At 64.9% G+C, this 56,321-nt stretch carries 53 protein-coding genes, 2 tRNA genes and 1 pseudogene (2 of these 56 only partly in view); 32 read left to right on the forward strand and 24 right to left on the reverse strand.

The annotated features are described in order from the left end of the window. Positions 1-175, forward strand: the end of a protein-coding gene (locus tag ACE3TJ_RS02925) for a glycosyltransferase (protein WP_374593674.1). It extends 1,001 nt beyond the left edge of the window; only the last 175 of its 1,176 coding nucleotides appear in the window; its start codon lies beyond the left edge, outside the window; the stop codon is at positions 173-175. On the opposite strand, the gene ACE3TJ_RS02930 is transcribed toward ACE3TJ_RS02925, so the two are convergent. From ACE3TJ_RS02930 to yajC, 4 genes are all read right to left on the reverse strand, one after another. Further along, positions 152-523, reverse strand: coding sequence for an MTH938/NDUFAF3 family protein (locus ACE3TJ_RS02930; RefSeq protein ID WP_374593676.1), 372 nt, complete (start codon positions 521-523; stop codon positions 152-154). The genes ACE3TJ_RS02925 and ACE3TJ_RS02930 overlap by 24 nt on opposite strands. Positions 524-796: 273 nt before the next feature. Then, the gene (gene secF, locus ACE3TJ_RS02935) at positions 797-1,747 is read right to left on the reverse strand and encodes a protein translocase subunit SecF (protein WP_374593678.1); all 951 of its coding nucleotides are present in this window, start codon (positions 1,745-1,747) and stop codon (positions 797-799) included. Positions 1,748-1,759: 12 nt separating this feature from the next. Beyond that, positions 1,760-3,352, reverse strand: coding sequence for a protein translocase subunit SecD (secD, locus tag ACE3TJ_RS02940; RefSeq protein WP_374593680.1), 1,593 nt, complete (start codon positions 3,350-3,352; stop codon positions 1,760-1,762). Between the two features lie 16 nt (positions 3,353-3,368). Next, a complete protein-coding gene (yajC, locus tag ACE3TJ_RS02945) occupies positions 3,369-3,716 on the reverse strand; it encodes a preprotein translocase subunit YajC (RefSeq protein WP_374593682.1) in 348 nt (115 codons plus the stop codon). Between the two features lie 72 nt (positions 3,717-3,788). Here yajC and ACE3TJ_RS02950 point away from each other — a divergent pair, with 72 nt between their 5' ends. The 5 genes from ACE3TJ_RS02950 (at position 3,789) to ACE3TJ_RS02970 (ending at position 12,254) form a co-directional block, all read left to right on the forward strand. Further along, positions 3,789-4,631, forward strand: a complete 843-nt coding sequence (locus ACE3TJ_RS02950) for an ATP-binding protein (protein WP_374593685.1) — start codon at positions 3,789-3,791, stop codon at positions 4,629-4,631. Then, positions 4,580-6,346, forward strand: coding sequence for an SLC13 family permease (locus ACE3TJ_RS02955; RefSeq protein WP_374593687.1), 1,767 nt, complete (start codon positions 4,580-4,582; stop codon positions 6,344-6,346). Before ACE3TJ_RS02950 ends, ACE3TJ_RS02955 begins: the two co-directional genes overlap by 52 nt. A 28-nt stretch (positions 6,347-6,374) precedes the next feature. Continuing rightward, positions 6,375-8,009: a DUF389 domain-containing protein gene (locus tag ACE3TJ_RS02960; protein WP_374593689.1), complete on the forward strand. Its 1,635-nt coding sequence runs from the start codon at positions 6,375-6,377 to the stop codon at positions 8,007-8,009. Positions 8,010-8,133: 124 nt separating this feature from the next. Then, complete coding sequence (locus ACE3TJ_RS02965) at positions 8,134-9,183, forward strand: efflux RND transporter periplasmic adaptor subunit (RefSeq protein WP_374593691.1); 1,050 nt, start codon at positions 8,134-8,136, stop codon at positions 9,181-9,183. After that, entirely contained in the window at positions 9,180-12,254 is a 3,075-nt protein-coding gene (locus tag ACE3TJ_RS02970; RefSeq protein WP_374593693.1) for an efflux RND transporter permease subunit, read from the forward strand. The genes ACE3TJ_RS02965 and ACE3TJ_RS02970 overlap by 4 nt, the downstream gene beginning before the upstream one ends. On the opposite strand, the gene ACE3TJ_RS02975 is transcribed toward ACE3TJ_RS02970, so the two are convergent. From ACE3TJ_RS02975 to ACE3TJ_RS03010, 8 genes are all read right to left on the reverse strand, one after another. Further along, complete coding sequence (locus tag ACE3TJ_RS02975) at positions 12,236-13,003, reverse strand: ABC transporter permease (RefSeq protein ID WP_374593695.1); 768 nt, start codon at positions 13,001-13,003, stop codon at positions 12,236-12,238. The genes ACE3TJ_RS02970 and ACE3TJ_RS02975 overlap by 19 nt on opposite strands. After that, positions 13,000-13,935: an ABC transporter ATP-binding protein gene (locus ACE3TJ_RS02980; RefSeq protein WP_374593697.1), complete on the reverse strand. Its 936-nt coding sequence runs from the start codon at positions 13,933-13,935 to the stop codon at positions 13,000-13,002. Before ACE3TJ_RS02980 ends, ACE3TJ_RS02975 begins: the two co-directional genes overlap by 4 nt. 45 nt (positions 13,936-13,980) lie before the next feature. Next, on the reverse strand, positions 13,981-14,730 hold the full coding sequence (locus tag ACE3TJ_RS02985; protein ID WP_374593699.1) for an FkbM family methyltransferase: 750 nt from the start codon (positions 14,728-14,730) through the stop codon (positions 13,981-13,983). 71 nt (positions 14,731-14,801) lie between these two features. After that, positions 14,802-16,172, reverse strand: coding sequence for a M20/M25/M40 family metallo-hydrolase (locus ACE3TJ_RS02990; protein WP_374593701.1), 1,371 nt, complete (start codon positions 16,170-16,172; stop codon positions 14,802-14,804). A gap of 44 nt (positions 16,173-16,216) precedes the next feature. Next, positions 16,217-16,843 carry a TetR family transcriptional regulator C-terminal domain-containing protein gene (locus ACE3TJ_RS02995; protein ID WP_374593703.1) on the reverse strand — a complete coding sequence of 209 codons (627 nt, stop codon included), beginning with the start codon at positions 16,841-16,843 and terminating at the stop codon, positions 16,217-16,219. Positions 16,844-16,883: 40 nt separating this feature from the next. Beyond that, positions 16,884-18,221, reverse strand: coding sequence for an amino acid permease (locus ACE3TJ_RS03000; RefSeq protein ID WP_374593705.1), 1,338 nt, complete (start codon positions 18,219-18,221; stop codon positions 16,884-16,886). Between the two features lie 22 nt (positions 18,222-18,243). Then, positions 18,244-20,589: a TonB-dependent receptor gene (locus ACE3TJ_RS03005; protein WP_374599287.1), complete on the reverse strand. Its 2,346-nt coding sequence runs from the start codon at positions 20,587-20,589 to the stop codon at positions 18,244-18,246. Between the two features lie 186 nt (positions 20,590-20,775). After that, positions 20,776-22,548: a sulfotransferase gene (locus ACE3TJ_RS03010; protein WP_374599289.1), complete on the reverse strand. Its 1,773-nt coding sequence runs from the start codon at positions 22,546-22,548 to the stop codon at positions 20,776-20,778. A gap of 157 nt (positions 22,549-22,705) precedes the next feature. Here ACE3TJ_RS03010 and ACE3TJ_RS03015 point away from each other — a divergent pair, with 157 nt between their 5' ends. The 7 genes and pseudogenes from ACE3TJ_RS03015 (at position 22,706) to ACE3TJ_RS03045 (ending at position 29,549) form a co-directional block, all read left to right on the forward strand. Then, positions 22,706-24,055, forward strand: coding sequence for a glutamine synthetase family protein (locus ACE3TJ_RS03015; protein WP_374593707.1), 1,350 nt, complete (start codon positions 22,706-22,708; stop codon positions 24,053-24,055). 80 nt (positions 24,056-24,135) lie between these two features. Beyond that, a pseudogene (locus tag ACE3TJ_RS03020) lies at positions 24,136-25,185 on the forward strand (NAD(P)/FAD-dependent oxidoreductase); the annotation flags it as partial. A gap of 143 nt (positions 25,186-25,328) precedes the next feature. Next, positions 25,329-26,675, forward strand: coding sequence for an aspartate aminotransferase family protein (locus tag ACE3TJ_RS03025; protein WP_374593709.1), 1,347 nt, complete (start codon positions 25,329-25,331; stop codon positions 26,673-26,675). A 4-nt stretch (positions 26,676-26,679) separates the two neighbouring features. Further along, positions 26,680-28,071 carry a glutamine synthetase family protein gene (locus ACE3TJ_RS03030; protein ID WP_374593711.1) on the forward strand — a complete coding sequence of 464 codons (1,392 nt, stop codon included), beginning with the start codon at positions 26,680-26,682 and terminating at the stop codon, positions 28,069-28,071. 177 nt (positions 28,072-28,248) lie between these two features. Beyond that, the gene (locus ACE3TJ_RS03035) at positions 28,249-28,455 is read left to right on the forward strand and encodes a cold-shock protein (RefSeq protein WP_374593713.1); all 207 of its coding nucleotides are present in this window, start codon (positions 28,249-28,251) and stop codon (positions 28,453-28,455) included. Positions 28,456-28,531: 76 nt separating this feature from the next. Continuing rightward, positions 28,532-28,864: a DUF6481 family protein gene (locus ACE3TJ_RS03040; protein WP_374593715.1), complete on the forward strand. Its 333-nt coding sequence runs from the start codon at positions 28,532-28,534 to the stop codon at positions 28,862-28,864. 10 nt (positions 28,865-28,874) lie between these two features. Further along, a complete protein-coding gene (locus tag ACE3TJ_RS03045; protein WP_374593717.1) occupies positions 28,875-29,549 on the forward strand; it encodes a spermidine synthase in 675 nt (224 codons plus the stop codon). Between the two features lie 21 nt (positions 29,550-29,570). Here ACE3TJ_RS03045 and ACE3TJ_RS03050 read toward each other — a convergent pair whose 3' ends face one another. Genes ACE3TJ_RS03050 through ACE3TJ_RS03060 form a run of 3 tightly spaced genes read right to left on the reverse strand, consistent with a single transcriptional unit; the run spans position 29,571 to position 31,197 of the window. Then, entirely contained in the window at positions 29,571-29,993 is a 423-nt protein-coding gene (locus ACE3TJ_RS03050) for a type II toxin-antitoxin system VapC family toxin (protein WP_374593719.1), read from the reverse strand. Beyond that, positions 29,993-30,235 carry a type II toxin-antitoxin system Phd/YefM family antitoxin gene (locus ACE3TJ_RS03055; RefSeq protein ID WP_374593721.1) on the reverse strand — a complete coding sequence of 81 codons (243 nt, stop codon included), beginning with the start codon at positions 30,233-30,235 and terminating at the stop codon, positions 29,993-29,995. Before ACE3TJ_RS03055 ends, ACE3TJ_RS03050 begins: the two co-directional genes overlap by 1 nt. 56 nt (positions 30,236-30,291) lie before the next feature. Beyond that, the gene (locus ACE3TJ_RS03060) at positions 30,292-31,197 is read right to left on the reverse strand and encodes a LysR substrate-binding domain-containing protein (RefSeq protein WP_374593723.1); all 906 of its coding nucleotides are present in this window, start codon (positions 31,195-31,197) and stop codon (positions 30,292-30,294) included. A gap of 186 nt (positions 31,198-31,383) precedes the next feature. Here ACE3TJ_RS03060 and ACE3TJ_RS03065 point away from each other — a divergent pair, with 186 nt between their 5' ends. The 9 genes from ACE3TJ_RS03065 to ACE3TJ_RS03105 all read left to right on the forward strand — a co-directional run bounded on the left by ACE3TJ_RS03065 (position 31,384) and on the right by ACE3TJ_RS03105 (position 41,617). Beyond that, the gene (locus tag ACE3TJ_RS03065) at positions 31,384-32,493 is read left to right on the forward strand and encodes a PotD/PotF family extracellular solute-binding protein (protein ID WP_374593725.1); all 1,110 of its coding nucleotides are present in this window, start codon (positions 31,384-31,386) and stop codon (positions 32,491-32,493) included. Positions 32,494-32,521: 28 nt separating this feature from the next. After that, positions 32,522-33,424, forward strand: coding sequence for an ABC transporter permease (locus ACE3TJ_RS03070; RefSeq protein ID WP_374593727.1), 903 nt, complete (start codon positions 32,522-32,524; stop codon positions 33,422-33,424). Then, on the forward strand, positions 33,421-34,269 hold the full coding sequence (locus ACE3TJ_RS03075) for an ABC transporter permease (protein WP_374593729.1): 849 nt from the start codon (positions 33,421-33,423) through the stop codon (positions 34,267-34,269). The genes ACE3TJ_RS03070 and ACE3TJ_RS03075 overlap by 4 nt, the downstream gene beginning before the upstream one ends. A gap of 5 nt (positions 34,270-34,274) precedes the next feature. Next, positions 34,275-35,399: an ABC transporter ATP-binding protein gene (locus ACE3TJ_RS03080; protein WP_374593731.1), complete on the forward strand. Its 1,125-nt coding sequence runs from the start codon at positions 34,275-34,277 to the stop codon at positions 35,397-35,399. 65 nt (positions 35,400-35,464) lie between these two features. Beyond that, a complete protein-coding gene (locus ACE3TJ_RS03085; protein WP_374593733.1) occupies positions 35,465-36,493 on the forward strand; it encodes an MBL fold metallo-hydrolase in 1,029 nt (342 codons plus the stop codon). Positions 36,494-36,609: 116 nt separating this feature from the next. Beyond that, positions 36,610-38,040: a gamma-aminobutyraldehyde dehydrogenase gene (locus tag ACE3TJ_RS03090; protein WP_374593735.1), complete on the forward strand. Its 1,431-nt coding sequence runs from the start codon at positions 36,610-36,612 to the stop codon at positions 38,038-38,040. Position 38,041: 1 nt separating this feature from the next. After that, positions 38,042-38,782, forward strand: a complete 741-nt coding sequence (locus tag ACE3TJ_RS03095; RefSeq protein WP_374593737.1) for a gamma-glutamyl-gamma-aminobutyrate hydrolase family protein — start codon at positions 38,042-38,044, stop codon at positions 38,780-38,782. Then, entirely contained in the window at positions 38,779-40,161 is a 1,383-nt protein-coding gene (locus ACE3TJ_RS03100; protein WP_374593739.1) for an aspartate aminotransferase family protein, read from the forward strand. The genes ACE3TJ_RS03095 and ACE3TJ_RS03100 overlap by 4 nt, the downstream gene beginning before the upstream one ends. A gap of 13 nt (positions 40,162-40,174) precedes the next feature. After that, the gene (locus ACE3TJ_RS03105; RefSeq protein ID WP_374593741.1) at positions 40,175-41,617 is read left to right on the forward strand and encodes an NAD-dependent succinate-semialdehyde dehydrogenase; all 1,443 of its coding nucleotides are present in this window, start codon (positions 40,175-40,177) and stop codon (positions 41,615-41,617) included. A 216-nt stretch (positions 41,618-41,833) separates the two neighbouring features. Here ACE3TJ_RS03105 and ACE3TJ_RS03110 read toward each other — a convergent pair whose 3' ends face one another. After that, the gene (locus tag ACE3TJ_RS03110; protein ID WP_374593743.1) at positions 41,834-42,577 is read right to left on the reverse strand and encodes an SDR family oxidoreductase; all 744 of its coding nucleotides are present in this window, start codon (positions 42,575-42,577) and stop codon (positions 41,834-41,836) included. Between the two features lie 102 nt (positions 42,578-42,679). On the opposite strand from ACE3TJ_RS03110, the gene ACE3TJ_RS03115 reads away from it, so the two are divergent. Then, the gene (locus ACE3TJ_RS03115; protein ID WP_374593745.1) at positions 42,680-43,675 is read left to right on the forward strand and encodes an AraC family transcriptional regulator; all 996 of its coding nucleotides are present in this window, start codon (positions 42,680-42,682) and stop codon (positions 43,673-43,675) included. A 15-nt stretch (positions 43,676-43,690) separates the two neighbouring features. Here the strand turns inward: ACE3TJ_RS03115 and ACE3TJ_RS03120 are convergent. The 3 genes from ACE3TJ_RS03120 to ACE3TJ_RS03130 all read right to left on the reverse strand — a co-directional run bounded on the left by ACE3TJ_RS03120 (position 43,691) and on the right by ACE3TJ_RS03130 (position 45,156). After that, positions 43,691-43,767: transfer RNA gene (locus ACE3TJ_RS03120), tRNA-Arg, on the reverse strand. A gap of 28 nt (positions 43,768-43,795) precedes the next feature. Further along, positions 43,796-44,074: an ETC complex I subunit gene (locus ACE3TJ_RS03125; protein WP_374593747.1), complete on the reverse strand. Its 279-nt coding sequence runs from the start codon at positions 44,072-44,074 to the stop codon at positions 43,796-43,798. A 65-nt stretch (positions 44,075-44,139) separates the two neighbouring features. Continuing rightward, a complete protein-coding gene (locus tag ACE3TJ_RS03130) occupies positions 44,140-45,156 on the reverse strand; it encodes a polyprenyl synthetase family protein (RefSeq protein ID WP_374599291.1) in 1,017 nt (338 codons plus the stop codon). A gap of 104 nt (positions 45,157-45,260) precedes the next feature. Here ACE3TJ_RS03130 and ACE3TJ_RS03135 point away from each other — a divergent pair, with 104 nt between their 5' ends. Both ACE3TJ_RS03135 and ACE3TJ_RS03140 read left to right on the forward strand, forming a co-directional pair. Continuing rightward, positions 45,261-45,560, forward strand: a complete 300-nt coding sequence (locus ACE3TJ_RS03135) for a chorismate mutase (protein ID WP_374593749.1) — start codon at positions 45,261-45,263, stop codon at positions 45,558-45,560. 73 nt (positions 45,561-45,633) lie between these two features. Beyond that, positions 45,634-45,709, forward strand: a tRNA-Ala gene (locus tag ACE3TJ_RS03140). A gap of 21 nt (positions 45,710-45,730) precedes the next feature. Here ACE3TJ_RS03140 and ACE3TJ_RS03145 read toward each other — a convergent pair. Both ACE3TJ_RS03145 and ACE3TJ_RS03150 read right to left on the reverse strand, forming a co-directional pair. After that, on the reverse strand, positions 45,731-46,543 hold the full coding sequence (locus ACE3TJ_RS03145) for a phytanoyl-CoA dioxygenase family protein (RefSeq protein ID WP_374593751.1): 813 nt from the start codon (positions 46,541-46,543) through the stop codon (positions 45,731-45,733). Between the two features lie 33 nt (positions 46,544-46,576). Next, a complete protein-coding gene (locus tag ACE3TJ_RS03150) occupies positions 46,577-47,158 on the reverse strand; it encodes a DUF4126 domain-containing protein (protein ID WP_374593753.1) in 582 nt (193 codons plus the stop codon). Here ACE3TJ_RS03150 and ACE3TJ_RS03155 point away from each other — a divergent pair. After that, a complete protein-coding gene (locus ACE3TJ_RS03155; RefSeq protein ID WP_374593755.1) occupies positions 47,148-47,978 on the forward strand; it encodes an NUDIX domain-containing protein in 831 nt (276 codons plus the stop codon). The two genes, ACE3TJ_RS03150 and ACE3TJ_RS03155, sit on opposite strands and share 11 nt — an antisense overlap. Positions 47,979-47,985: 7 nt before the next feature. Here ACE3TJ_RS03155 and ACE3TJ_RS03160 read toward each other — a convergent pair whose 3' ends face one another. Then, the gene (locus ACE3TJ_RS03160) at positions 47,986-48,816 is read right to left on the reverse strand and encodes a class I mannose-6-phosphate isomerase (RefSeq protein ID WP_374593757.1); all 831 of its coding nucleotides are present in this window, start codon (positions 48,814-48,816) and stop codon (positions 47,986-47,988) included. Between the two features lie 22 nt (positions 48,817-48,838). After that, positions 48,839-49,018: a hypothetical protein gene (locus tag ACE3TJ_RS03165; RefSeq protein WP_374593759.1), complete on the reverse strand. Its 180-nt coding sequence runs from the start codon at positions 49,016-49,018 to the stop codon at positions 48,839-48,841. Between the two features lie 97 nt (positions 49,019-49,115). Between ACE3TJ_RS03165 and ACE3TJ_RS03170 the strand changes: the two genes are divergently transcribed. The 3 genes from ACE3TJ_RS03170 to ACE3TJ_RS03180 all read left to right on the forward strand — a co-directional run bounded on the left by ACE3TJ_RS03170 (position 49,116) and on the right by ACE3TJ_RS03180 (position 52,249). After that, positions 49,116-50,243, forward strand: a complete 1,128-nt coding sequence (locus tag ACE3TJ_RS03170; protein ID WP_374593761.1) for a hypothetical protein — start codon at positions 49,116-49,118, stop codon at positions 50,241-50,243. Positions 50,244-50,397: 154 nt separating this feature from the next. After that, a complete protein-coding gene (locus ACE3TJ_RS03175) occupies positions 50,398-51,519 on the forward strand; it encodes a sensor histidine kinase (protein ID WP_374593763.1) in 1,122 nt (373 codons plus the stop codon). Then, positions 51,512-52,249, forward strand: coding sequence for a LytR/AlgR family response regulator transcription factor (locus tag ACE3TJ_RS03180; protein ID WP_374593765.1), 738 nt, complete (start codon positions 51,512-51,514; stop codon positions 52,247-52,249). The genes ACE3TJ_RS03175 and ACE3TJ_RS03180 overlap by 8 nt, the downstream gene beginning before the upstream one ends. 81 nt (positions 52,250-52,330) lie before the next feature. Here ACE3TJ_RS03180 and ACE3TJ_RS03185 read toward each other — a convergent pair whose 3' ends face one another. Further along, positions 52,331-52,705, reverse strand: a complete 375-nt coding sequence (locus ACE3TJ_RS03185; RefSeq protein WP_374593767.1) for a UrcA family protein — start codon at positions 52,703-52,705, stop codon at positions 52,331-52,333. Positions 52,706-52,996: 291 nt separating this feature from the next. On the opposite strand from ACE3TJ_RS03185, the gene ACE3TJ_RS03190 reads away from it, so the two are divergent. The 3 genes from ACE3TJ_RS03190 to uvrA form a co-directional block, all read left to right on the forward strand. Then, positions 52,997-54,034, forward strand: coding sequence for a cupin-like domain-containing protein (locus ACE3TJ_RS03190; protein ID WP_374593769.1), 1,038 nt, complete (start codon positions 52,997-52,999; stop codon positions 54,032-54,034). A gap of 89 nt (positions 54,035-54,123) precedes the next feature. Beyond that, positions 54,124-54,921 (forward strand): class I SAM-dependent methyltransferase, encoded by a 798-nt coding sequence (locus ACE3TJ_RS03195; protein ID WP_374593771.1) that lies wholly within the window; start codon positions 54,124-54,126, stop codon positions 54,919-54,921. 150 nt (positions 54,922-55,071) lie between these two features. Further along, positions 55,072-56,321, forward strand: the 5' end (the start) of a protein-coding gene (gene uvrA / locus ACE3TJ_RS03200; RefSeq protein WP_374593773.1) for an excinuclease ABC subunit UvrA. It continues 1,690 nt past the right edge of the window; only the first 1,250 of its 2,940 coding nucleotides appear in the window; its start codon is at positions 55,072-55,074; its stop codon lies beyond the right edge, outside the window.

Genomic DNA, 56,321 nt, shown 5'->3' on the forward strand with positions numbered 1-56,321 from the left:
GATCGACGATGCTCGGCCCGCCGTTTTCGCCGAGGCGATCCGCGCCATGCTGGAAACGCCTCCGTCACCCGAGGCCGTGCGGGCATCAGCGCTGCGTTTCGACTGGAAGACCAACACCGATGCGCTCCACGCGCACCTCAGCGGGATCGTTTCAGGCACCGAGGCCCAGCAGTAAGGCGCCGACAAGACGCCCTTCCCCGGCCAGCACATTGTAGGTCCGCGCGGCAAGCTGCGACGTCATGACGTCAACCCCCGCCCCCTTCGCGGCGAGCGCATCGAGCAGATCCTGATCGGGCCAGCACAGCGCGGCTCCCGTGCCTACGAGCAGAATCTCCCGCGCGGGATCAAGCGCGAGCAGCGGCGCGAAGGCTTCCAGCGTGATCGCATCGCCCGCGTCCTCGATACCGCCCGGCCAAATGAGGATGCTTCCCGCACGCGCTTCCCCAGCGACGACAAACCGGCCGCCCCGGATCGCATCGATACGGTGGACGCCGCGCGGGCCTGTCTGCAGTTCGAGCGGCACGTGCTAGAGCCTGTCCTGTTCAGTTTGAGGCATCGTGATTGCGTTTCCGTGTTCGTCCGGCAGGGAGCGTGGTGCGGCGCGTAGCAGAGCTACGCGCAAGCCGCGCGACGCCGTCCGGCGGGCGCGGCAACGCAACCGCGAAGCGGCGGGCGGAAATGGGCGCATGGGGGCGTCGCTCGTCGATCACGATGCTTCTGCATCGCTCCCTCCTCGCTCCTACCCATGCACCCATTTCCGCTCCGTCACGACGCCTCAAACTGAACAGGACAGGCTCTAACGGCTGCCGACCTTCTCGGCAGTTCCAGTGTCGGCAGGCGCGAACGTGTGCGGCCCGACGCCGAGCGAGATCAGCAGCGAGGACGACACGAAGATCGACGAGTAGGTGCCGATCACGATGCCGAGCAGCATCGCCGCCGTGAAGCCGAACAGCACGTCGCCGCCGAGCAGCAGCAGCGAACCGAGCGCGAGGATCAGCGCCATCGTCGTCGCAACCGTGCGCGAAAGCGTTTCGTTGACCGAGAGGTCGATCAGCGAGCCGATCTCCATCTGCCGGTACTTCCTCAGATTCTCGCGGATGCGGTCGTCGACGACCACCTTGTCGTTCAGCGAATAGCCGATGATCGTCAGCACCGCCGCGACGATGTTGAGATCGAATTCAAGCTGCGTCAGCGCGAAGAAGCCAAGCGTCACCGTTACGTCGTGGACGAGCGCGACGATCGTCGAGACGCCGAAATGCCATTCGAAGCGGAACCACGTGAACAGCGCGATGGCCCCCATCGAAAGCACGATCGCGATGATGCCGTCGCGGATCAGTTCGTCGGAAACCTTGCCGCTCACCGTTTCGACGCGCCGGAAGGTCGCGTCCTTGTGGTTCTCGCTGATCGCGGACTGCACTTCCTGCACGACCTTCTGCACCGCCGCGTCATCGCCGGGGGGCAGCGGCAGGCGCACCAGCACCGTGTCCGGCCCGCCGAAGTTCTGCAGCGCCGAGGAGCCGACGCCGAGGCTGTCCACGGTATTGCGAAGCTCGTCGAGCTTCACGGGCTCCTCGAATTTCACCTCCATCATCAGACCGCCGACGAAATCGACACCGAGGTTGAGCCCGCGCGTCGCGAGCAGCGCGATCGAGCTCAGCGTCAGCACCACCGTGATGGCGAACGCCACCCAGCGCATCCGCACGAAGCCGATGTTGGTGTTGTCCGGAACGAGTTTCAGGAGCCGCATGGATGGGTCCGATCAGATGGTGATGGTCGTTGGCCGCTTGCGATGCAGCCAATTGGAGATGAACAGCCGCGTGATGGTCACGGCGGTGAACACCGATGTGACGATGCCGATGGTGAGCACCACGGCGAAGCCCTTGATCGGGCCGGAGCCGAACGCGAACATCACGGCGGCCACGATCAGGTTCATCGTGTTCGCGTCCCAGATCGTGCGGCTGGCTTCCTTGAAGCCGGTTTCCACCGCTGCCCTCACGTTCCTGCCCTTGCGGCGTTCCTCGCGGATGCGCTCGTTGATGAGCACGTTGGCGTCGACCGCCGCGCCGATGGTTAGCACCATGCCCGCGACGCCGGGGAGCGTCATCGTCGCGCCGGTCAGCGACATGACCGCGAGGATCAGGATCACGTTCAGCACCAGCGCGATGTTGGCATAGACGCCGAACCGCCCATAGGTGACGAGCATGAACACGCCCACCGCGAGCACCGCGACCAGCGATGCGATCGCGCCGGCACGAATCGAGTCGGCGCCGAGGTCGGGACCGACGGTGCGCTCTTCGACGACCTTCAGCTCCACGGGCAGTTTGCCCGAGCGCAGCAGGATCGCCAGCTCGTTCGAGCTCTCCGCGTTGAAACTGCCGGAAATGACCCCCGAGCCACCAAGAATCGGCTCGTTGATGTTGGGCGCGCTGATCACGCGGTTGTCGAGCACGATGGCGAACGGCTTGCCGACGTTCTCCTGCGTGGTGCGCGCGAAACGCCGCCCGCCCGCACTGTCGAAGCGGAAACTCACCACCCACTGGCCCTGCTGCAGCGTCTGCTGCGCGTCCATCAGCTGATCGCCGGTGATGATCGCGCGGCGCTTCACAGCGATCGGCTGGCCGGTATCCGCCATCTGCAGGATCTGGCTGCCCGCGGGCGCACGGCCCGCCGCGACGTCCGCCGGGTCGGCCGTGATGTCGACAAGCTTGAATTCAAGCTGCGCGGTCTTGCCGAGAAGCTGTTTCAGCGCCGAAGGGTCCTGAAGCCCCGGCACCTGCACGACGATGCGCTCTTTGCCCTGCCGGATGATCGTCGGTTCGCGCGTGCCGAGTTCGTCGATGCGGCGGCGGATCACCTCCACCGCCTGCGTCATCGCGCTTTCCATCGCCTGCGTGCGGCCGGCTGACGTCTGCGTCAGCACGATGCGGTTGCCGTCCGTCACCTCGACGTTGAAGCTGCGCTGCCCGGTCACGCCGATCGGCATGGAAAGATTGCGCAGCAGGTCCACCGCGCGGTCGACATCGTCGACATTGCGCACGAGGAAGCTGACGCGTCCGCCACGATTGCTGACATCGCCCACCGCGATCGCACCGCCTTCGGCGCGACGCAGCTCGGAAAGCGCGTCTTCCTCCATCTTGTCGATGTTGGCGCGCGCAAGACCCTCGGCATTCGCCTCGAGAAGAATGTGGCTCCCGCCCCGGAGGTCGAGGCCGAGGTTCATCTGCTTCTTGGGTGCCCAGCTCGGCCAGGCCTGAACCTGCTCTTCGGGAAAGGCGTTGGGGATCGCGAAGATCACGCCCGCAACGAGCACGGCGATGATCGACCAGATCTTCACCTTGGAGAATTCAAGCATGGCGCGGGGTCAACCTTCAGGCAGCCGTGTCGTTGGCAGGCTTGCCGGCACCGGCGGCGCGAACCTCGGAAAGCGTCGACTTCACAACGCGAACCTTTGTGGATGCGGCCAGTTCGACCTCGACCTCGTCGTCGGTCACCTTCGCGACCTTGCCGATCAGGCCGCCGGCGGTCACCACCGTATCACCCTTTTTCACCGCCGCGATCATCTCGCGGTGCTGCTTGAGGCGCCGCTGTTGCGGACGGATCAGCAGGAAGTAGAAGATCGGGATGATGAGCAGGAACGGCATGATGGCATTGAGGAAAGCCGCGCCGCCTCCCGGCGCTGCCCCCGCGGCTTGCGCATAGGCTGGAGAAATGAGCATTGAGACCCTTGCTTTCGAACGCGTGTGGCTGCGATTTGGCGCGCGACTATACAAATGCAAGAGCGAGACGCAATGAAAACGCCCGAATCTCCTGAAATCAGCCTTTTTGCGCGTATCGCCGATGCGCTGGAGCGGCTCGCCCCCGCGCCGCCCGCCATCGAAGATGCGCCCGACGCACCCGCCTACGCCTGGGATCACGGCGCGCTGCGGCCGGTCGCGACGCTCCGCGCGCAGCCGCTGGACCGCTATGTCGGCATCGATGCGCAGCGCGAGGCCCTGCTCCGCAACACCGAGCGGCTGGCGAAGCGCCTGCCCGCGCACGACATCCTCCTCTGGGGTTCGCGCGGCATGGGCAAGTCGAGCCTCGTGAAGTCCGCCGTCGCGCATCTGCAGGCGGCGGGCGAGGCCATCGCGCTCGTCGAGATCGAGCGCGACGACATCGCCGACGTCTCGCTGCTGCTACGCCGGCTCGCGAAGTTCGATCGCGCTTTCGTGCTGTTCTGCGACGATCTCAGCTTCGATACGGACGAGCGTCAATATCGCCGCCTGCGCTCGGTGCTCGAAGGCGGCATCGAGGCGCGGCCGGACAATTGCCGCTTCTACGTCACCTCGAACCGCCGCCACATCGTGCCGCGCGAAATGCGCGAGAACGAACTCGCGAACAGCATCAACGCCCGCGATGTGCTCGATGACCGCCTCGCCCTTGCCGACCGCTTCGGCCTCTCGCTGGGCTTCCACGCCTGCGACCAGACGACGTACCTCGCGATGGTCGAGGCCTACGGCCGCGCCTACGGCCTCGATATCGATCCGCAGGCCGCCGTCACATGGGCAACGGGACGCGGCGGACGTTCGGGCCGTGTCGCATGGCAGTATGTGCAGGAGGTCGCCGGCGCTGCCGGCGTTCGCCTCTCCTGAACCTGCCCTTCGATCCCGCGATCGTCAGCTCGACGATCCTCGCCCTCTCGCTGGTGCTGTTCATCAGCGAGAAGGTACGTCACGACCTCGTCGCCGTCATCGCGCTGCTCGCGGCGCTGGTGTTCGGCGTCGTCAGCCCGAAAGAGGCGCTGGCAGGCTTTTCCGACCCCGCGGTGATCGCCGTGGCCGCGGTGCTCATCGTCGGTCGTGCGGTCGAGCTGAGCGGTGTAGCTGCCGCGTTCACGCGCCGGGTCATCCCTGGCCAGGCGCCGTTTCCTGTCCGGCTCATCATCGTGATGGTGGTCGGCGCCGTGCTGTCGGCGTTCATGAACAACATCGCCGCGCTCGTCATCACGATGCCGATCGCCACGCAGGTCGCCATCGATTCCCGGCGTTCCCCGTCCGCAGCACTGATGCCGCTCGCGTTCGCGACGATTCTCGGGGGCATGACGACGCTGATCGGAACGCCGGCAAACCTCATCCTGTCCTCGATCCGGCAGAACGCGCTCGGCGATCCTTTCAGCTTTTTCCAGATGACGCCGGTGGCAAGCTGCGTGGCGGCGGCGGGGCTGCTTTACATGGCGGTGATCGGCTGGCGGCTGCTCCCCGATGCCCGCGCGCCTGTCCGCGCGTTCGCCAATCCGTGGCGTATCTTCGAGCTCGATGTTCCCGTTGAAACGGACGATGCGGAACTCCGCGCAGCACTGCGCAAAGCCGGCAGCCGTCTCCTTGCGAGTTTCGAGAGCATTTCGCAGGCGATCGGCGGCGATCGGCGCCGCGTGCTCGTGCTCAGCCGCAAGGATCCGTGGGAGCTGTCCGACGCGACCGGCACCTATCCGACCGTTACCCGCAATCCCGCCCCTGATGCGACGACTGTGCGCGCTGCGGTAGCGCACGGATCGTTTCTGATCGGCCAGAGGTACGAAGCGGTCACATGGCGAAGCGGCCAACAGCTCCGCGTCGTCGCGGCGGGCCCGCGCGCTGCGCACGAGCGATTGCCGCTTTCGGAAATGGAGATACAGCCGGGCGATCAGCTCTTCATTCATGGCCCGGCGGATCAACTCGGCGCGTTCACAGCGAACGCCCGTCTTCTGGAGATCGGACGGCTGGATACGCCTCCCGTAGAGCCAAGCCGCGCCGCCGCCATCGTCGCCATATTCGCCGCGGCCATCGTCGGCATCGTGGCGTTTGACGTGTCCCCCGCGATCGCGTTCTTCGGCGCGGCCGCAATCCTGGCGGCGACGCGCCTCATTCCGACGTCGGAAGTGTACCGGTCGATCGATTGGCCGGTGGTCGTCCTGCTCGCGGCGATGATCCCGGTCGGCCAGAGCCTTGAATCGACAGGCGCAGTGAACATCCTGTCGGAATGGCTGAGCGCGCAGCTCGGCGACGCGAGCGTATTCATGACCTTCGTGGCAATCGGCGCTGCAACGCTGCTTCTCTCCGCGCTGCTCAACAACGTGGCGACCGCGATCATCATGGGGCCGCTCGCGATCCAGATGTCGGAGTATATGGGATTCGCGCCCGATGCGGGTCTCATCATGGTGCTGATCGGCGCCTCGTCGGACTTCCTCACGCCCATCGGACATCAGAACAACTTGCTCGTCATGGGTCCGGGCGGCTATCGCTTCTCGGACTATGCGCGAATGGGGGTGGGCGTTTCGGTCATCGTCATCGGTGTTGCGGCATGGCTGTTGAGTAGAGGATTTGGATAGCAAGACGCGCACGGGCATGAAGGCCCGGATGGATAGAACGCTTCACCACGCAGCGACTTTGTGGCGCCGCCAGCGCGCCTATTGGCGGCGTTTCGTGGTCCGCTCGGTCAATCACGCGGAGGTCGCCGCGAAGCTGGATGGCGAGGCGCACTGGTCCGCCCGCTTCGGTTTCATGCTCATCATGTCGGCAGGCATCGCCGTGCTCGGCCTTCTGCTTTCGTCGCCGGCTGTGGTGATCGGCGCCATGCTGATCTCACCGCTCATGGGTCCGATCATGGCGCTCGGCTTCAGCCTTGCGCGCTTCAACCTCGCCGAAGCAAAGCTCGCGCTGACAACGCTTGGAATCGGCGTCGCGGCGGCCGTCCTTTTCTGCGCGGCGGTCGTCTATCTCTCCCCGCTGCAGGCGGTCACGCCCGAAATCCTTGCACGGACGCGGCCGAACTTCTTCGATCTTCTGGTGGCGATCTTTTCCGCACTCGCCGGCGCTTACGCCGTCATCCGTGGACGCGGCGAAACGATCGTCGGCGTTGCCATCGCTACCGCGCTGATGCCGCCGCTCGCCGTTGTCGGCTATGGCCTCGCGACACTGAACGGCACCGTGTTCTTCGGCGCGCTCGGCCTGTTCATGACGAATCTCCTCGCGATCGCGTTGAGCGCGGCCGTGATGGCGAAGATGTACGGCTTCGGTACGGCCATGTCGGACAGGTCCACGCGCATTCAGACGATCGGCGTCCTCGCGATCTTCACGGTGCTGTCGGCGCCGCTGCTGTTCTCGCTGCACCAGATCGCTTGGGAAGCCCTCGCCAGCCGCCTCACCCGCGAGGCGATCGGCGCCTATTTCGGTCCCGACGCGCGCGTTTCGCAGCTTGAGATGGACTTTTCCGCCGAGCCGATCATTGCGCGCGCGACGGTCCAGACCCCGCAGCGGCGCTACGATGCCGACCAGCAGATCAGCGCCCGTCTCCGCGCTCGGCTCGACGAGCCGGTGGCGATCAACCTGGCGCAGGTGTTGGTCGACAGCGATGCAACGCTGAAGGAGCGCGAACAGCGCGAACTCGAAGCCGCGAAGCGCGCGCAGGGCGAATCGCTGCGCAAGGCGACGGAGGCCGACGCGCAGCAGGTCGCCGCTGAACTGGCGATCCTCGGCGCCCAGTCTTCCTCGTCCGTGAATGTCGATCTCGCGCGCCGCTTCGCTTCCATGACTGCGGAGGCGATGCCGGGGATTCGCCTTCCGGCTTGGCGCGCGCTCGAAACCCGCGTCGCCGTCCGTCATCCGGGCTGGACGGTGATGGTGGTTCCGCCGGTCGGCCAGCTCCCGCTCATTCCGTTCGATGAAGACGCTGCCACGCTGTCGCCGAAAGGCGTCGAGGCCGTGGTCGATGCCGCATGGGCGCTGAAGCGCTGGGGGATCACCACCGTCCTCGTCAACGGCCGCGTCGCAAGCGGAGAGGCCGACAGCGGCGACGCGCGCGACAAGCTTGCAGAAGATCGCGCGGCCGCCGTCGCCGTCGCCCTCGGGGAACGCGGCATCAAGGTCGCTTCGCGCAGCGCCACCTCGGGCACGATCCAGAACGCGGCCGAGGATGAGTACGGCCGCAGCGCGCTCAGAAGCGTCGAACTCGTTCCCGATACGCTGGCCGAACCGCCAAGCGCTGCACGCTAGTAATCTATCTTCCGCAACACATTGATGCAGAAGCGTATCGTTTAAGATTTTTAGAGGCTATCTTCCTTTAGAATCACCAGTCCAGTATTGCGTCTGAGTGCGACTCGGAAGTGGATCAGCCGCTATGAATTCCGTTCGGCCCTTCGCAGCGGCCTTCTTCCTTGCTCTCGCCGCATGTTCGGCTGGCGATGAGGCGGCGAAGCCATCCGAAGCCGCGCCCGTGCCGATCCGCGTGGCCGAAGCCCGCCCCGTGGAAAGCGCTGACACCTTCCGCGCCGTCGGAACCGTACGGCTGCGCCGCGAGATCGATCTCGGCTTCACGACACCGGGGCGCATCGCCGCCATCGCGGTGGAGGAAGGCGACCGCGTACGGAAAGGCCAGCTCCTCGCCGCGCTCGACACGACGACCGTAGGTGCGGACCTTGCCGCCGCTGCCGCCGAACGCACCCGCGCACAGGCCGATCTCACCCGCGCCCGCGACCTCTTCGCGAAAGGCTGGCTGACCCGCGCCCGGCTCGACAGCGCCGAAGCCGCCTATCGCGCCGCCGCCGCCGCAACCACGTCCGCGCAGTTCGCCGCCAGCACCGCCCGCATCACGGCACCTGCGGACGGGCACATCCTCCGCCGCTCTGCAGAGGTGAATCAGGTCGTGAACGCCGGAACGCCGGTGATCAGCTTCGGCGACAATCGCGACGGCTTCGTGCTGCGCGTCCCCATCACCGATGTGCAGGCCGCGGGCATCATCCGCACCGGCAGCATTCCCATCGATATCGCGGCACTCGGCCCCGCCCCCCGCGCCGCGCGCATCATCGAGGTTGCCGGCCGTGCCGACGATCGCACCGGCACCTTCGCGGTCGAACTCGCGCTGCCGCCAGACCCCGCACTGCGTTCCGGCCAAATCGGCCACGCGATGCTCTCCATGCGCGGCGGCGGCCCGGAAACGATGCTCGTGCCGAGCAGCGCCGTGTTCGCGGCGCGCGCCGGGGAAGCGTTCGTCTATGTGCTCGATGCGGACGGAAAGCGCGTAAAGCCTCGCCGCATCGTCACGGGCGCCATGAATGACCGGGGCGTCGCGGTTCTCGCAGGGCTCAAGGCCGGGGAACGCATCGCCGTCACGGGGATCAGCCAGCTTACCGACGGCAGCCGCGTCACCCCGACCGTTTCCGGCACATGAACCTCGCCGGCTTCGCCGTCAGCCGCTGGCAGCTGACGCTCGTTCTCTTCACGCTGCTCGCCGCGCTCGGCATCTACGCCTTCCTGAATATCCCGCGCGCCGTCGATCCGCACCTGCCGATCCCCGTTGTGCTCGTCGTCGCCTCGCAGCCCGGCGCCGACGCGCAGGACATGGAAGAAACGGTCGCAAAGCCGATCGAGGAAGTGATCAAGGGCCTCGACGGCATCGTCGACGTCGACTCCACCTCGAAGGACGGCGCCTCGGTCATCACCGCCGAGTTCGAATGGGGCGGCGACCCTGAGCAGCATTTCGACGAGGTCGTGCGCGAGATCGGCGCCATCCGCGATCGCCTGCCCTCCGGCCTCGCCAGCCTCCAGTACCTCAAGGTCCGCACCAGCGACGCCGCCGTCGTCCAGCTCGCACTCGTCAGCGATTCCGCCTCGTGGCGGCGCATGGAGAAGTATGCGACCGACCTGTCCGAGCGTCTCTCGCGCGTCGACGGCATCCGCTCCACCGAAATTTACGGCCTCCCGAACCCCGAGGTCCGCATCGCCATCGATGGCGGACGCCTCGCCGAGCTCCGCATTCCGCCCTCGTCGCTCGTCACCGCGCTTCAGAGCGGCGGCGTCGATCTGCCCGCGGGGGCCGTCCATTCGGGCGAGCACCGCCTGAACGTCGACGCCGGCGGCGCCTATCGCGGCCTTGCCGAGATTCGCGCAGTGCCGGTCCGCGCCGAGGACGGAACACTGGTCCGCGTCGGCGACGTCGCCGAAGTGAACTGGTCCACCGCCGAACACACGCACATCACGCGCTTCAACGGCAAGCGCGCCGTGTTCGTCACCGCGATGCAGAAGGAAAATGGCAACGTCCTCGGCATCCGCAAGGAGATCGAGACCGCGCTCGCGCAAGCGCGCAGCCAGCTTCCGCCCGACATCAAGCTCGAGCTCGGCTTCGATCAGTCGCGCGATATCCGCAATCGGCTCGATACGCTGGCACGCGATTTCGGCATCGCGCTCGGCCTCGTCCTCATCACGCTGCTACCGCTCGGCCCGCGCGCCTCGCTGATCGTAATGATCTCGATCCCGCTCAGCCTCGCGACCGGCGTTCTCCTGTTGCACGTGTTTGGCTTTTCGCTGAACCAGCTTTCCGTGTCGGGCTTCATCCTCGCGCTCGGGCTCATCGTGGACGATTCGATCGTAGTGACGGAGAACATCTCCCGCCACCTGCGCATGGGCGCGGAGCGCACCGCCGCCGCGCTTTCCGGTACCAAGGAAATCACCGCCGCCGTGTTCGGCTCCACGGGCGTGTTGCTGTTCGCCTTCCTGCCGCTGGTGTTCCTCCCCGGCGGCGCGGGCGAATTCACGCGCTCGCTACCGCTTGCCGTCATCTACACGGTGGGAGCCTCGCTCGTCGTCTCGCTCACCATCATCCCGTTTCTCGCCAGCCGCGTTCTGCGCCGCGACGATGATCCTGAAGGCAACCCGATCCTGAAGGCGCTCACCCGCGGCATCCACCGGCTTTACGGTCCCGTCCTGCATTACGCGCTCGAAAAGCCGCACCGCACGCTCGCGATTTCGATGGCGCTGTGCATCGGTGCGCTCGGCCTCATCCCGGTCGCGGGATGGCAGCTCTTCCCGGCGTCGGACGCGCCCTATTTCATGGTGGAGGTCGAAACCCCCGAAGGAACGAGCGTCGCCCAGACCGATCGCGTCGTGCGCCGCGTCGCGGACGAAGTGGCGAAGGAAGCCAGCGTCGCCGTGTTCATGGAAAACAGCGGCGCGGGCAATCCGCAGGTCTACTACAATGTACGTTCACTCACCGAGGAATCGCGCAAGGGCGCGGTGTTTGTCGTGATGAACGAATGGACCGCGGGAGAGAGCGACGCGATGCTTGATCGCCTGCGCGGCAAGTTCAGCATCGATCCCGACGCCCGCATCACCGTCCGCAAGTTCGAGAACGGCCCGCCGATCGACGCGCCCATCGCCATCCGCATCAGCGGCCCGGACAATGGCGTCCTGAAGATGATCGCCGGCGAAGTCGCGAAGATCATCCGCGCAACGCCCGGCACGCGCGATATCGACAATCCCCTCGCGGTCGACCGCGTCGACCTCGACCTCGGTCTGGATGCGGACAAAGCGGCGCTTCTCGGCGTGCCGCCGGGCGAGCCCCGGCGCGCGCTGCGTCTCGCCATCGCGGGCGAGCGCGCCGCGAGCTTCCGCGATGATGAAGGCGATACCTATCCCGTCGTCGTGCGGCTTCCCATGGAAGAGCGGCAGCCCGTTTCCGCGCTGCAATCCGTCTACGTCACCACCAGCGCCGGCAGCGCGATCCCGCTCGCGGAGGTCGCCAATCCGTATCTGAAGAGCGTGCCGCCGCGCATCGATCGCTACCAGCTCGAACGCAACATCACCGTCACCGCGTGGACGCAGGCCGGCTATCTCACGTCCCGCGTCAACAAGGATGTCGTCGAGCGCCTGCAAAGCCTCACGCTGCCGCAGGGCTATGCACTCGGCATCGGCGGCGAGGCGGAAGCGAGCGCACAGAGCTTCGATGGTATCGGCAGCATCCTGCTCCTCGCCGTGTTCAGTATCATGGCCGTTCTCGTCGCCGAATTCGGCCGCTTCCGCGAGGTCGCCGTGGTCGCGGGCGTCATTCCGCTCGGCATGTTCGGCGGCATCATCGCGCTGCTGATCACCGGCTATCCGATGAGCTACATGGGCATCATCGGCTTCGTCGCGCTCATCGGCATCGAGATCAAGAACTCGATCCTGCTCGTCGATTTCACGTCGCAGCTTCGTGCGCGCGGTGTCGGTCTGCGCGAGGCGATCGAGCAGGCAGGCGAGATTCGCTTCCTGCCCGTGCTGCTCACCTCTGTCACGGCGATCGGCGGCCTGATGCCGCTCGCGCTCGGCGGCTCGGCGCTCTATTCGCCGCTGGCGTGGGTGATCATCGGCGGCCTCATCTCCTCGACGCTGCTCAGCCGCATCGTCACGCCGGTCATGTACCTGCTGCTGGCGCGTCCGCGCAGACGGCGGCGGCGCAGGCCCTTCGCTCAGCTCTTCAGCCGGTAGCCCGTCCGGAAGATCCACCAGACGATCGCGAGACACAGCGTCAGGAAGCCGAACATTGCCGCCAGGCTGAGTTCGACGCTCACATCGCCCTTGCCGAAGAAGCTCCAGCGGAACCCGCTCATCAGGTAGACGATCGGGTTGAACAGCGTCGCCGTGCGCCACGCGGCGGGTAGCATGTCGATCGAATAAAAGGCGCCGCCAAGGAACGTCAGCGGCATCACCACGAGCAGCGGAATGATCTGCAGCTGCTCGAAGCTCTTTGCCCAGATGCCGATGATGAAGCCGAACAGGCAGAACGTCACTGCAAGCAGCACCATGAACAGCAGCATCCACAGCGGATGCACGATATCGATGTCGACGAACAGGTTCGCAGTCGCGAGGATCACGATACCCAGGATCACCGATTTCGTCGCCGCCGCGCCCACATAGGCGATCACTGTTTCGAACGCCGAGATCGGCGCGGAGAGCAGCTCGTAGATCGTCCCCGACCACTTCGGCATGTAGATGCCGAAAGAGGCGTTGGAGATGCTTTCGGTCAGCATCGTCAGCAGCATCAGCCCCGGCACGATGAAGGCGCCGTAAGGCACGGTGCCCACCTCCTGCATCCGCGAGCCGATCGCCGAGCCGAACACGATGAAGTAAAGCGTCGTCGTGATCACAGGCGTGATGAGGCTCGTCCAGACCGTGCGCCGAAAGCGTGCCAGCTCGAACTTGTAGATCGCCCAGACGGCATGACGGTTGAAGATCATGGCCGCGCCTCCTGCCGCTGCGTCACAAGGCCGACGAAAATATCCTCCAGCGAACTCTGTTCGGTATTCAGATCCTTGAAGCCGAGCCCAATGTCGCTCATCCGCCGCAGCAGGGAGGGCACGCCCGTGCGCTCGGCATTGGCGTCGAATTCATACTCAATCTCGTTGCCGTCCGCCTTCAGCTTCAGGCTCCACTCGCCCAGCTCCGGCGGGAGCGCGGCGAGCGGCTCTGTAAGGTTCAGCGTCAGCGTCTTGCGGCCGAGCTTTTTCATCAGCGCGGCCTTGTCCTCCACGAGGATCAGCTCGCCCTTGTTGATCACGCCCACGCGGTCGGCCATCTCCTCGGCCTCTTCGATGTAGTGCGTGGTGAGGATGATGGTGACGCCGCGCTCGCGAAGCCCGCGCACGAGGTTCCACATGTCGCGCCGCAGCTCCACGTCGACGCCCGCCGTCGGCTCGTCGAGGAACAGGATTTCCGGCTCGTGGCTGAGCGCCTTCGCGATCATCACGCGCCGCTTCATGCCGCCCGAAAGCTCCATGATCTTCGAATTGCGCTTTTCCCAAAGCGACAGGTCTTTCAGGATCCGCTCGATCAGCGCCGGGTCCGGCGCCCGTCCGAACATGCCCCGGCTCAGGCTCACCGTCGCCCATACGGTCTCGAAGGCATCGGTATGCAGCTCCTGCGGCACCAGCCCGATCTTCATCCGCGCCGCGCGATAGTCGCGCTTGATATCGTGCCCGTCCGCGATCACCGTGCCGGTTGTCGGGTTCACGATCCCGCAGACGATCGAGATCAGCGTCGTCTTGCCCGCGCCGTTCGGCCCGAGCAGCGCAAAGATCTCGCCCTTGCGAATTACAAGATCGACCGACTTCAGCGCCGTGAAGCCGCCCGCATAGGTTTTGGAAAGGCCGGAAATGGAAAGCACTGACATCGGACGTGTTTAGACGGTTTTTCGCGAACGCAAAACCGTCCGTACTCAGGCGCCGAGGAGCGCCGACCCCTTCTGTATGAAAACCGCATCAATCGTCGAGAGGCGGCCGCTGCGCCCAAACTGAAGCATGTCCGTAATGTCGAACAGCTTGAACCCGTAACCGTCCAACGTCGAAATAAACGTCGCAAAATCGTATCCACCCTCATACCGCTCCGCCACCGAGACTTCGGCGATCAGGCACTGGATATCGGGAAACAGGCCGGTTGCCCCCGCCAGCACCTCCAACTCGAACCCTTCCGAGTCGACTTTCAGCAGGTACGGCTTCAGCCAGGCCGCACGGTCGAAAGAATCAAGGCGTTTGACCGGCACGGTCACCGCGCGCGTCTCGCGCGTCCAGCCACGGCGGGCAAACTCGTCGACCTGCCGGGCCGAAGGTTTCGACATCGTGGAACTGGTCGGGCGCCGGACGTTCAGGTTCAGCGTCATTTCGGATGCCTCGCGCCCCGCCGCCGCGAAATGCACCTCGCCTCTTCGGTGCGCCATCATCTGCGCAATCGGCTCGCGAAACCCTTCATTGGGTTCCACGAGCACGGTGTAGGCATCGGGGAACCCTTCCATCAGCCAGGGCGTGCCGTATCCCACGCCGACATCGATGATCGTTCCGGGATTGAGACCCTTGGGTGTCATGGCCCGAAAGAAGGCGGGCGCTTTCCGCAAGGGGTGCTGGACGTCCTTCAACTCGTACTCGCGCCGGCGCAGCGTGTCCGTGAAGGCCCGTTTCAGAAACGTCTTCATAGCAGTATGTCCAGACTTGCCCCAGTCTGGACAGTACCATCAGCGCGGTTGGCCGCAAAGCGGCGAGCGATCTACCTTGCCAGCGTTGCGATGAGCGTCCGGTAATGATCGAGCGCGGGACCGATCGCGTCGACCGGCACGCGCTCGTTGAGGCCGTGTGCATATTCGTCGTCCGGCTTCATGAACAGGCCGGAGACGCCGTAGCTCGGGATGCCGGACGCCCGGAAGAACAGGCTGTCGGTCGTGCCCGCCGACATGCTCGGGATGATCGAAAGCCCCTTCGCCCGTCCGTCCACCGCCTTGCGCAGCGCCGCGTCCAGCTCGGGCAGCAGCGGCGATGTGGAGCTTTGCGGGAACGGCTCCGGCAACGTCACCACGACCTTGTCGCCCGCCAGTTGCTGCAACCGCTCGCGAACCGCTTCCGGCGCCGTGCCGGGGAAGATGCGGCAGTTGATGTTGGCGACCGCGCGCTGCGGCAGCGCGTTTTCGGCGTGGCCGCCGCTCACCATCGTCGGCACGCAGGTCGTCCGCGTCGTCCCGATGTGCTCGGGGTACTTCGCGAGGATATCCGCCGCAGCGGTATCGTTCGGGTTGGCCGCGAAGCGCGCCATCGCCTCACCCGCCTCACCCGGCGTCCGCTTCGCCGACGCCGCGAAATAAGCCCGCGTCGTCTCGCTGGTTTCGGCCGGGAACGGCGCATCGGCGATCCGTTTCAGCGCGGCGCCCAGCATAAGGATCGCATTCTCGGCACGCGGCGCGCTCGAATGGCCGCCCGGGTCGGTCACGGTCAGCTTGTAGTCGGCGTAGGTCTTTTCCGCCGTCTGCATCGTGTAATAGAGCGGCTTGCCGTCGGCGCCCAGCGTTCCGCCGCCGCCATCGCCGTTCAGCACCATCGCCGCGTCCTTGTAGCGGGGCGCGATCGCCGCCACGGTCTTTTGCGCGGTTTCCTCGTCGCCGGTCAGGAACAGCACGATATCGCGGGACGGTTTGAAGCCTTCGCGCTTCAGGTTCATCAGCGTCTGCACCAGCATCACGACATCGAACTTGTTGTCGCTGATGCCGCGCCCGAACAGGTAGCCGCCGTCTTCGGCCATCACGAACGGGTCGCGTTCCCAATCCTCGCGCTTCGCCTCCACCACATCCATGTGCGCGTTGAGCACGATCGGCTTCTTCTTGCCCGTGCCCTTCCACGTCAGGATCAGCGAGGCGGTTTCGCCGAGCGGCTCGATGCTGATTTCACCGTCCTTGAAACCCGCGCTCTTCAGTTCGCCCGCCAGATAGGCCGCGTACACCGGCACCTGCCCACGCCCCGCGACGGTCGGAATAGCGATCGATTTGCCGAGCATCGCCTTGGCGCCATCGATCTGCGCCGGGGTTGCGGCGAAGGCCGGTGCGGCTGCCAGAAGCGCCGCGAGCATGAACGGAGTGCCGGTTTTCAACATTAAGGATTCTCCCACCTGTTTTACAGGTGTAAGAAATCGGCACGTCAGTCGGCAAGCACTTTCAGCGGGTCGCCGACCAGCGTGTTCAGCCACTTGTCGGCAATGCGCGACGCCTCCTCGGGCGTGAAGCTCGATGCGTCGAGGCAGATTTCCAGCCAGAGTCCGTCCACCAGCGCCGTCACGCCGACCGCCGTCAGCCGCACATCCACATGGCTTGCTTCCGGCCCCAGGATTTCCCTGACCATTCTCTCCACCGGCCGCCGGTGGCTTGCATAGTTTTCCGTGTGAAGCTCGCGGATACGCGGATCGCTCTTGATCAGGCTCCAGAAGGCGAGCCACGTCGCCAGAAGGTCCGGGTCCGCGATCGGCGGCTTGAAGCTTGCCATCACGAAGGCACGCAGCTGTTCGCGCGGGTCCGGCCCCGCCTTGTCAGCCGCCGCGATCATGTTCGCCACGAGCCGGTCGCCGACGTCGGCATAGGTTTCGGCGACAAGCTCGTCGATCCCCGCGAAATAGTGGCGCAGCAGTCCCGCCGAAACGCCCGCCTCCGCACAGATCACCCGCACGGAGGTGCCGCCGATACCGTAGCGGGCAAGGCAGCGCGCGGTCGCCTCGATCAGGCTTTGCCGCCTGAAATCGGGATCCAGCCGTTGAAACTGCGCGCGTGCCAACCTTACCCTCCCAAAGCTGCGAGGCCCCTATATCGGCGCGTTAACCATTTGTCGCGTCCCGTTGTACACTCTGCGCTGCTTTTTGACGGCGCACGAGCAGATAGACCGGAAGCCCGGCGATCAGCAGCACGAGCGCCCAGCCGTTCGCCTCGGCCCCCGCGCCCTGAAACGCCCATATCGCATAGATAAGCCCGAGCGGCGTCAGAACGGCGAGCAGCGGCGTGGTCGTCAGCCGCCGCTTCAGCATCAGCCGGACCGCCGCGGCGGCCCCCGCGAAGTAGAGCACGAGCGTCGCGGAGGTGGAGAGCAGCGCCATGAACGTGAACAGCCCCGCCATGCTGCGCGTATAGTTCGAAAGCACGAGCACCGTGATCAGCGCGCCGCCGATCAGGATGCCGCGAACCGGCGTCCCGCGTGCGTTCACGTCGCGGAATAGGTGCGGGAAATCGCCCTTCCGCGCCATGGCGAGCGGATATTCGCCCAAAACAAGAATCCAGCCGTTGATCGCGCCGATCGCACTCACGGCGGCGAACAGTGCCACGGCAAGCCCGGCGCCTGTCCCCCAGTAGCCGGCGATCACGTCCGCAAGCGGCGCGTTCGAATTCGCAACCGCATCCGCGGGCATCAGCATGATCACCGCCGTGCAGACCGCGAAGTAGATGAGACCCACGATCAATGTGCCCGCCATGGTGGCGCGCGGGATCGTGGTCTGCGGCCGGTCGACCTTATCCTGCGGCACGCAGGCGGATTCGAAGCCGAGCATCGCCCACAGCGTCAGCGCGGCGGTCGCGTTGATCGCGGTCATCGAGATCGTCTCGGGCACATAGGGCGTTGCCGGCTCTGCGCCGCCCAGAAAAACCACGGCCGCGATCCCCACGATGAGTGCGAGCGGCAGCAGCTTGAGCCCGAGCGTCAGGAGCTGAAAGCGCCCCGCCGCGCCCGCGCCGTAAGTGTTGAGAAGGATGAGCGCCCAGAGCAGCGACACCGCAAGCACGGCGGGAGCGCCGGTCGTTGCCGCGATCTGCGGCGCGAATGCGGTGAGATAGCTGACCCCGCCGACCGCAAGCGCAGATACACCAACCAGATTCGAAACGATGTAGGACCAGCTGACGAGAAACGCGGGCAGATGCCCGAACGCCGCTTCCACGAAACCGTGCGGCCCGCCCGCGTGCGGCATCTCGCGCGCCATCGTCGCGAACACGTAGGCGAGGCAAAGCGCCCCTCCGATGGTCAGCACCCAGCCGAACACAGCGTTCCAGCCGAAGGGCGCGAGGCTGGCGGGAAGCATGAAGACGCCCGAGCCGATCATGTTGCCCATGACCAGCGCGAGCGCCATCCAGAAACCGAGCGGCCGGAGGGCGGGGGCCTTGTGGTTCACGCCTGGCCCCCGCCGCGCGGTATCAGAACTTGGTGCCGACCTTGAGACCGATGGTCCGCGGCGTCGTCACCACCGTGTAGAACTTGCCGCCGATATCCGTTACGCCGTCCGGATCGCCGCAAACGCTCTCGCCGCACTGGATCGTACGCGTCACCTGCCCGCGCGAGTCGAACAGGTTGCGGGCGTAAAGTTCAACTGTCCACGATCCGTTGGTCACGCCCGCGCTGACGTCCACCGTCGTGTAGGAAGGGAGCGAACCGACGATGCTGCGCTCGTAAAGGCGAAGATCGCTGGTGCGCTTGCCTTCGTAGACGAGACCGCCCTGCAGATGCGCCGTGAGATCTGCCACCGGGAATTCGTAGCGCGCAAAGGCGTTGCCCTTGAACTTCGCCGAGACAGGAAGACGCGTGCCGGAAGGCGCCAGCAATGCGTTCTCCTCTTCGTCCGGCCCCTCCAGCGTACAATCGAACTGCGGGTTGGCGATGAGACAGAAATCCGTCGTGCTCTGCGCATCGTTGTAGCTGAAGCCCGCGTTGAAGGTCAGGCCTTCAGAGGCGCGGATGAAGATATCGCTTTCGATACCCCAGATGCGCGCGTCGCCGGCGTTACGGACCTCGGTAAGGCCGTTTGCGCCAAGGAACGAGAGCTGGATGTTGGACCATTTCTCGTAATAGACGGCGCCGTTCCACCGGAACGCACCGCCTGCCCACGTCGTCTTCCAGCCAAGCTCGTAATTGTCGAGCTCATCCGCCCCGTATGGCGGCAGCGTACCGCGCCGGTTGACGCCACCCGGCCGGAAACCGCGCGACCATGTCGCGTAGACCAGCGCATCGTCCGTCAGCTTGTAGGTCGCGTTCAGCTTGTGGATGAAATCCGTGTCCGACGTCGTCTTGTCGAGGTTGGTGCAGGGGCTGCCCTTGATCGTCGGCGGAAGAAGTTCGCCTTCGCTGTCCGTGAAACACGCCGCGACACCCGTCCGGCTGCTGAAGCCATCGCTGTATCCGAAGAACCCCTCGAGCGAGTTCTTGTATTTGTAGACGCGGATACCGCCGCTCAGCGTCAGCTTCTCCGTCAGGTCGTAGGAAACTTCGCCGAACGCCGCGTAGTCGCGGTCGATGCGCAGCTGCTTGGTCAGCCAGATATTGCTGTCCGTACCCGGCACGGTGATCGAATCGGCGATGTCATCGACGATATAGTTCTGCTCGATGTTGTGCGACTGGCGCTGATAGAACACGCCGCCGATGAAGCGCAGCGGCTTGTCGGCCGGTGAAGCGATGCGCAGTTCGTGGCTCTGCTTCGTGAAGCGATCGATGCCGATGATGTACTGGTTCGGGTTCACCAGATTATCGTCGTTGTCGTAGAACGAACCGCCGGCCTCGTAGAGTGCATCGTAGAAATACGCATAGTCGACATAGTCGGACTCGCTGTTGATCTTGCGCTTCATGTAAGCGCCGGCATAGGTCAGATCCCAGCTGCCGATCTTGCCTTCGATGGTGAGCGCGGCCTGGAACCAGCGATCATTATAACGCTCGGGATTGAACTGCTGCACCTGCAGCTCGCCGAGCCCGGCCTCCTGAGCGAACGAGCCGAAACTTTTCTGCTTCTGTCCCATCAGCGTCGGCAGAACGGTCCAGTTCTCGTTGAGATCGATCTCGAGCGCAATGCGCCCGCCGTAGGTCTCGACGTCGTTGTAATCGTCCTCGACATACGGCGCGTTATTGAAGGTGATTTCCGAAGTCGGGAAGGTCAGCGAGCCCGGGATGTTGTCGATGTATCCGCCGTCCTTGTCGTACCAACCGACGACACGCACCGCCGCATTGTCCGAAAGCGGCGCGTTGATGAAGCCTTCGAGGACATAGCCTTCCTCGCCGTGCGCGATCGTGTTCACCTCGGCATCGACCGCGCCGTAGAAGCCGCTCGTGTCCGGGCGGTTGGTGACGATCTTCACCGTGCCGGCCTGGCTCGATGCACCGTAGAGCGTGCCCTGCGGACCCGCGAGCGCCTCAACGCGCGCGATGTCGTACACGTGGATGTCGAGGTTGCCCTGAATGGTCGTGATCGGCTGCTCGTCGAGATACATGCCGACCGACGGCAGCGAGGTCGAATGGTTCGCGTTCTCGCCCGAGGCGACGCCGCGGAAATAGACGTTCGCAGAACCCGGCCCAAGCGACTGGTAGGAAAGACTCGGCAGGTAGCGCGCGTAGTCGTCGAAATCCTGCACCTGAAGCTGCTGGAGCTTCTGCGTTCCGAGCGCGACGACCGCGATCGGCACGTCCTGCAAATTCTCCTCGCGCTTCTGCGCCGTGATGATGATGGTGTCGCCGATGACTTCTTGCGCTTCCTGTGCAAGCGCCGGTGCCGTCAGCATCGTGGAACCAAGCAGCACGCCACTGGCGACTGCAGCCCTGATCGTCACATGATTTCGCAGGTGCACCCTTTTCCCCCTCTCAGCTTTTGCTGTCCCGGGCGGAATGGTGAACGTGCGTGGAACAGCGGTCAATTCGGGTCCCGCGGCTTTGTTATACAGATGTCATATTGCTGGTCGGGCGTCACATTATTGCAACAGCGAAGCGACCGGCGGCACCCCCGGATACGCCGTGAGCGCGGGTCCCAGACTCGCCTTCAGGGGCTCCAGCCACGGCGCGAACGCCTGCCATTGCTCCATGCCTTCGCGGTTGATCGGGCGCCGCACCTGTTCGGAACTTGCCGTGCGCACTGCACGCTCGTTTTCGAAGAAACGCAGGCACGCGGGGTCGAACGGCACGCCGACATAATCCAGCAGCCGCCGCACCTCGCCTTCCGTATCCTCGATCATGTCTTCGTAGAAAACACGGTGCACGCGCCCCGGAAGCGCGTCGTCGATCACCGCCATCATCGCCACATAATCGCGATAGTAACGGCCAAGGTCGGAAAGGTCGTAGCTGAAGCCCTGCCCCCGCGCGAAATGCTGCTTGAAGTTCGAAAAGCAGCAGCCGAGCGGATGCCGGCGGGCATCGATGATCTTCGCGTTCGGGAGGATCAGGTGAATGAAGCCGGCGTGCGCCCAGTTGTTCGGCATCTTGTCGATGAACAGCGGCCTGTCGGTCTTGCGGTGGATGCGCGTGCGCTCCAGATATTCGGCGCCGAGTTCGGCGAATGCCTCGGCGGACAGGTCCCCAAGGCACGCCGGATAGGCGGTCTCCTCGTCGCGCATCTTGCGGCCGCCGAGCCGCCGCGCCATCGCTGCGATGTCGGGCAGTTCCTGTGTCCCCTCGATCATCGGGTGCGACGAGAGAATCTGCTCGATCAGCGTCGATCCCGCGCGCGGCATTCCAAGGACGAAGATCGGATCGGGCGCAGGATTGCCCTGCCCTGCGCGCGCAGCGAAGAATCCAGCATCCATCATCGCCGCCGCACTGCGAACGAGGCTGCTGATTTCGCCCGCATCATAATCGAGCATCGCCTTCCGCAGCGCGTTGCCCTTTAGGTAGTGACCGAAAGAGCCCGCGTGATCCTTCGCATCCTCCAGCGCCTTGCCGAGCGCGAAATGCAGGTGAAAGCGGTCATCCTCGCTGATGCCGCCGCCGTCCAGCGCACCCTGCATCGCCGCGATATCGGCGTCCGTGAAATGCACGGTCTTCAGGTTGGCAAGGCTCCACCACACCTCGCCGAGCCCCGGCGCGCGCGCGATCGCCTTGCGGTAGGCGGCGATCGAATCCGCCTGCCTGCCCACGGTTTTCAGCACATGGCCATAGCTCATCCACACGCGCGGCTGCGCCGGGTGGGCGGCAAGCACGGATTCGTAAAGCGCGATCGCCTCCTCATAGCCGCCGATCCGCCCCAGCGCCGCGGCTTTGAGGTTGCGGTGCGCGGCATTGTCAGGGTCGCCCGCCAGCAGCCGGTCGAGCTCAGCAACGGCATCGGTGGGATTGTTCTGCCGGTAGAGCACGGTGGCGAGGTTGGCGCGCGCCGCCACGAACGCGGGCGCAAGTTCAAGCGCGCGGCGCAGCAGCTTTTCAGCGTCCCCGTAGCGCCCGAGCCGCCCGGCGATCTCCGCCATCATGCGGATCGCCGCGACGTCCATGGGCTTTTCCTTCAGCCGCGCGCGCAGGACGCGTTCGGCGATCGGGATATTGTTGTCGAGGAGCGCGGCGGCCGCCTCGACAAGCACCGGGTCGCGCGTCGAAGCCTGAATCGCGCCGAGTTCGGCTTCCTCGGCGGCCGTGTCCTCACCCATGCCGCGCAGCGCGGCACCGAGCGCGCGGAGTGCGTCGGCATTGCCGGGATGCGTTTTCAGGAAGGTGCGGGCGCGTTCGGCACGCTCGGCCGGATTCGGTGCGGTCGACATGCGCGCGAACGTGCTGAGCCGCGCGTTTCCGGTCAAGCCGCCAGTCACCGGCGCATCGCCCCATCGGAAAAATCGATACCCCCTGCTCCAGTAAATCCCACTGGCCAAGTGCTTGCCGCACGCGCAGTATGCTGGCCGGACGGGGGTTTATCCGATCATGTCAGCCGAAATTACCAACTGGATCAACGAACGCGGTATCAGCGAGGTCGAGTGCATCGTCCCCGACATGAACGGCATTCAGCGCGGCAAGGTTCTGCCCGCGGGCAAGTTCCTGAAGTCGCTTACGGACCAGACGCTCCGCATTCCGGGCAGCGTCTACACGGTCACCGTCACGGGTGAATACCCGGACGATATCAATTCCATCATCCCGGACTACGATCCCGACATGGTGATGGTGCCGGACCCGACGACGATCCGCGAGGCGCCGGGCTTCAAGACGCCGACGGCCTATGTGATCGCCGACGCCTTCACGCGCGAGGGCAAGCCCCTCGCCATCGCGCCGCGCATGATCCTGAAGAAGGTTCTGCACCTTTATGAGCGGCGCGGCTGGAAGCCGGTGATCGCGCCGGAGCTGGAATTCTACCTCGTCTCGAAGAACCTCGATTCCGACTTCCCGCTCACGCCCCCTGCGGGCCGCTCGGGCCGCTCGGAAACCGCGAGCCAGCCCTACGGCCTCGAAGCCCTCGGTGAGTTCGAGGACATCATCGAGCACATCTACGACTTCTGCGAGAAGGCCGAGCTCAACATCGATACGATGATCCACGAGTCCGGCGCCGCGCAGCTCGAGATCAACTTTGTCCACGGCGATCCGCTTGCGCTCGCCGATCAGGTGCTGCTCTTCAAGCGCATCGTCCGGCACGTCGCGCTGGAGCACGGCGTTTACGCCACCTTCCTCGCCAAGCCGATGTCGGACCAGCCCGGCAGCTCGATGCACATCCACCAGTCGCTGCTCGATAGCGATACGGGCCGCAACCTGTTCACCACGCCGCAGGGCCGCGACAGCGCGCTCTTCCGCAGCTACATCGCCGGCCTCGTCCGCCTGCTGCCGCAGATCACGCCGATGTTCGCACCGAACGTCAACTCGTTCCGCCGGATGCGGCCGGATAGCGACGCGCCGATCAACGTGCAGTGGGGCAGCGACAACCGCTCCTGCGGCCTGCGCATCCCGGTTTCGGACGCGAAGAACCGCCGCATCGAAAACCGCCTGCCCGGCGCGGATTCGAATCCCTATCTCGCGATCGCGGCATCGCTCATCTGCGGCTACGTCGGCATGACGGAGCGGATGCAGCCGCCCAAGAGCCTGCAGGGCAGCGCCTACAACCGCGCGCGTACTTTGCCGCGAACGCTCGAAAGCGCGCTCGATCGCTTCAGCCACTGCAAGGCCGTCCGCAATCACCTCGGCGAGGATTTCTTCGACGTGTTCTACGCGATCAAGGAATCCGAGCTGTTCGCGTATCAGTCGGTGATCAGTTCCTGGGAGCGCGAACACCTCCTCCTGAGGGTCTGATCTTGGCCCAGCCGCACGCGCCGTCGTACTACGCCGCGACCGCAAACGCCTTCCCGGCCCAGCCGCAGCTTGCCGGCAGCATGGCCGCAGACGTCTGCGTCGTCGGCGGCGGCTACACCGGCCTCTCCGCCGCGCTCTCCGCTGCCGAAGCCGGCTACGCCGTCACCCTCGTCGAGGCGCACCGTATCGGTTGGGGCGCTTCGGGTCGGAACGGCGGCCAGATGATCCCCGGCCTGCGCTGGTCCGCGACCGATCTCGTGGAGCGCTTCGGCCAGGAAACCGCCCAGCGACTTTTCAGCGTGGGCAACACGGCGCGCGCGCGCGTTCACGATCGCATCGCCCGGCACGGCATCGCCTGCGATCTCCGCCACGGCCACTTCACCGCCGCCTGCAAACCCGCTGACCTCGCCGCCATGGAGCGCGAGCTCGAATGCCTCGACTATGTGATGGGCTACGACGCCGCGCAGCTCGTGCGTCCCGAGCAGGCCGCCGGAATCGTCTCGGCGAAGGGCTATCACGGCGGCATTTACGATTCGGCGGGCGGCCACCTGCATCCGCTGAACTATGCGCTCGGCCTTGCCGAAGCCGCGCGCGCGGCCGGCGTGAAGCTCCATGAAGGCTCACCCGTCACCCATGTCACAGGCGGTGATCGCCCCAGCGTCACGACCGCGCATGGCAACGTGTCCGCGCGCTACGTCGTGCTCGCCTGCGATGCCTTCATGGGCGAGGTGGACGCCGATCTCGGCCGCTACACGATGCCGGTCGCGAACTACAATATCGCGACGGAACCGCTCGGCGAGGACCGCGCCCGTGCGCTCATCCCGTCAGGCGCAGCGATCTCCGAAAGCCGCTTCGTCCTCAACTATTATCGCCTCTCCGCCGACAACCGCCTGATCTTCGGCGGCGGCGAGAAATACACGCCGCGCCCGCCGCGCGATGTCGCCGGGTTCGTGCGCCCCTACATGGAAGCCGCGTTCCCAAGCGTCAAAGGCATCGGCATCGACTATGCGTGGGGCGGTCTCGTCGGCGTCACCATGAACCGGCTCCCGCATTTCGGCCGCAAGGGCAATATCTTCTACGCGCACGGCTATTCGGGCCACGGCGTGCTGCTCACCACCCTCGCGGGCGAACTCATCACCGAGGCGATGCGCGGCACCGCCGAGCGTTTCGACCTGTTCGCATCGCTTCCCGTGAAGCCCTTCCCGGGCGGGCCGCTGCTGCGCCACCCGCTCTATGTCGCCGGAATGCTCTGGTATGCGCTGAGGGACCGGCTGTGATCGCGCCCGCCGCCATCGCCCGCATGATCGCGGACGAGACCGCGCGTTTCACCGCCGCGAACCCGCGCTCCGCCGCGCTCGCGAAGGATGCCGCGCGGCACTGGCATCGCGGTGTGCCGTTCCACTGGATGCTCGATTGGGGCACGCCCTTCCCGCTCTTCGCCGCGCGGGCGGAGGGTTCGCGCCTGTGGGACGCCGATGGCCACGTCTACGACGATTTCTGCCTTGGCGACACCGGCTCGATGTTCGGCCACTCCCCAGTACCCGTGTCCCGTGCAATCGCACGGCAGGGCGCGCAGGGCCTCACCTTCATGCTGCCGACAGAAGACGCTGTCGCGGTCGGCGACCTGCTCGCAGAGCGCTTCGGCCTCCCGTTCTGGCAGATCACGTCCACCGCGAGCGAAGCGAATCGCGCCGTCATCCGCTGGTGCCGGGGCATCACGGGGCGCGACAAGATCATCGTTTTCAACGGCTGCTACCATGGCGCGGTCGACGATGTGTTCGTCGATCTCAGAGACGGCGTGCCCGAACTTCGCCGCAGCCTCGTCGGGCAGGTTTACGACATGCGCGAACACACGCGCGTTATCGAGTTCAACGATCTCGCCGCGCTCGAAGCCGCGCTGGCGCCGGGCGATGTCGCGTGCGTGCTTACCGAACCCGCGCTCACCAACGTCGGCATGATGCTGCCTGATCCCGGCTACCTCGAAGCGCTCCGGGACCTCACCCGCCGCCACGGCACGCTGCTGGTCTTCGACGAGACGCACACGATCTCCACCGGCCCCGGCGGCTGGACAGGCACACACGGCCCCCTGCCCGACCTGTTCGTCCTCGGCAAACCCGTTGCCGGCGGCGTGCCCTGCGCAGTCTACGGCTTTTCCGCCGACGTCGCCGAACGCATGGAGCACGTGCGCGCCGCGAACGAAAGCGGGCACTCCGGCATCGGCACCACGCTCAGCGCCAATGCGCTCGCGCTCGCAGCGATGCGCGCCGCGCTTGCCGAGGTGATGACGCCCGAAGCTTACGCGCACATGCTGCCACTCGCGGACCGCCTCGCCGAAACGCTGCGTACCACCATCGCCGCGCACGACCTCGACTGGCACGTCACGCATGTCGGCGCGCGCGGCGAGTTCATCTGCACCGGCACGCCGCCGCGAAACGGCACAGAGGCGCGCGCCGCCATGCAGGGCGATCTCGAACGCGCGATCCACCTCTATCTCATCAACCGGGGCATCCTCATCGCGCCCTTCCACAACATGACGCTCGTTTGCCCGGCGACGACCGAAGATCAGGTCGCCCGCCTCGGCAATGTCTTGGGCGAATGCCTTTCAAGCCTTATGGAATAAACGCATGACCAAGCCGCCCCTCTCATCGAACAAGATCGCCGACGTTTCGGAAGCTCACGCCTTCTTCGCGGCGAACCCCGATATCGACGCTGTCGACATCATCTTCACCAACATGTGCGGCGTGCCGCGCGGCAAGCGCCTGCGCCGCCACGAGGTGATCGCCGTCTATGAGTCGGGCCGTTTCCTGCCCGGCTCCGCCGTCGTCGTCGACATTACCGGCCGCGACACCGAGGAAACCGGCCTCGTCTGGGAAGACGGCGACGCCGACCGCTATGTGAAGCCCGTCCCCGGCACGCTCGTCCGCGCGCCCTGGCTCGGCGAGAACGCCGGTCAGTTCCTCACCAGCTTCTACGAACTCGACGGCACGCCCAACGACCTCGATCCGCGCCACGTCCTCGGCAGCGTCATCGATCGGCTGGCGGCGGATGGGCTGACGCCCGTCGTCGCGGTCGAGCTCGAATTCTTCCTGCTCGACATTTCCGGCGGCAAGCCCGCCCCCGCAAAGGGCCTGCTCACGCCGCACCGCTCAGGCGACAATCAGGTCTATGGCCTCCGCGAGCTCGAAGACTTCAAGCCGTTCTTCGACGATCTCTATGCCGCGTGCGACGCGCAGAACATTCCGCTCGAATCCGCGATTGCCGAATACGCCCCCGGCCAGTTTGAACTCACGCTGCGCCACAAGCCGGACGCGCTCCGCGCCACCGACGATGCCGTCATGTACAAGCGGCTGGTGAAGGGCGTTGCGGTGAAGCATGGCCTTGAAGCCACGTTCATGGCGAAGCCCTTTGCGCACGAAGCCGGCAACGGGATGCACCTCCACATCTCGATGGCCGACGAAAGCGGCAACAATGCCTTCGCCAGCGAAGACCCCGAAGGCGCGCCGATCCTGCGCCACGCCATCGGCGGCATGAAGGCCGCGCTCGGCGAATCGATGGCGATCTTCGCCCCGAACGCCAACAGCTACCGCCGCTTCAAGGCGAACAGCTACGCCCCCGTCGCGCCGACATGGGGCGTCAACAACCGCACGGTTTCACTGCGTATCCCGGCGGGTTCCCCCGCCTCGCGCCACGTCGAGCACCGTGTCTGCGGCGCGGACGCGAACCCCTACCTCGCCGTCGCCGCCGTGCTCGCCGCGATGCACCACGGCATCACGAACCGCATCGATCCCGGCCCCGCCGTCGTCGGCAACGGCTACGAGGACGAGGCGAGCGCGGGCGTGAAGCTCCCCAACAACTGGTTCGCCGCCAACGACGCCTTCGAAGCCTCGCCGCTGATGAACGACTACCTCGGCGCGCGCTTCGTGAAGAACTACACCATCGTGAAGCGCACGGAGATGGCGCGCTTCTACGGCGAGGTCACCGAGCTCGATTACGACTGGTACTTGCGCAACGCCTGAGGCGGCGCACGTTTTGCGCTTGCCGAGATTTTGGGCTATAGCTTTGTCCGCTGACGTCGCGAGCGACGGATATCGGGCCGAGATTCGGTCTCTTTTGTCCCTGCCTAGCCTTACAGAAGCCGGGAAGCATCGCTGTTGATGTGCTCCCGTCACACATTGGGCCAAAGGATACCCATTATGATCACCGGAACCGTAAAATTCTTCAATGCAGACAAGGGCTATGGCTTCATCGCGCCGGAAACGGGCGGCAATGACGCGTTTGTCCATATCTCAGCGGTCGAGAAGGCCGGTCTTCGCACGCTCGACAAGAACCAGCGCGTTTCCTACGAGCTGGAAACCGATCAGCGCGGCAAGACCTCGGCGGTCAACCTCCAGGTCGCCTGACGCGTATCCGGGCGGGTGTCCCCAGCGGATACCCGCCTGATCGTTTAACCCACAACTGGACAGAGTTTCACCGAATATGACGTCGTTCAAGGTTCCCAGTTTTCAGGATCGCGCCGCCCTCGCCAAGCAGGCGAAGCAAAAAGCCCTCGAAAAGTTGAAGGCCAAGCCTCAGGTCGACGAGGCCACGCTCGCAGTGCGCAAGGCCGCGCGCCTTGCCCGCGAAGCTGCCGAAGCGGAAGAACGCGCCGCCCGCCGTGCCGCGGATGCAGCCGCCAAGGCCGAGCGGGAAGCGCAGAGGCTCGAAGCGGCAACCGCCGTTGCCGCCGAACCGCCCGCCCTCAGCGAGGCCGAGAAGAAGGCCGCGCGCGATGCGCGCTACGCCGCGCGGAAAAAGCGCGTAAAGCGCTGATCGTTCCTTCATGCTCCCCCGCGTTCTGATCGATACCGCGAAGATACCGGGCGGCGGCGAACTTCGTCTCATCCAGCGCGGCACCGAGTTCTCCATCATGCTCGGCGCGAACGAGCTGATGAACAGCCGCCTCAAAGGCTCGGAGGAAGCGCTGGCGGGCTTGTCGTGCGGCAAGATCCAGTCGCGCCCGCAACCGCGGATGCTGATCGGCGGCCTAGGCATGGGCTTCACGCTGCGTGCCGCGCTCGCGAAGCTTCCGGCCGACGCGTCGGTCACCGTCGCCGAACTCGTCCCGTCGGTCGTGGCATGGGCGCGCGGGCCGATGGCGCATATCTTCGACTGCTGTCTCGACGACCCCCGCGCCACGGTGGCCGTGGAGGATGTCGCGGACCTGATCGGCGACGTGCGATCGCATTATGACGCGATCCTTCTCGACGTCGACAACGGCCCGGACGGCCTCACCCACCCGGATAATGACCGGCTCTACGCCCGAAAGGGCCTGATCGCCGCCCGCGAGGCACTCCGCCCCGGCGGCGTCCTCGCCGTCTGGTCCGCCGCGCCGGACCACGCATTCAAGAACCGGCTCATCAAGGCGAACTTCGAGGTGGAAGAAACCGTCGTCCGCACCAACGGAGAGCGTCGCGGCGCCCGCCACATCATCTGGATCGCGAAACGCCCCTCCTGAGCATCGGCCACCCCCGTTCGATCAGCATTGGAGCAATAGGGTCGCAGCACCCAGCTTCGGCCCCGCCTCGGCGAGTTTGTGATCCAGCGTCGCGAGGACAAGCCCGCGCTGCGACGCGACAGCAAGATGCAGGGCGTCCCCGGCGCGCAGGCCAAGCTCGTGCTGATCCACGAAACGTGCGGCGATCTCGAAGTGCCGCGCCTCCACAGGTTCGACCACCAGGCTTTCATCGATAAGCCGATTGAATACGGTCAATGCATCGGCACGGTGTTCAAGACTGAGGCGCCCCGTCCGCATCTGGATGGCAAGTGCGCTCGAAACCTCGGTGCGCACCCATGCACTGATCGAAAGTCCTCCACGGCCCGAAAGCCAGTCGTGAACCTTCGCGCTGTTCGCTTCGGGCGTCAGCGCGGCGATCAACACTGACGTATCAAGATAATGCATCAGTAACGATCGCTGTCCCGCATTGCGCGCACCAGATTGGCAGCGGATTCCGGCTGCGGCGAAAGACGTGCCGTCAGCGCGCGCAACATCGCGATGTCTACGCCCTTCTTTGGGCCATCATAAGGCGTCAAACGCGCTGCCGGCTTCCCGCGGCGCAGGATATCCAGCGTTTCTCCCGCCTCCGCGCGATCGACAAGCTCGCTCAGATGCGCCTTCGCGTCGGCAAGGTTGATTCTGTCCACAAATGCCTCATGACCATTTTTATGACCATATAGCGCAAGACTGCCTCAAACTCAACCTACCGCCGGTGCTCGTGCACCGTTTCCATGAACAGCGTCGCCGCCTCGCTGTGCCGCGTCAGGCGTCTCCAGGCGATGCCGATGTCCACGGTCGGCAGGCTTTCCCGCGTGCGCTTGGCAATGATGCGGTCGCCTTCGAGGCTCCACGGCCGGTAGACGAGATCAGGCAGCAGCGTGATTCCCGCCCCCGTGCCGACGAGACTGCGCACGCCTTCCATCGAGGAGGTGCGATAGGCGACGCGCGGCGGGTGATCGAACTTGGACCAGATGCCGTCGATCAGCCCTTCAAGCTCGTCGAGCGTCAGCGCGATCACCGGCTCGTTTTCAAGGTCGGCAAGGCTGAGGCCATCCACGTCCGACAGCGGATGCGAAGGCGCCACCCACGCGCGGCATTCGGAGCGGAGCAGCACCTCGTGGTCGATCGCGTTGCGCTCCTCGAGGTTGCTCACCATCAGCACGGCAAGGTCGAGTTCGCCGTTGATGAGCAGGTGTTCGATGTAGTCGCGGCGCTCTTCGACGAGTTGCACCTCGATGCGCGGAAACATGCGCCTGAAGCGCGAGAGCAGATCCGAAAGGAAATAGCCCGTGACGACCGGCGTCACGCCGACGCGCACGCTGCCCGCCGTCAGGTCCTGCTCGCGCCCCACCCCGCCCTGCATGTCGGCAATCGCATCGATGATCGATCGGGCATGGCGCAGGAACTGGTGCCCTTCCCGCGTCAGCGTCACGCCCTTGGCATGGCGGTGGAACAGCATGACGCCCGTTTCCGCCTCCAGCGTGCGGATCGCATCTGTCACGGCCGACTGAGAAATACCGACGGAACTCGACCCGCCAGACACCGAGCGCGCCTCCGCGACGGCTATGAAATAGCGGATTTGCCGGAACGTGATGTTCATCTCTGCCATCGGATTTTTCGATACCTCACGGATTGAATAATGCATTTGCGCGTGTGGCGGTAGAGCGTTTTGATAAGCCTCGGGAGACTGAGGGGCTTGCGGCCATGCGCGGCTGCGTTAGCATCCACCAAGCGCCGTCAGAGCGTTGAAGTCCGGGGATGATCGCTGGCGGGCGATGAACGGGAGACAGGGACCATGAACAGCTTCGACAGCATTCGCAAACGCATCGGCCGGCGCTCGCTCCTGCAGGGGCTTGGCGCTGCGGCGATCGGCATCACCTTCACCGGCGCGCTCGCGGGCTGCGAGAAGAAGGAAGCCGGCAAGGCCTCCACCGGCGAGGAGCCCAAGCTCAACTTCTACAACTGGGACACCTACATCGGCGAAACCACGCTCGACGATTTCAAGGACACCTCGGGCATCGAGGTCAACATGAGCCTCTTCGCCACCAACGACGAACTCTTCGCGAAGCTGCGCGCGGGCAACCCCGGCTTCGACGTGATCGTGCCCTCGAACGACTTCGTCGAGCGCATGGTCCAGGCGGACATGCTGGAGCAGCTCGATCATTCGAAGATTCCGAATATCGCCAACATCGGCGCCGAATTCAAAGATGTCGCCTACGATCCGGGCCGCAAGTTCTCGATGCCCTACACGTGGCTCACGCTCGGCATCGGCTACCGCAAATCGAAGGTGGACGGCGTGCCGGACAGCTGGAAGTGGCTGTTCGATTCGGACAAGTACAAGGATCGCATCGCCGTGCTGTCGGAAGCCGGCGACATGTTCCGCCTCGGCGCCAAATATCTCGGCCATTCGGTGAATGGTGTCACGCCTGAACTCGTGAAGCAGATCGAGGCGATGCTCATCAAGCAGAAGCCTTTCATCAAGGCCTTCCACGAGGACAACGGGCAGGATCTGCTGCTCTCGGGCGAGGTCGATCTCGTGCTCGAATACAACGGCGACATTGCGCAGATCATGGCCGAGGACGACGACATCGGCTTCGTGCTCCCGAAGGAGGGCAGCCAGCTCAACTCGGATACGCTCTGCATCCCCAAAGGCGCGCCGCATCCGCTGAACGCACACGCCTTCATTAACTATCTGCTCGATGCGGAAGCCGGCAAGAAGATCGCGGAATACATCCTCTTCCCGACGCCGAACGAGGCCGCGAAGGCGCTGATGCCCGCGGACTACCGCGACAACAAGGTGATCTTCCCGACCGCGGCGGAACTCGCGAAATGCGAGTACGCAGCCTACGACGGCAAGATGCAGCCGATCTTCGAAGAAGCCTTCACCCGCGTGCGCGCGGCCTAGCGAACAGCAGCGCGAGGGGGAGCGCGAGATGCAGGACTGGAAGCTGAACCGGGCGTTGTTCGCGACCATCGCGAGCGCGCCCATCCTCTGGCTGGTCCTGTTCTTCATCGTCCCCCTCGGCCTTGTCTGGCTCTACAGTTTCGGCCGCAATGTCGGCCTCACCGAAATCGATATCAGCGGCACGTTCGCGAATTATGCGCGGGCGCTCGAACCGCTGTATCTCGGCATCTTCGTGAAATCGGTCGGCGTCGCCGCGCTCACCACGATCATCTGCCTCGTCGTCGGTTTCCCGGTCGCGCTCGCGATCGTCTTCGCGACCCCGAAATGGCGGCCTTGGCTGCTGCTCGCGATCATGCTGCCCTTCTGGACGAACCTTTTGATCCGCACCTATGCGCTGATGGCGGTGCTGCGGAAGGAAGGCTACGCGAACCAGACGATCGGCTGGATGTGGGACCAATGGAGCGGGCTGATGACCTTCGCCGGTCTCCAGCCGCTCGGCACCTTCGAGCCGCTGCCGCTCCTCTACAATAATTTCGCGGTCGTGCTCGGCCTCGTTTACGTGCACCTGCCCTTCATGGTGCTGCCGCTCTACGCGGCGCTCGACCGGCTCGACAAATCGCTTATCGAAGCGAGCCTGGACCTTGGCGCAGGGCATGTCCGCACGCTGCTCAGCATCGTCGCGCCGCTTGCCGCACCGGGTATCATCTCGGGCATCATCATCACGTTCGTGCCCGCGCTCGGCGCGTATCTGACGCCGGACCTCCTCGGTGGTACCGACAGCCAGATGATCGCCAACGTCATCGAGCGCCAATTCAAGCGCGCCAACGATTGGCCGTTCGGCGCTGCCCTCTCCTTCCTTCTGATGTACGCAACCTTCATCGCCATCGCGTTCCAGGCCATGAAATCGCGACAGGCGGAGCGCCGCCAATGAGCCTTTTCAAACCTCGCGTCCCGCTTGCACCGCTCGAATACACGAAGCGCCTGTGGATGCGCGCGTGGGTCGGCCTCGTGCTGTTCTTCCTCTACGCGCCGCTCATCACGCTCGTCGCGTTCAGCTTCAACGACAGCAAGCGCAACATCGTGTGGCGCGGCTTCACGCTCAAATATTACGAGAAGGCGCTCGACAACGACTCGCTGATGATCGCGATGGGCAATTCGCTCACCATCGCCTTCATCAGCACGATCGTCAGCGTCGTGATCGGCGCGCTCGCCGCCGTGATGCTCTGGCGCTTCCGTTTCCCGGGCAAGACCGCAACCGAAGGCGCGATGGCGCTGCCGATCGTCGTGCCGGAAATCTGCATGGGCGTCGCGATGCTGGTGTTCTTCGCCAAGATCGGTTTCCCCACGGACCTGCCATGGCCCTTCAGCCTCGGCGCCATCATCATCGCGCACATCACCTTCTGCTTCCCGTTCGTGACGATGGTGGTGCGCTCGCGCCTCACCAGCTTCAACCGCGAGGAAGAAGAAGCCGCGAAGGATCTCGGCGCCACCGAATGGCAGGCGTTCCGCGACGTACTCTTGCCGCACATGAAGCCGGGCCTCGTTGCCGGCGCGCTGCTCGCCTTCACGCTCAGCCTCGACGACTTCGTCATCACCTTCTTCACCAGCGGTCCGAACACCATCACCTTCCCCGTGAAGGTGTATTCGATGGTCCGCTTCTCGGTGACGCCGGAGGTGAATGCCGCCTCGGCGCTGCTCATCGCCCTCACCGTCATTCTCACGACCATAGCCCTGAAGGTGCAAAGCCGGATGGGCGGAACCCCGCAAGGCCACTGATCACCATGGCGACCGCACCCAAACAGCCGATCATCAGCATCCGCAACGTCACCAAGCGCTTCGGCGCGGTGGCGGCGGTGGACAATGTCTCGCTCGATATCATGCCCGGCGAATTCTTCGTGCTGCTCGGCCCGTCTGGCTGCGGCAAGACCACGCTGCTGCGCATGATCGCCGGCTTCGAGGTGCCGACCGAAGGCCAGATCATCATTGATGGGCAGGACATGGCGCACGTGCCGCCGAACAAGCGCCCGGTAAACATGGTGTTCCAGTCCTACGCCGTGTTCCCGCACATGACGGTGACGGAGAATGTCGGTTATGGCCTGCGCATCGCGCGCGTGGCATCGTCGGAGATCAAGTCCCGCGTCGAGGAGGCGCTCGCGCTCGTGAAGCTCGACGGCTTCGGCGGTCGTCGTCCGGACCAGCTTTCGGGCGGCCAGCGCCAGCGCGTCGCGCTCGCCCGCTCGCTCGTCATGCGGCCCAAGGTGCTGCTGCTCGACGAGCCGCTATCGGCGCTCGACGCGAAGCTCCGCGCCGCGATGCAGTTCGAGCTTGCCGATCTTCAGGAACAGGTCGGCATCACCTTCGTCACGGTGACGCACGATCAGGACGAGGCGCTCTCGATGGCCGGCCGCATCGCCGTCATCAACAAGGGCCTCGTCGCGCAACTCTCCACGCCGTCCGACCTCTACGAGTTCCCCGCGAACCGCTTCGTTGCGGACTTTATCGGATCGGTGAACCTGTTCGATGGCAGGCTGACGGTGGACGAGCCCGACAAGGCGATCGTCGACTGCCCGGAGATCGGCCGCATCTATCTGAACCACGGCGTTACCGGCCCTCATGATGCGAACGTCCACGTCGCGCTCCGCCCCGAAAAGATCGCCATGATCCCGGAGGCGAAGGGCAAGCCCACAGCCCCCGAATGCCCGGAAGGCGACAACATCGCGCACGGCCAGATCCGCGGCATGTCCTACCTCGGCGACATCACGATCTACGAGGTGAAGCTCGATTCCGGCCGCGTCATCCGCGTCTCCCGCCCCAATCTCTCGCGCTACGACCAGGAAGATTTCACCTGGGAGGACAAGGTCTGGCTCTCATGGCACGGATCGAGCCCGGTGGTTCTGCAGTCTTAGCGAGCCCGCTCGCACCGCGCCCTCATCCGCTGTAATACGGAAATATCTGAGGGGCGGAGGAAACGGTGATCTTCGAGCAAATCGCGGCCGGCGGCTGCCAGTCCTATCTCGTCGGCTGCGAAACCACGCGGGCGGCGGTGCTGATCGATCCCGAACAGTCCCGCATCGAACATTATCGGATGCTTGTGAACCAGCTCGGCGTGCATATCCGCTACGTCGTGGATACGCACACGCACGCCGATCATTTTTCGGCCAGCCGCGGGCTCGGCAAGGCGCTCCAGGCGCCGGTCGTCATGCACCGGCTGAGCCCCGCACCCTTCGCGGACCTGCGCCTTGACGACGGCGACATGTTGATCGTGGGTGAGCTTCGCCTGAAGGCCATGCACACGCCGGGGCATACGCGCGATTCGCTGTGCCTGGTTGCCGAGGACCGCGTGTTCACCGGAGACACGCTCCTGATCGGCGGCACGGGGCGTACCGATCTGCCGACCGGCGATCCGCACGCGCTCTACGAAAGCCTGTTCGAAAAGCTTCTGAAACTGCCGCCGGAAACGCTGGTTTTTCCGGCGCACGACTACAAGGGCCGCTCGCACTCCACCATCGGCATCGAAATCGCCGACAACCCGCGCCTGCAGAAGGTCGAGCGTACGGCCTTCGTCGATATGATGCAGCACCTCGATCTCGCCGCGCCGACCCACCTCACCGAAGCGCTGCGCACCAACATGAGCGGGGGCAGAACCGTGGCGCAGATGCTCGCCGAAGCCGCGCGCGAGGTCCCCTTCATGTCGCTTGCAGAACTCAACGACCGGATCGGCCGGAACAGCGGCGCGCTCGTCATTCTCGATGTCCGCGAGAAGGATGCCTACGACAAGGGCCACATCGCGGGCGCGGTGCATCTGCCACGCGGTCAGCTTGAACTGAGGACGAACAGCGTCCTTCCCGATCCGACAGTGAAGATCATCACCTGCTGCGAATTCGGCAAGATATCGACGCTCGCGGCCGCGACGCTGCGCGATCTCGGCTACATGCGGGCCACAGCGCTCGACGGCGGAATGAAAGCTTGGTCCGAAGCCGGCTATCCGCTGGAGCAATGAGGGCTTCAGGAGCCCATCGGTAAAACCGATAGGCCTCGCGTCCCATTTCGTATTTCCGATGCCACGTGGCCATCCCTATCGTCCGGACCAGACTTCACGCTCTGGAAAGTGCAGCCATGATCGACCGTACCGGCCAGTTCATCGATGGAAATGCCTTGAGCGGCGACGAGGCGCCCGAGTCGGTGTTCAATCCGGCTACCGGCGCAGTCATCGCCAGTCTGGCTAGCGCCAGCCGGGCGCAGGTGGATGCGGCCATAGCCTCCGCGGAGCGCGGTTTCGCGGTCTGGTCGGCGATGTCGCCCAAGGAACGCTCGCTGCGGATGCTCCGCATCGCCGACCGGATCGAGGCGCTGGCGGACGAATTCGCCGAGCTTGAAATGCGCAACTGCGGCAAGCCGATCGGCACGGCCCGCGCCGTCGATGTCGGCAACACCATCGACGTGTTCCGTTTCTATGCGGGCGCCGCGCGCGCGATCCCCGGTCAGGCCGCCGCTGAATACAAGCCGGGCCACACCTCGATGATCCGCCGCGACCCGATCGGCGTCGTCGTCGGCATCGCGCCGTGGAACTATCCGCTTATGATGGCCTCGTGGAAGATTGCGCCCGCGATTGCCGCAGGCAACACGGTCGTTCTCAAGCCCTCCGAACACACCCCCCTTACCGCGCTCCGTCTCGCCGAAGTGTGCGCCGAGTTCCTGCCTGCGGGCGTCGTAAACGTCGTCACCGGCAACGGGCCGAACGTCGGCGCGCGTCTTGTCGCGCATCCGCGCGTGCGCATGGTGTCCCTCACCGGCGACGTCGCCACGGGCCGCAAGATCATGGAAGCCGTCGCGCCCACCATCAAGCGCACGCATTTCGAGCTCGGCGGCAAGGCGCCCGTGATCGTTCTGGCGGATGCGGACATCGCCGCCGCCGTCGAGGCGATTTCGGAGGGCGGCTACTACAACGCCGGGCAGGATTGCACCGCCGCCTGTCGCGTCTATGCCCATGCGAGCATTCACGATCGCCTCATCGCCGAACTGCAAAGCGCCGTCGAGGCGATCCCGATGGGCGATCCGTCCGCGCCCGGCACCGCGCTCGGCCCGCTCATCACCGCCCGCCAGCGCGATCGCGTGGACGGCTTCGTCGCCCGCGCCGCCGCCGACACGGACGCTGAGGTCGTCACCGGTGGCAGGGCGCCGGACGGCCCCGGCTTCTTCTATGCCCCCACGCTGATCGCGGGCGCGAAGAACAGCGACGAGATCGTACAGAAGGAAGTGTTCGGCCCGGTCGTCTCGGTCACGCGCTTCGATGAAGACAGTCAGGCGCTCGACTGGGCAAACGACAGCGAATACGGCCTCGCTTCTTCGGTGTGGACTCGCGATGTCGGCAAGGCAGCAGCCTTCGCGTCGCGCCTGCAATACGGCGTCACCTGGATCAACACGCACTCGGTGAACGCCACCGAAATGCCGCACGGCGGCGTGAAGGCCTCGGGCTACGGCTCCGATCTTTCCGTCTACAGCCTCGAACACTATCTCGCGACGCGGCATGTCATGATAAAGCACTAGCATGACCACTGCCCGTCCCGTTCTTGGTATCATCTGCTGTCAGCGTACTGTGGGCACCGAGCCTGCGCAGACCGTCATCGAGCGCTATGTGCGCGCGGCGATGCGCTATGCCGATGTCGCCGCGCTGCTCATCCCGTCGCTGCCGGACCTGATGACCGCCGCCGAGGTCGCCCCGCGTCTCGACGGCGTGCTGCTTACCGGCAGCCCGTCCAACGTCGAAGGCCGCCGCTATGCGGAGGACGTCGGCGAAGGCCCGTTCGACCCCGGCCGCGACGAGATCGCGCTGTCGATGGTGGACGCGATGATCGGGCGCGGCCGCCCCGTGTTCGGCGTCTGCCGCGGTTTTCAGGAGATCAACGTCGCACTCGGTGGCACGCTGCGCCGCGATACCTCGGCGAGCGATGATCTCATCCGCCACCACGCGCCGGACGGCGTTGCCTTCGACGCGATGTTCGATCATCGCCACCGCGTCGATCTCGTTCCCGGCGGCATCCTCGCGCGCACGTATGAAAAGCCGGCGCTCGATGTGAACTCCGTTCACTATCAGGGTATCGGCCGCCTCGCGGACAGCCTCACCGCCGAAGCGACCGCGCCGGACGGACTCGTCGAGGCCTACTCGGCGACCATCGGCAAATCGCCCGTCGTCGCCGTCCAGTGGCATCCCGAATGGCACCCGGAATCGAATCCGGACAGCCAGACCTTCTTCAAACTCCTTGGCCAGACTCTCAGGGGAACAGCATGACCGCCGTCCGCAAGAACTACGACATTCCCGCGCTGCGCCGTCTCGACGTCGCGCATCATCTTCCCGCGCAGCAGGATTACAAGCTGATTGAGGACATGGGCGGCAGCCGCATCGTGACCCACGCGGAAGGCTGCTACATCACGGACGGTGACGGCAACCGCATCCTTGATGGCATGGCCGGGCTCTGGTGCGTCAACATCGGCTACGGCCGCGAAGAGCTTGCCGACGTCGCCGCCGAGCAGATGCGCGAGCTTCCGTTCTACAACACCTTCTTCAAGACGGCGACGCCGCCCACCGTGGAACTCGCCGCGAAGATCGCCGGCCTCACAGGCGGCAAGCTCCAGCACGTGTTCTTCAACGCCTCGGGCTCGGAAGCCAACGACACCGTGTTCCGCATGGTGCGCCACTACTGGAAGGTGAAGGGCGAGCCGAACCGCAAGGTCTTCATCAGCCGCTGGAACGCCTATCACGGCTCCACGGTCGCAGGCGTCAGCCTCGGCGGCATGAAGGCGATGCACGCGCAGGGCGATCTCCCCATCCCCGGCATCGAGCATGTCCGCCAGCCTTACTGGTACGGCGAGGGCCGCGACCTGGAACCGCGCGAATTCGGCAAGCTCTGCGCGCAGGCAATCGAGGACCGCATCCTGGAAGTCGGACCCGAAAACGTCGCGGCCTTCATCGGCGAGCCGGTGCAGGGCGCGGGCGGCGTCATCATCCCGCCCGAAGGCTATTGGCAGGAGGTGGAGCGCATCTGCCGCAAATACGGCATCCTCCTCGTGGCGGACGAGGTGATCTGCGGCTTCGGACGCACAGGCGAATGGTTCGGCCACCAGACGCTCGGCTTCACCCCCGATCTCGTCCCGATGGCGAAGGGCCTGTCGTCCGGCTACCTCCCCATCTCGGCGGTCGCGGTGTCGTCCGATGTGGTGGACGTCCTCAAGACCGGCGGCGATTTCGTCCACGGCTTCACCTATTCCGGTCATCCGGTCTGCGCCGCCGTCGCGCTCCGCAACATCGAGATCATCGAGCGGGAGAACCTCGTCGGCAAGGTCCGCGACGATGTGGGCCCCTATCTGAACGCGGCGCTGAAGCGCCTCGATGATCACCCCCTCGTCGGCGAGACGCGCTCGATCGGTCTGCTCGGCGCGGTCGAGGTCGTCGCCGACAAGAAAACCGCCGCGCGTTTCGGCGGCAAGGAGGGCAATGCCGGGCCGGTCGTGCGCGATTTCTGCATCGATAACGGCCTGATGGTCCGCGGTATCCGCGACACCATCGTCATGTCGCCGCCGCTCATCATTTCGCACCAGCAGATCGATGATCTGGTTGACATCATCCGCCGTTCGCTGGATTCGGCCATGCCGAAACTGAAAGCCCTGTAATAGGAGAGTCTCCATGACCCGATCGCCGCTGCTGCGCGAAGCCTGCTATATCGACGGCGAATGGGTGAAGGCCGATAGCGGCGAGACGATAAAGGTCACGAACCCGGCCACGGGCGAGGTTCTCGGCACGGTGCCGAACTGCGGCGCAGCCGAAGCGAAGCATGCCGTCGAGGCTGCGAATCGTGCGTGGCCCGTATGGCGTGCCAAGACGGCGAAGGAGCGCGCAAGCATCCTTCGCCGCTGGTACGAGATCATCATGGCCAATCAGGAAGAGCTCGCCCGCCTCCTGACGCTCGAACAGGGCAAGAGCCTTGCTGAAGCGCGCGGCGAGATCGCTTACGGCGCCTCGTTCATCGAATGGTACGCCGAGGAAGGAAAGCGTCTCTACGGCGACGTCATTCCTGGCCACATGGCGGACAAGCGCATCGTCGTGCTGAAGCAGCCGATCGGCGTCGCCGCCGCGATCACGCCGTGGAACTTCCCGAACGCGATGATCACGCGAAAGGCCGGCCCGGCGCTCGCCGCGGGCTGTCCGATCGTGCTGAAGCCGGCCGCCGAAACGCCTTTCTCCGCCATCGCGCTCGCCGTGCTGGCCGAGGAGGCCGGACTTCCCAAGGGCATCTTCAACGTGCTCACCGGCAAGGCCTCGGCGATCGGCGGAGAGCTCACGTCGAACCCCATCGTCCGCAAACTGTCGTTCACCGGCTCCACGGAGATCGGCCGCCTGCTGATGCGTCAGTCCGCTGAGACCATCAAGAAGCTCAGCCTCGAACTCGGCGGAAACGCCCCCTTCATCGTCTTCGACGATGCGGACGTGGACGCCGCCGTCGTCGGCGCCATGGCCTCCAAGTACCGCAATTCAGGGCAAACCTGCGTCTGCTCGAACCGCCTCTACGTGCAGGCGGGCGTTTACGATGAATTCGTCGAAAAGCTCGCCGCCGCCGCTGCGAAGCTAAAGGTCGGCAGCGGCCTCGAAGCGGGCACCGAGCAGGGCCCGCTCATCAACATGGCCGCGGTCGAAAAGGTCGAGCAGCACATCGCAGACGCCACGGGCAAGGGCGCGAAAATCCTCGCCGGTGGCAAGCGCCACGCGCTCGGCGGCACCTTCTTCGAGCCGACCGTGCTCGCGAACGTCACGCAGGACATGCTCGTCGCGCACGAGGAAACCTTCGGACCGCTCGCCCCCGTCATCCGCTTCGAAACCGAAGACGAAGCCATCGCGATGGCGAACGACAGCGAGTTCGGCCTCGCCTCCTACTTCTATTCGAACAACCTCTCGCGTGTCTGGCGCGTGGCGGAGGCGATCGAGTCGGGCATGGTGTGCGTCAACTCGGGCATCCTCTCCACAGAAGTCGCGCCCTTCGGCGGCGTCAAGCAGTCCGGCCTCGGCCGCGAAGGCTCACGCTACGGCATCGATGAGTATGTCGAGATGAAGTACCTCTGCCTCACCATCTGAGGCGGCGGAAACATTTCGTCCAATAGGCGTTTAGGTTCAGTGCATTGACCCCAATGCAACACCTTGACGCCGGCCTTTTGAGAGGGCCGGCGTCTTTTTAGAGCATCGTGCGGAAATGTGGAAACCGGTTTTCCGCCAGAAACGATGCGTCAACAAAGAGATAGAGCGCGCGCCCTGCGTCGGATTTCACGCAGCGCGCTCTAGAATGCGGCGACATCAGGCAGCCTGCGCCAGCGCCACCGCATCCGGCCCCGCGGGAAACCGCAACTGACCGGTCAGGTCGTTCGACGCCTTCCACACGGCTTCGGCGACGTCCGTTTCTTTCGTCACCAGTGCGGGCTGTGCGAAGGCCGCAAAGATCGGGGCTGCGAAATCCGCGTAGGCCTTCGGAATCAGATCTTCGATTCGCACGTCGCTGTTGTGCGCAAAGCGGGTCGTCGGTGCATAGCCGGGTTCCACCAGCTTGGCGCGGATGCCGAAGTGCGCGAGTTCGTGGGCAACCGATCCTGTAAAGCCTTCGATGGCCTGCTTGCTTGCCGTGTAGGCCGCCGCCAGCGGCATCGGCGCCAGCGTCACGCTGGATGTAACGTTCACGATCACGCCGGATCGGCGCGCGCGGAACTGCGGGATCACGGCCTGCGTCATCGCCATGGTGCCGAAGGTGTTCGTCTCGAAGACCTTGCGCACGTGGGGCATCGGCGTCGCCTCGAACGCGCCCACCACGCCGATGCCTGCATTGTTGACCAGCACATCGATCGGCCCCGCGGCATCGAGCGCCGCCGCGATGCTTTCAGCATTCGTCACGTCCAGCGACAACACACGCAGCCGCTCGGATGGCGGCAAGATGTCCGCGCGGGGCACGCGCATGGTCGCCACGACGTGCCAGCCCTGCGCAAGGAAGTGGCGCGCGGTTTCGAGGCCATAGCCGGACGAGCAGCCGGTGATGAGGATAGTTTTCATGGTGGTTCCTTCTTTCGGTCGCGATTGACAGGAGAAGGATAAGTCCGTCATGATGGACTATCATCAATCATCGGTCCTATATTCATTTGCAATAGTCCGGAAATGGCAGACCCACTCGCTCAGGTGATCGCACTTCTCCGTCCCCGCGCCGTCTTTTCCAAAGGGATCAGCGGCGCGGGGCGCTGGGCTGTGAACTACACGGCGTTCGGACACCCAGGCTTCTGCGCGGTGATCGAGGGGCGCTGCCGCCTCGTGGTCGCGGGCGAGATGCCAGTCACCCTTGAGCAGGGTGACTTCGTGCTCCTGCCCGCCACACCGGCGTTCACCATGTCCGGCCTCGAACCGGCCACACCGAAGCGGATCGACCCGCACGAGATGCTGTCGCCGGGCGAGGACATCCGCCACGGTCGTGCGGACGGCCCCGCCGACGTCCGCCTGCAAGGCGGCTATTTCCTTTTCGACTCTCCGGATGCGGGCCTCATCGTGTCGCTCCTGCCGTCGATGATCCACATCCACGGCGACGAGCGGCTTGCCACGCTAGTGCGGCTTTTCGGCGAGGAAGCGAGCGCTCAGCGGCCCGGCCGCGAATTCGTGCTTACACATCTTGTCGAACTTCTGCTGGTCGAATCCCTGCGCGCGTCGTCGCGGAAAGATACGCCGCCGGGCCTTTTGCGCGGGCTCGCAGACGCGCGCATCGCGGCGGCGCTGCGCCAGATGCACGGCGATCCGAAGCGGCCATGGACCGTGGACGCATTGGCAAAAACGGCAGGCATGTCGCGCTCGGCGTTCTTCGATCGCTTCGTTCGCATGGTCGGGCTCCGCCCAATGGAATACCTGGTAGCGTGGCGCATGGCTGTCGCGAAGGATCTCCTGCGCGGCGACACTCTGGCGCTTGATGAAGTGGCAAGCCGCGTCGGCTACGGCTCGGCGAGCACGTTCAGCACCGCCTTCAGCCGCCACGTCGGCCAGCCCCCGGGGCGCTTCGCCCGCACATCCGAAAGGCTCGATTTCGAACCCGAACGGGTTCGCAAGGCCGACCGGCCGCCCGAGCTTATGCGAGGAAAGCCAAGGCGACGAATGTCGCCGCCCGGCGCCTGAGGGACAACAAAAAACTGGCGCGCCCGGCAGGATTCGAACCTGCGACCCCAAGCTTAGAAGGCTCGTGCTCTATCCGACTGAGCTACGGGCGCCCGCGAGGGGCCTTAGCGCAAATGCGCACTATTTGAAATTGTCGGCGTAGGTCTGGATTTTCAGGCGGTGCGTGCGCGGCGGCAGCACCGTGTAGGCGAAGCCCTCGCGCTCGGCATAGGCCTTGGCGGCCTCGGCGGTGTCAAAGCGCAGCGTCAGCTGGCGGCGCGTGTCGGCGGAGCCTGCCCAGCCGGTGAGCGGATCGGGGCGCTGCGGGTCCGCGCGCTCGAACTCCAGCACCCATTCCTGCGTGCGCGCCTTGCCGCTCTGCATCGCGTTCTTCGGGCGTTGGTAAATCCGGGCAGCCATCTGTCCTCGTCCTTGAAAGCTCGTGGAAACGCCAATGGCGCAGCCTCGGGCCGCGCGTCAAGCGCTCAGAATGCGCGCGCGATCGCGAAACGCACGGTTTCGGTAAGCGCCGCCTTGGCGCTGCTCGCCGGCATGTCGGCGATGGCATCGATGGCGAGCTCGCCGTAGTGCCGCGCGCGCGCCAGCGTATCGGCGATCGAGCCAGACGTTTTCAGCCGCTCGATCGCTTCGGCGAGGTCTTCGTCGGACTTGCGGCGGCCTTCCATGGCGTCGCGCCAGAAGCGCCGCGCCTCGTCGTCCCCGCGGCGGTAGGCGAGGATCACGGGCAGCGTCAGCTTGCCTTCGCGGAAGTCGTCCCCCTGCCCCTTGCCCATGGTTTCAGCGTCGGACATGTAATCGATCGCGTCGTCCACGAGCTGGAACGCAATGCCGAGGTTGCGGCCATAGCTTTCGAGCGCGCCCTCGCACGCCTCGTCGCGTTCCGCGACCACGGCGGCGATCTGGCACGCGGCGGCGAACAGCACTGCGGTCTTCGCAGTGATCACCTGCAGGTATTTTTCCTCGCTCGTCTCGATCTGGCGCGCGACCATCAGCTGGTCGACCTCGCCCTGTGCGATCACGGCGGAGGCGTTCGAGAGGATCTTGAGCACACGCAGCGAGCCGTCTTCCACCATCAGCTCGAATGCGCGGCTGAACAGGAAGTCGCCGACGAGCACCGTCGCCTGGTTGCCCCAGATGAGGTTCGCCGCCTTCTTGCCGCGCCGCAGGTCCGATCCGTCCACCACGTCGTCGTGGAGCAGCGTTGCGGTGTGGATGAACTCCACGCTCGCCGCGAGCTTGTGGTGCCGCTCGCCCGAATAGCCGAGCAGGCGCGCCGAGGCGAGCGTCAGCATCGGCCGCAGCCGCTTGCCGCCGCCCGAGATCAGGTGCCCCGCGAGCGCCGGGATCACCGCCACCGGGCTCTGCATCCGGTCGAGGATGATCTGGTTCACGGAGTTCATTTCGGGCGCCACAAGCTGCATCAGTCCGTCGATGGACGGCGCAGGCTCTGCCGGATTCAACCTGTGGATGGTGGCGCTCACGACTCTGACTTGTCCCATGACGTTTCCGCTGTCATGCGTCCATGCTACATCCACGGCGCTTTGTCACCGCGCCACATCGACGCGCCGATGTTTTGGGGAGCCTGATGACCGACGACCGGAAAGATGATCGCCTCGCCGCATACCGCAGCAGCATCGACAATATCGACGCGGCCCTCATCCACATGCTCGCCGAGCGCTTCAAGATCACGCAGGCCGTGGGCGAATACAAGGCCACCGCAGGGCTCTCGCCCGCCGATCCGGACCGGGAAGCCCGCCAGATCGCAAGGCTGCGGAGGCTCGCCGCCGATGCGAAGCTGGACGAGGAACTCGCGGAAAAGTTCCTGCGCTTCATCATCGATGAGGTGATCCGCCACCACGAGCGCATCAAGAAAGCGCAGGCCTGAAGGCGATTTTCGGAGGCCGTGCAAACCCCGTTGCATCGACGGGGAGGCATCGTTATAGAGCGCCGTCCGGATCGGGGCTGTAGCTCAGATGGGAGAGCGCTGCAATCGCACTGCAGAGGTCAGGGGTTCGATTCCCCTCAGCTCCACCATCCGGATTTCCTGTTTTCCCATCAACCGACATAGTGCGGCTCCGGCCGCTCGCGGAGCTGTTCGTAGTGAACGAGCGACGGTTCGGCGCCCAGCGGAACGGGGGCGCCGCCGCGAAACGCCCACTCGCCGCGGTCGCAATCGGCGGCGCGCACGTAGCCGTTGATGTAGAAGCGCCGGTGGTGATCGGCGCGGTTGGTGCCCGATCCATGCACGAGGTAGGGGCTCCACAGCGCAAGGTCGCCGGGTTCGAGATCGAGGTCGATGAGCCCCGAAGGATCGAGGCCAAGCGCGACGAGCGTGTCTTCGGCGGCGGCATTGTCCATCACCGCGCCTGCGATTTCCATGTCGAGCGCACCGAGCCTGTGGCTGCCGGGAAGGATGCGCATCCCGCCCGAGCGGGCATTATGCGGATCGATCGCGAGACCGGTCTGCACGTAGCTCGCGCCGAGATTGCGATAGGCGTCCGGCGGTCGCCGGAAGCGTGAGTCCTGATGGAAGGCGAAGTCGCCCTTCCCGCCCGGACGCTTCCAGTGGATCTGGTTGATGATCTGTTTGATGTCGTCGCCGATCATCCCGCCGAGCAGTGCCGCGAAGCGCGGATCGGTGCGTGCCTCATCCAGCACGTCGCTGCGCCACGAAGGCCACTGCGCCATGCGCACGTCGCCGTCCGCGATCTTGTAGAAGAGATTGCCATGGCGGAAGCTCTGCCCGTGCGCGGCGGCTTCCGCATATACGCCATCGATCGCCGCACCGATCCGCGCGATGTCGGCAGGCGAAAAGAACTGCCGGATGATGGCGTAACCATCCCGGGCATAATCTTCCATGAAGGTCATTTCAGAGTTTCCGCAGCACCACGTCGATGCGCTTCAGGATGCGCCAGCTTGGTAAAGAAGAAGTAAGGTTACCGCGAGAAGCGATACGGCGACGATCCCGGCGAGCACCGGATCGACAAGCGTGAGCGTGAGCCCGCCGATGGTGAGAATGTCCTCCACCCCCGAAACGATCACGTTCGAGAACGGCTCGGGACTCGCATTCACGACCGCGCGGCCGCTCGCCTTCGCGCTGTGGCTGACGAACGCCGCACCGCCGCCGAGCAGGAACGCCGCCACCTGCCATGCCGGATCGCCCGCATCGATGACGGCGAGCGCTATGAGCGCCCCGCCGAGTGGCCGGATCGCGGTGTGGATCGCATCCCAGATGCTGTCGAGCCACGCGATCTTGTCGGCGAAGAACTCCACGACGAGGCCGATTGCGGCAACGCCGATCACCCAGGGGCTTGCGAAAACATCGAGGCTTTGAAGATGCTGCGGCAGGTCGAGAAGGCCGAAACGCATCGCGAGGCCTGCGGCGAATACGGTGGCATAAAGACGCCATCCCGCGAGCAGGCTGAGGCTGGCGGCGACACCGAGCAGTTCGATCGGGCCCATGGATGAGAAAATGATAGGCATTGCCCCGCTTGGCAAGCAGGCATTGCGGGTCCACATACGCCGCATGTCCACGAACGACGACGCCAAGCCCGCCGCCACGCTGATCCTTCTGCGCGAAGGATCGAGCACGCCCGAGATCTTCATGCAGACCCGCGCGCAGACGATGGGCTTCGCGGCGGGCATGATCGCCTTTCCCGGCGGCAAGGTGGATGCGCACGACATGAACCTCGCCGCATCGCGGCTGGTTGCGAGCCGCCACGATCTCGATCTTGAAGAAATCGCCGCGCGCGTCGCCGCGGTCCGCGAAAGCTTCGAGGAGGCGGGCGTGCTGCTCACGCACGGGCCGGAGATCGCACCGCGTGACTTCATCGAAGCGCAGCCGGCGATCGCGTCGCGGGCGCTCGCGTTCTCCGATTTCCTCGCGCGTCACGATCAGCAGATCGATCTCGACGTGCTCTTTCCCTTCGCGCGCTGGGTGCCGCCGCCCGGTCTTCACGGCAAGCGCTACGACACACGCTTTTATCTCGCACGGCTCCCCGAGGGTGCGAACGCGGGGCACGACGGCAACGAAGCGACGACCTCGTGGTGGATCACGCCGTCGGAGGCGATCGCACGCGCCGACCGTCAGGAAGCCGAAGTGATGTTCCCCACGCGCCGCAATCTCGAACGCCTCGCGCAGCACGCGAGCGTCGACGCACTTATCACGCACGCGATGGAAACGCCGGTCGTCACCGTGCAGCCCGAGGTCCGCATGTGCGACGGCGGCCTCCATCTCTGCATCCCGGAAGGCATCGGCTATCCGGTAACGCGCGAGCCGCTGGAGACCGCGCGCCGCGCGTGACGCGCTTTCAGAATTCCAGGATCGTCGCCACCTCGCTGCCGGGATAGGAGACGAGGAGATCGCTGCCGGGCACGGCTTCGAGATCGGCATCGCCTTCCACGAGCAGCGTCTCGCCCGATCGTGCATCACCGGCTCGGCCATCGATCACCGTGATCCATACCGGCCGATCGCGCGGCGGGCGCAGGTGCAGGCGCGCGCCGGTGCGCCAGCGTTCGACGACGAATTTTCCACCCGCGGACAGCAGCGTGCGTCCCCGGGAGAGGTCGTGCCGTTCGTCCGAAACGAAGAACGGATGCGCATTCGAAACCGCGACTCCCTCTTCGAGGTGGAGCTCGCGCGGGCGTCCATAATCATAGAGTCGGTAGGTGAGATCGACGTTCTGCTGGATCTCGATGATGGTGACTCCGGCGCCGATCGCATGGACGGTGCCTGCCGGTGAGTAAATAAAATCACCCGCCTTCACCGGCTTCCAGTCGATCAATTGCTCGATCGAACCGTCGATGGCAGCCTCGCGCAATTCGTCTGCAGACAGCGGACGCACCGTGCCGAGGCCGACCGTGCCGTGTGGTTCTGCGGCAAGCACGAGCCACGCTTCATCCTTGCCGCGCGCATAGCCGGCGGCACGCGCGGCGGCATCGTCGGGGTGCACCTGCACGGACAATCGCTCACTCGTGAACAGGTACTTTATAAGAAGGTCAGGGTCGCGCCCGTCGGGAGTCTCGAACCAGATCTCTCCAATCTTTTCATCATCCTCCGGGACGTCTTCAAAGAAAGGTGAGAGATGCCGCCGGCCCCACGGCTTCTCGATGCGGCGTGTTATCAGCTTGGTAACCGTCATCGTATTTCCTGCCTCCCCTCAGTCATGTTCCGGCTGCGTCTGCGAGAGCGCATCCGCTTGCCGGGAAACTTTCGCCGCGTTCGATATCGCGCTTTGCATCCTTATCTTCGGGATCGCGTTTCAGTTGCTTTACATCCTCGGCCTTCAGCATCAGGCGCGTCTCAAGAAATCCTGTCTTGCGTTTTGCCATGACTAATTCCATCAAGAATATGGCAATTATTACGAACTATCTGCGCGTTGGTAGTTTTTCAAATTTTGTGGACATGTTAGCGTCCTCCATCCGTCAATGGGAGATCATGATGGCGAAGAAGAAAGAAACGGTAGCGAAGGCGAAGAAGCCGAAGAAGGTTAGCGCTGCCAAACCGGCCGCGAAGAAGCCGGCTGCGAAGAAGCAGTCGACGGGTTCGGATTTCGGTGAACATCTCGCAGCCGCCGGTGCGCAGCTGCAGGCACGTGCGGAAGCGATGTTCGGGCAGTGGCTCGATCAGGCTTCGTCGACGCTGCGCAAGAGCGGCGTGCAGACCATTGTCGACGACATCAAGTCACGCTCCGGCTTCGAAAAGATTGCCAAGGAACTCGCCAGCAACGTCGCGAGCGAGATCACGAAATTTGCTGCGTCGACAAGCATCGGCGCCAAGGTTGCACCGAAGGCGAAGCCGGGTCCGAAGCCGAAGGGCAAGCCCGGTCCGAAACCCAAAGCGGCTGCTGCGAAGCCTGCCGTGAAGGCACCGGCGAAGGCGAAAGCGAAGCCGGGTCCGAAACCGAAAGCCGCCGCGCCGAAGGCCGCTGCGAAGCCGGCCGTGAAGGCACCGGCGAAGCCGAAGGGCAAGCCCGGTCCGAAGCCGAAAGCGGCTGCGAAGCCTGCTGCGGCGAAGCCCGCCGTTTCGGCGCCCGCCAAGCCGAAGGGCAAGCCGGGTCCCAAGCCGAAGGCCGCTAAAGCTGCTGCGAAGCCGGCCGTGAAGGCACCGGCGAAGCCGAAGGGCAAACCCGGTCCGAAGCCGAAAGCCGCCGCACCGAAGGCCGCTGCGAAGCCGGCCGTGAAGGCCCCCGCGAAGGCGAAAGCGAAGCCGGGTCCGAAGCCGAAGGCCGCTGCGCCCGCGAAGCCGGCAGCCGCGCCTGCCGCCGCCGCTCCGTCGGTGTCGGCACCCGCCAAGCCCAAGGGCAAGCCGGGTCCGAAGCCGAAAGCCGCCAAGGCTGCCGCACCGGCGAAGCCGAAGGGCAAGCCCGGTCCCAAGCCGAAGGCCGCTGCACCGAAGCCGGCAGTGACTGCTGCTCCGGCTGCCGCAAAGGCGAAGCCGGGTCCGAAACCGAAGGCTGCGGTTGCGAAGCCTGCTGCGGCTGCGCCCGCGAAGCCGGCTGCGCCTGCGGGCCTCACGCCGCGCCGTCGCGGACCGCGTCCGTCGTCGCGGCCTGCGCCGAAGAAGTAAGCGTTAAAACAGGAATGGCCCGGCGCGTTTCGTACTCACGACGCGCCGGGCTTTTCTTTTGCTCTCGAATTTCCTGCGAAGCGGCCATGCGCTTCGACGAAGGATATACCTTCCCCCGCGCAATCGCCGCGGGAATGCGCTATCGTGGGCGCCAATGAACAGGTCGTTGCTAAAAGGCGTGCTCGCTAACGATTCCGCACGCACAGCCATCCAGTCGATTTTCGGCTTCTGGCTCTTCTATTTCCTCATCGTCACGCTGCGCGCATTCGCGCTCGGCTTCGAAGAGCTGCTTCCGATGGCCGGGCGGCGTGCGGTGGTCACGATCATCGGCATGACACTCAGCTGGGCGCTGTATCTTGCGCTCGCCCCGCTCGAAAAAGCCCCCCTGCGCAGACGCGCGCTGATGATGTTCCTGCTCTGCGTGCCCGCCGCGGCGCTGTTCACCACGTTCAATTTCTACGCCTTCTACGTCTATGAGCCGCTGCCCTCCGTCGCCGAGGATCTCGCGCACAAGGAGCGCTCGCTCGCCATGCTGCTGGCGATCATTTTCGAGGGCACGGTCACCTGGTTCTTCTTCTTCGCGGCATGGGCGGCCTTCCATCTGGCGCTCGGCTACGCGGCCGATGCCGCGAAAGCGGAACGCCGCGCCGCTGCCTTCCGCGAGGAGGCGCAGGCCGCACAGCTCCGCGCGCTGCGCTATCAGATCAATCCGCATTTCCTGTTCAACACGCTGAACTCCCTGTCGTCGCTGGTCCTCACCAATCGCAACGACGAGGCGGAACGGATGATCCTCAACCTCTCCACCTTCTTCCGTGCGAGCCTCACCAGCGACCCGACCGAGGACATTCCGCTCGCCGACGAACTCGATCAGCAGCGCCTCTATCTCGAGGTCGAACGCGCCCGCTTTGGCGACCGCCTCGAATTCGATTTCGACATCGCCCCCGAAGCGGAACGGCTGCGCGTGCCCAGCCTCATCCTCCAGCCGCTGATCGAGAACGCCGTGAAATACGCGGTGTCGCCTTCGAACGCGCCGGTGTGCATCCGCGTGAAGGCAAGCCTGCACGATGCGATGCTCCACATCGTGGTTGAGGACGACGGCGCATTTGCCGCACCGCAGGCGCAGGTGGATGGCACCGGCACCGGCCTCAACAATGTCCGCGATCGCCTGCGCGCGCGCTTCGGCGATGCCGCGGCATTCAAGGCAGGCCCGTGGCCGGGCGGCGGCTTCCGCGTCGACATTGCCATTCCCGTGAAACGACCGGTGTCCCATGCCTGATAGCCCCCTCCGTACGCTCGTCGTCGACGATGAAGCCATGGCGATCGAACGGATGCAGGTGCTGCTTGCGCGTTTCGATGACGTCAATCTCGTTGGAACCGCGAGCACCGGCGGCCAGGCGCTGCGCCTCATTGAGGCGCTCTCCCCCGATCTCCTGCTGCTCGATATTTCGATGCCGGGTCTCGACGGGATCGGCGTCGCGCAGGCGGTCCAGCGTCTGCCGCAGCGTCCCGCCGTGGTGTTCGTCACGGCGTTCGATCAATATGCCGTCACCGCGTTCGACGTCGCGGCCGCCGATTATCTGTTGAAGCCGGTCGATCCAGCGCGCCTCGGCAAGGCGCTGGCGCGCGTGCGCGAGCTGCGCGTGAATGCGCCCGCAGGGCCTGCGGAAGACGATGGCTATGTCAAGGAATTCTGGGTTCCGCACCGTTCGGAGATCATCCGCGTCGATGTCGACGCGATCGATATGGTCGAGGCCGAGAGGGACTATATGCGGCTGCACACCGCCGACCGCTCGTTCCTGCTTCACCAGACGATCAAGGAACTGGAGCGAAGGCTGGACCCCGATCTCTTCATCCGCATCCACCGTTCGAAGATTATCCGGCGCGAGCGTATCAAGGGCCTCGTCCATCTCGGCTACGGCGTGTGGTCGGTCGATCTCGGCGACGGCGGCGATCACCGCATCGGCCGCACCTATCTCTCCGACGTGAAGCGCATCACCGGCAAATAATCGCGCACCCAAAAAGAAAAAGGGCGGGCACCCCTGGGACGTGGTGCCCGCCCTGTCGGCGGCATCTGGGATTGCCGCCTTTTACGGCATCGCGATCGTGATCGCCGCACCGGCGTTCGCAGCGACCTGCGTACCGGCGTTGTTGATCGCGGCAGTGATCTGCGGCGCGGCGCTCGCGATCGCGGCGTTACGGCATTCCATCGAAAGCGCGTCGCGGCGCGGGTCCTGGCGTCCGCCCTCGAAGCACATCGCATTGGCGGCGCGGCGCACGCGGCCGTGCAGCGTCTTCACGCCGGCATCGCTGGCAAGGTTGAGATCGCCGTATTTCACATGCGCGACCGGGCGCACCGTGTTCGCTTCGACGATGGTTTCATCCATGGCATAGGCTGCGGGAACGAAAGCGGCGGTCGTCATTGCGGCGGCGAACGCAATCGCGCTGATCTTCACGAGGGTCATCGAGGGCGGTCCTTCCTGTTTCGCCTGTGGGAGGCGGAGAATTTCTGGCTGCGAACCGGGAACGTCCGGACTTGCTGGGACTGTGGGGTCCGTCGCTCCCGATCCGCATCCTGTAGATACCGTGCTTCGTTTGTCGCCGCCGCACCGCTTCGATTGCCCGCGAAGCCCGCTCGACGAACGATCATTGCCGTCGACGAACGGCTGACAGCGCCTGACGAAAACGACTATGTGTCAAATCGGTGAAACATCGACCGCCCATAGACGGCGCACGAACACGATGATCGGGCAGGCATGAGCAAGATGAGGAAGGCAGGCGGCGGCGGCGCGGCCTCCGCGGTGAACGACGATCTCCGCCGCGAGATCGCCGAAGCGCTGCTCGGTGGCGATGATCCCGCGCGCCTCGCGCAGCGGATCGCGAGCCGAGGCATCGGCCATGCGCTCGCCGTGTCGGAAATCGAGCGCGCCCGGAAGAGTCCTTATCTCGCCGCCGGAGAGCGATTGCGCCAGCGCCTCCAGAAGCGCGACTGGTTCCTCGCCAACTATGCGAAGCTCGCAGCACCCGCCTCGGGCGAGGTGCCGCGCGTCCACGCGCCGTCCGCCGATACGTTCTTTGCCGAACATTATGCCGCGCATCGCCCGGTCGTCCTCACCGGCCTCGTCGATCACTGGCCCGCGATGAAGCGCTGGTCGCTCGATGATTTCGAAGCCCGTCTCGGCAATGCCGAAGTCCGCGTGCAATGGGGCCGCGAAGCCGACAAGGACTACGAGCGCAATTCGGATGCGCACGGCGCGGTGCATACCTTCCGCGAAATCATCGCCCGCCTGCGCGCCAGCGAGACGGCGCCGACGAACGATTTCTACGTCACCGCCAACAACCACACGCACAATCGCGAAGCCCTCGCCCCGCTCTATGCGGACACCGGCCCCATCCCCGGCTATCTCGCCGAGCCCGGCGGCCCCGGCGGTTTCCTCTGGATCGGCCCCAAGGGCACGATCACCCCGTGGCACCACGATCTCACCAACAATCTGCTGCTCCAGATCGCGGGCCGCAAACGCGTCCGCCTCGTCTCCAGCCATCACAGCGCGCTGATGCGCAACAGCCGCCACTGCTTCAGCGACTGGGGTAGCGAACCCCTCGAACCCGGCCCCGGCGACGGCACCCGCCCACCCGTGATGATCGCCGACCTCGCCCCCGGCGAAGCCCTGTTCCTCCCCGTCGGCTGGTGGCACCATGTCGAAGGGCTCGACGTCACCATCGGCATGAGCTTCACGAATTTCGCGAGGGATAACGATTTCTGGTCGCACTACGCGAGTTATGGGGCGGTGTAGGGTAAGCGTTTGCGCATCTCGCTGAAAACTCTCGCAAACCTTTGATGACGAACGTTGCAGTGAAGTGCGTTCCGTTTCAGACTGGCCACATGGAAGCGCTTTCGAAAGTGCAGGATGTCGGCGATCAAGCTCGGGCTGATTTGGCGGATTTGATTGATCTGCAAATGTCTCCATTGGGCTTGGCTGCCATGGAGGCTCTGGCTCCGGCGTCAGGTCAAACGGTTCTGGATATAGGCTGTGGCGCAGGAGAAACGATTTTACAGTTGGCAGAGCGGGTGGGGACCGAAGGCCGCGTTGTCGGTGTCGATATAGCCCCTCGTGTCTTGGAGGTTGCTCGGACTAGAACGACCCATCTGACGCAGGTAACATTGTTGCAGGAAGATGCCGCCACCCTGCGTTTGCCTTCCCGGAGCATCGATAGCGCCTTCTCTCGATTTGGGACAATGTTCTTCGCTGAACCGACCGAGGCATTTGCCAACATACACAGAATGCTTAAACTCAACGGCAGGATCGGCTTCATCTGCTGGCGATCAATGCAGGAAAATGAACTGGACGTGCTTCCCGTCGAGGCAGCAGGTTTGCCAGTAAGGATCGATAAAACGCCATTCAGCTTTGAAGACGCCGATACCATTGATCACGTTCTTCGAACGGTGGGCTTCACCCGTATCGACATCAAGGCACACGATGCCCTCATATCCAGCGGTAACACCGACGCTATGTTGAAGGTAATCACACGCGTTGGTGCCTTGGGGAAAGTCCTGAGAGAAATGCCCGAACTCATGCCGGAAGCCGAACCGCGTGTACGGGCTGCGTTGTCAGCACGCGAAAAGGACGGCAAGGTTAGCCTCGGAGCCGCAACATGGATTGTCTCCGCAACTGCCACATAAACGCAAAATGCCTAAGTGCTCTGCCGCCATTCAGTCCCGCCGTTTCCCATTCTTGCCAAGCGCGCCTGCTGTCCCCATCTCCTGTCTTCCCCCGGCGCCGTTTTGCGGCTAGTGTCCGACCGGAACAAACAGGAAACGACAGCCCTCCTTATGCTGACCCACATTTCGATCCGCGGCGCGCGTGAGCACAACCTCAAGAACATCAGCCTCGATATTCCGCGCGAAACGCTGACGGTGGTCACGGGCCTATCGGGCTCCGGCAAGTCGTCCCTCGCCTTCGACACGATCTACGCGGAGGGCCAGCGCCGCTACGTCGAGTCGCTCTCCGCCTACGCGCGGCAATTCCTCGAGCTGATGCAGAAGCCCGACATCGATCATATCGACGGTCTCTCCCCCGCCATCTCCATCGAGCAGAAGACCACCTCGAGGAACCCGCGCTCCACGGTCGCCACCGTCACCGAGATCTACGACTACATGCGGCTCCTGTGGGCGCGCGTCGGCATCCCCTATTCGCCCGCCACCGGCGAACCGATCGCCGCGCAGCAGGTCAGCCAGATGGTCGACCGCGTGATAGCGATGCCCGAAGGCACCCGCCTGATGCTCCTCGCCCCCGTCGTGCGCGGACGCAAGGGTGAGTACCGCAAGGAAATCGCCGAGTGGCGGCGCACCGGCTTCCAGCGCGTGAAGATCGACGGCACCGTCTACCCCATCGAAGAGGCCCCCGCACTCGACAAGAAATACAAGCACGACATCGACGTGGTCGTGGACCGCCTCGTCGTGAAGGCCGGCCTTGAAACCCGCCTCGCCGACAGTTTCGAAACCGCGCTCGGCCTCGCCGAAGGTCTGGCGGTGGTGGAGCTTGTCGATGGCAAGAAGAAGGGCGATGGCGAGCGCATCCTGTTCTCGCAGAAGTTCGCCTGCCCTGTTTCGGGCTTCACGATCCCGGAGATCGAGCCGCGCCTGTTCTCGTTCAACTCGCCGCACGGCGCCTGCCCCGCCTGCGACGGACTCGGCGAGCGGCTCTACTTCGATCCCGAACTCGTCGTCCCGAACCAGAACCTCAGCATCGAGCAGGGCGCGGTGGTGCCGTGGGCGAAGTCCAACCCGCCCTCGCCTTATTATATGCAGGTGCTCCGTTCCGTCGCGCGCGTCTACGATTTCTCGCTGCGCACGCCGTGGAACGAACTGCCCGAGGAAATCCAGGACGTGGTCCTGAACGGCACCGGCGGCGTGCCGATCACGCTCCGCTTCGAGGACGGCCGCAAGACCTACGAGGTGAAGAAGCCCTTCGAGGGCGTCGTCAACAATCTCGACCGCCGCTGGCGCGAGACGGACAGCCAGTGGATGCGCGACGAGCTTTCGCGCTTCCAGTCCGCCGCACCCTGCGAAACCTGCAACGG

Origin of the sequence: Sphingosinicella sp., from assembly GCF_041916975.1 — a bacterium.
GTDB lineage: Bacteria > Pseudomonadota > Alphaproteobacteria > Sphingomonadales > Sphingomonadaceae > Sphingosinicella.

Coding starts and splice junctions, on each gene's coding strand:
- ACE3TJ_RS03100 (WP_374593739.1), top strand. CDS start 38,779: ATGACCGCCGTCCGCAAGAACTACGACATTCCCGCGCTGCGCCGTCTC.
- ACE3TJ_RS03050 (WP_374593719.1), bottom strand. CDS start 29,993: ATGCATTATCTTGATACGTCAGTGTTGATCGCCGCGCTGACGCCCGAA.
- ACE3TJ_RS03010 (WP_374599289.1), bottom strand. CDS start 22,548: ATGTCGACCGCACCGAATCCGGCCGAGCGTGCCGAACGCGCCCGCACC.
- ACE3TJ_RS03190 (WP_374593769.1), top strand. CDS start 52,997: ATGAGCAAGATGAGGAAGGCAGGCGGCGGCGGCGCGGCCTCCGCGGTG.
- ACE3TJ_RS03075 (WP_374593729.1), top strand. CDS start 33,421: ATGAGCCTTTTCAAACCTCGCGTCCCGCTTGCACCGCTCGAATACACG.
- ACE3TJ_RS03105 (WP_374593741.1), top strand. CDS start 40,175: ATGACCCGATCGCCGCTGCTGCGCGAAGCCTGCTATATCGACGGCGAA.
- ACE3TJ_RS03115 (WP_374593745.1), top strand. CDS start 42,680: ATGGCAGACCCACTCGCTCAGGTGATCGCACTTCTCCGTCCCCGCGCC.
- ACE3TJ_RS03165 (WP_374593759.1), bottom strand. CDS start 49,018: ATGGAATTAGTCATGGCAAAACGCAAGACAGGATTTCTTGAGACGCGC.
- ACE3TJ_RS03005 (WP_374599287.1), bottom strand. CDS start 20,589: ATGCTGACGGCACCGGCGCTTGCACAGGAAGCGCAAGAAGTCATCGGC.
- ACE3TJ_RS02990 (WP_374593701.1), bottom strand. CDS start 16,172: ATGTTGAAAACCGGCACTCCGTTCATGCTCGCGGCGCTTCTGGCAGCC.
- yajC (WP_374593682.1), bottom strand. CDS start 3,716: ATGCTCATTTCTCCAGCCTATGCGCAAGCCGCGGGGGCAGCGCCGGGA.
- ACE3TJ_RS03185 (WP_374593767.1), bottom strand. CDS start 52,705: ATGACCCTCGTGAAGATCAGCGCGATTGCGTTCGCCGCCGCAATGACG.
- ACE3TJ_RS03060 (WP_374593723.1), bottom strand. CDS start 31,197: ATGGCAGAGATGAACATCACGTTCCGGCAAATCCGCTATTTCATAGCC.
- ACE3TJ_RS03155 (WP_374593755.1), top strand. CDS start 47,148: ATGATAGGCATTGCCCCGCTTGGCAAGCAGGCATTGCGGGTCCACATA.
- ACE3TJ_RS03135 (WP_374593749.1), top strand. CDS start 45,261: ATGACCGACGACCGGAAAGATGATCGCCTCGCCGCATACCGCAGCAGC.
- ACE3TJ_RS02950 (WP_374593685.1), top strand. CDS start 3,789: ATGAAAACGCCCGAATCTCCTGAAATCAGCCTTTTTGCGCGTATCGCC.
- ACE3TJ_RS02960 (WP_374593689.1), top strand. CDS start 6,375: ATGGATAGAACGCTTCACCACGCAGCGACTTTGTGGCGCCGCCAGCGC.
- ACE3TJ_RS03090 (WP_374593735.1), top strand. CDS start 36,610: ATGATCGACCGTACCGGCCAGTTCATCGATGGAAATGCCTTGAGCGGC.
- ACE3TJ_RS03065 (WP_374593725.1), top strand. CDS start 31,384: ATGAACAGCTTCGACAGCATTCGCAAACGCATCGGCCGGCGCTCGCTC.
- ACE3TJ_RS03150 (WP_374593753.1), bottom strand. CDS start 47,158: ATGCCTATCATTTTCTCATCCATGGGCCCGATCGAACTGCTCGGTGTC.
- ACE3TJ_RS03035 (WP_374593713.1), top strand. CDS start 28,249: ATGATCACCGGAACCGTAAAATTCTTCAATGCAGACAAGGGCTATGGC.
- ACE3TJ_RS02975 (WP_374593695.1), bottom strand. CDS start 13,003: ATGATCTTCAACCGTCATGCCGTCTGGGCGATCTACAAGTTCGAGCTG.
- ACE3TJ_RS03070 (WP_374593727.1), top strand. CDS start 32,522: ATGCAGGACTGGAAGCTGAACCGGGCGTTGTTCGCGACCATCGCGAGC.
- secF (WP_374593678.1), bottom strand. CDS start 1,747: ATGCGGCTCCTGAAACTCGTTCCGGACAACACCAACATCGGCTTCGTG.
- ACE3TJ_RS03040 (WP_374593715.1), top strand. CDS start 28,532: ATGACGTCGTTCAAGGTTCCCAGTTTTCAGGATCGCGCCGCCCTCGCC.
- ACE3TJ_RS03170 (WP_374593761.1), top strand. CDS start 49,116: ATGGCGAAGAAGAAAGAAACGGTAGCGAAGGCGAAGAAGCCGAAGAAG.
- ACE3TJ_RS03030 (WP_374593711.1), top strand. CDS start 26,680: ATGACCAAGCCGCCCCTCTCATCGAACAAGATCGCCGACGTTTCGGAA.
- ACE3TJ_RS03080 (WP_374593731.1), top strand. CDS start 34,275: ATGGCGACCGCACCCAAACAGCCGATCATCAGCATCCGCAACGTCACC.
- ACE3TJ_RS03145 (WP_374593751.1), bottom strand. CDS start 46,543: ATGACCTTCATGGAAGATTATGCCCGGGATGGTTACGCCATCATCCGG.
- ACE3TJ_RS03195 (WP_374593771.1), top strand. CDS start 54,124: ATGGAAGCGCTTTCGAAAGTGCAGGATGTCGGCGATCAAGCTCGGGCT.
- ACE3TJ_RS03110 (WP_374593743.1), bottom strand. CDS start 42,577: ATGAAAACTATCCTCATCACCGGCTGCTCGTCCGGCTATGGCCTCGAA.
- ACE3TJ_RS02980 (WP_374593697.1), bottom strand. CDS start 13,935: ATGTCAGTGCTTTCCATTTCCGGCCTTTCCAAAACCTATGCGGGCGGC.
- ACE3TJ_RS02985 (WP_374593699.1), bottom strand. CDS start 14,730: ATGAAGACGTTTCTGAAACGGGCCTTCACGGACACGCTGCGCCGGCGC.
- ACE3TJ_RS02955 (WP_374593687.1), top strand. CDS start 4,580: ATGGCAGTATGTGCAGGAGGTCGCCGGCGCTGCCGGCGTTCGCCTCTC.
- ACE3TJ_RS03160 (WP_374593757.1), bottom strand. CDS start 48,816: ATGACGGTTACCAAGCTGATAACACGCCGCATCGAGAAGCCGTGGGGC.
- ACE3TJ_RS03095 (WP_374593737.1), top strand. CDS start 38,042: ATGACCACTGCCCGTCCCGTTCTTGGTATCATCTGCTGTCAGCGTACT.
- secD (WP_374593680.1), bottom strand. CDS start 3,352: ATGCTTGAATTCTCCAAGGTGAAGATCTGGTCGATCATCGCCGTGCTC.
- ACE3TJ_RS02965 (WP_374593691.1), top strand. CDS start 8,134: ATGAATTCCGTTCGGCCCTTCGCAGCGGCCTTCTTCCTTGCTCTCGCC.
- ACE3TJ_RS02970 (WP_374593693.1), top strand. CDS start 9,180: ATGAACCTCGCCGGCTTCGCCGTCAGCCGCTGGCAGCTGACGCTCGTT.
- ACE3TJ_RS03015 (WP_374593707.1), top strand. CDS start 22,706: ATGTCAGCCGAAATTACCAACTGGATCAACGAACGCGGTATCAGCGAG.
- ACE3TJ_RS03125 (WP_374593747.1), bottom strand. CDS start 44,074: ATGGCTGCCCGGATTTACCAACGCCCGAAGAACGCGATGCAGAGCGGC.
- ACE3TJ_RS03175 (WP_374593763.1), top strand. CDS start 50,398: ATGAACAGGTCGTTGCTAAAAGGCGTGCTCGCTAACGATTCCGCACGC.
- ACE3TJ_RS03180 (WP_374593765.1), top strand. CDS start 51,512: ATGCCTGATAGCCCCCTCCGTACGCTCGTCGTCGACGATGAAGCCATG.
- ACE3TJ_RS03045 (WP_374593717.1), top strand. CDS start 28,875: ATGCTCCCCCGCGTTCTGATCGATACCGCGAAGATACCGGGCGGCGGC.